Source organism: Streptomyces sp. NPDC003248 (assembly GCF_055563235.1).
Genome location: NZ_JBVHDT010000002.1, coordinates 1 through 57,671, shown reverse-complemented (window position 1 = coordinate 57,671; position 57,671 = coordinate 1). Strand labels below are relative to the sequence as shown.

43 protein-coding genes, 8 tRNA genes and 1 riboswitch (1 of these 52 running past the window's edge) are annotated in these 57,671 nt (G+C 72.3%); of the genes, 28 read left to right on the top strand and 23 right to left on the bottom strand.

Annotated features, from left to right (window positions below):
* From ACZ3KJ_RS05570 to ACZ3KJ_RS05555, 4 genes are all read right to left on the bottom strand, one after another.
* On the bottom strand, positions 1–689 hold the 5' portion of the coding sequence (locus tag ACZ3KJ_RS05570) for an ABC transporter ATP-binding protein (protein ID WP_467524879.1). It extends 307 nt beyond the left edge of the window; the window shows 689 of its 996 coding nt (coding positions 1–689); it begins with the start codon at positions 687–689; the stop codon falls past the left edge of the window.
* A 155-nt stretch (positions 690–844) separates the two neighbouring features.
* A tRNA-Gly gene (locus ACZ3KJ_RS05565) sits at positions 845–917 on the bottom strand.
* Positions 918–997: 80 nt separating this feature from the next.
* Positions 998–1,069 (bottom strand) — tRNA-Gly (locus ACZ3KJ_RS05560).
* A gap of 135 nt (positions 1,070–1,204) precedes the next feature.
* Positions 1,205–1,522: a histone-like nucleoid-structuring protein Lsr2 gene (locus ACZ3KJ_RS05555; protein WP_385071463.1), complete on the bottom strand. Its 318-nt coding sequence runs from the start codon at positions 1,520–1,522 to the stop codon at positions 1,205–1,207.
* 332 nt (positions 1,523–1,854) lie between these two features.
* On the opposite strand from ACZ3KJ_RS05555, the gene purS reads away from it, so the two are divergent.
* The 7 genes from purS (at position 1,855) to purM (ending at position 10,138) form a co-directional block, all read left to right on the top strand.
* Positions 1,855–2,127 carry a phosphoribosylformylglycinamidine synthase subunit PurS gene (gene purS, locus ACZ3KJ_RS05550; protein ID WP_389518868.1) on the top strand — a complete coding sequence of 91 codons (273 nt, stop codon included), beginning with the start codon at positions 1,855–1,857 and terminating at the stop codon, positions 2,125–2,127.
* Positions 2,124–2,804: a phosphoribosylformylglycinamidine synthase subunit PurQ gene (gene purQ, locus ACZ3KJ_RS05545; RefSeq protein WP_467524877.1), complete on the top strand. Its 681-nt coding sequence runs from the start codon at positions 2,124–2,126 to the stop codon at positions 2,802–2,804. Before purS ends, purQ begins: the two co-directional genes overlap by 4 nt.
* Complete coding sequence (gene purL, locus ACZ3KJ_RS05540; protein ID WP_467524875.1) at positions 2,801–5,059, top strand: phosphoribosylformylglycinamidine synthase subunit PurL; 2,259 nt, start codon at positions 2,801–2,803, stop codon at positions 5,057–5,059. Before purQ ends, purL begins: the two co-directional genes overlap by 4 nt.
* Positions 5,060–5,578: 519 nt before the next feature.
* Positions 5,579–6,388: an META domain-containing protein gene (locus tag ACZ3KJ_RS05535; protein WP_467524873.1), complete on the top strand. Its 810-nt coding sequence runs from the start codon at positions 5,579–5,581 to the stop codon at positions 6,386–6,388.
* Between the two features lie 86 nt (positions 6,389–6,474).
* Entirely contained in the window at positions 6,475–7,272 is a 798-nt protein-coding gene (locus ACZ3KJ_RS05530) for a maleylpyruvate isomerase family mycothiol-dependent enzyme (protein WP_467524872.1), read from the top strand.
* 222 nt (positions 7,273–7,494) lie between these two features.
* Positions 7,495–9,021 (top strand): amidophosphoribosyltransferase, encoded by a 1,527-nt coding sequence (purF, locus tag ACZ3KJ_RS05525; RefSeq protein WP_467524870.1) that lies wholly within the window; start codon positions 7,495–7,497, stop codon positions 9,019–9,021.
* A 37-nt stretch (positions 9,022–9,058) separates the two neighbouring features.
* On the top strand, positions 9,059–10,138 hold the full coding sequence (purM, locus tag ACZ3KJ_RS05520; RefSeq protein WP_467524869.1) for a phosphoribosylformylglycinamidine cyclo-ligase: 1,080 nt from the start codon (positions 9,059–9,061) through the stop codon (positions 10,136–10,138).
* Between the two features lie 105 nt (positions 10,139–10,243).
* Here purM and ACZ3KJ_RS05515 read toward each other — a convergent pair whose 3' ends face one another.
* Together ACZ3KJ_RS05515 and ACZ3KJ_RS05510 are read right to left on the bottom strand one after the other, a co-directional pair.
* Positions 10,244–10,489, bottom strand: coding sequence for a DUF3073 domain-containing protein (locus ACZ3KJ_RS05515; RefSeq protein WP_385071441.1), 246 nt, complete (start codon positions 10,487–10,489; stop codon positions 10,244–10,246).
* A 337-nt stretch (positions 10,490–10,826) separates the two neighbouring features.
* Complete coding sequence (locus ACZ3KJ_RS05510) at positions 10,827–11,930, bottom strand: Leu/Phe/Val dehydrogenase (protein ID WP_467524866.1); 1,104 nt, start codon at positions 11,928–11,930, stop codon at positions 10,827–10,829.
* 220 nt (positions 11,931–12,150) lie between these two features.
* Between ACZ3KJ_RS05510 and ACZ3KJ_RS05505 the strand changes: the two genes are divergently transcribed.
* Both ACZ3KJ_RS05505 and bldC read left to right on the top strand, forming a co-directional pair.
* Positions 12,151–12,993, top strand: coding sequence for a DUF8083 family protein (locus tag ACZ3KJ_RS05505; protein ID WP_467524864.1), 843 nt, complete (start codon positions 12,151–12,153; stop codon positions 12,991–12,993).
* Positions 12,994–13,570: 577 nt separating this feature from the next.
* A complete protein-coding gene (bldC, locus tag ACZ3KJ_RS05500; protein ID WP_003949541.1) occupies positions 13,571–13,777 on the top strand; it encodes a developmental transcriptional regulator BldC in 207 nt (68 codons plus the stop codon).
* Between the two features lie 502 nt (positions 13,778–14,279).
* On the opposite strand, the gene ACZ3KJ_RS05495 is transcribed toward bldC, so the two are convergent.
* The 3 genes from ACZ3KJ_RS05495 to hrpA all read right to left on the bottom strand — a co-directional run bounded on the left by ACZ3KJ_RS05495 (position 14,280) and on the right by hrpA (position 18,876).
* Positions 14,280–14,471, bottom strand: a complete 192-nt coding sequence (locus ACZ3KJ_RS05495) for a DUF6274 family protein (RefSeq protein WP_467524863.1) — start codon at positions 14,469–14,471, stop codon at positions 14,280–14,282.
* A gap of 291 nt (positions 14,472–14,762) precedes the next feature.
* Positions 14,763–14,837, bottom strand: a tRNA-Asp gene (locus ACZ3KJ_RS05490).
* Between the two features lie 94 nt (positions 14,838–14,931).
* Positions 14,932–18,876: an ATP-dependent RNA helicase HrpA gene (gene hrpA / locus ACZ3KJ_RS05485; RefSeq protein WP_467524862.1), complete on the bottom strand. Its 3,945-nt coding sequence runs from the start codon at positions 18,874–18,876 to the stop codon at positions 14,932–14,934.
* Positions 18,877–19,029: 153 nt separating this feature from the next.
* On the opposite strand from hrpA, the gene ACZ3KJ_RS05480 reads away from it, so the two are divergent.
* Complete coding sequence (locus ACZ3KJ_RS05480) at positions 19,030–20,202, top strand: RNA-guided endonuclease InsQ/TnpB family protein (RefSeq protein ID WP_467524861.1); 1,173 nt, start codon at positions 19,030–19,032, stop codon at positions 20,200–20,202.
* A gap of 151 nt (positions 20,203–20,353) precedes the next feature.
* On the opposite strand, the gene ACZ3KJ_RS05475 is transcribed toward ACZ3KJ_RS05480, so the two are convergent.
* The 4 genes from ACZ3KJ_RS05475 to ACZ3KJ_RS05460 all read right to left on the bottom strand — a co-directional run bounded on the left by ACZ3KJ_RS05475 (position 20,354) and on the right by ACZ3KJ_RS05460 (position 22,295).
* Positions 20,354–20,427, bottom strand: a tRNA-Phe gene (locus tag ACZ3KJ_RS05475).
* A 24-nt stretch (positions 20,428–20,451) separates the two neighbouring features.
* Positions 20,452–20,526, bottom strand: a tRNA-Asp gene (locus ACZ3KJ_RS05470).
* Between the two features lie 38 nt (positions 20,527–20,564).
* Positions 20,565–20,637, bottom strand: a tRNA-Glu gene (locus ACZ3KJ_RS05465).
* Between the two features lie 80 nt (positions 20,638–20,717).
* Positions 20,718–22,295, bottom strand: a complete 1,578-nt coding sequence (locus tag ACZ3KJ_RS05460; protein ID WP_467524859.1) for a metallophosphoesterase family protein — start codon at positions 22,293–22,295, stop codon at positions 20,718–20,720.
* Between the two features lie 84 nt (positions 22,296–22,379).
* Between ACZ3KJ_RS05460 and ACZ3KJ_RS05455 the strand changes: the two genes are divergently transcribed.
* The 5 genes from ACZ3KJ_RS05455 (at position 22,380) to ACZ3KJ_RS05435 (ending at position 30,932) form a co-directional block, all read left to right on the top strand.
* The gene (locus ACZ3KJ_RS05455) at positions 22,380–22,730 is read left to right on the top strand and encodes a metallopeptidase family protein (protein WP_003999986.1); all 351 of its coding nucleotides are present in this window, start codon (positions 22,380–22,382) and stop codon (positions 22,728–22,730) included.
* An 847-nt stretch (positions 22,731–23,577) separates the two neighbouring features.
* Complete coding sequence (locus ACZ3KJ_RS05450; RefSeq protein ID WP_467524857.1) at positions 23,578–25,857, top strand: DEAD/DEAH box helicase; 2,280 nt, start codon at positions 23,578–23,580, stop codon at positions 25,855–25,857.
* A 209-nt stretch (positions 25,858–26,066) separates the two neighbouring features.
* Positions 26,067–29,159, top strand: coding sequence for an FG-GAP repeat domain-containing protein (locus ACZ3KJ_RS05445; protein WP_467524856.1), 3,093 nt, complete (start codon positions 26,067–26,069; stop codon positions 29,157–29,159).
* Positions 29,160–29,207: 48 nt separating this feature from the next.
* Entirely contained in the window at positions 29,208–30,770 is a 1,563-nt protein-coding gene (locus tag ACZ3KJ_RS05440) for an amino acid permease (protein WP_467524855.1), read from the top strand.
* Between the two features lie 89 nt (positions 30,771–30,859).
* A tRNA-Lys gene (locus tag ACZ3KJ_RS05435) sits at positions 30,860–30,932 on the top strand.
* A 50-nt stretch (positions 30,933–30,982) separates the two neighbouring features.
* On the opposite strand, the gene ACZ3KJ_RS05430 is transcribed toward ACZ3KJ_RS05435, so the two are convergent.
* Positions 30,983–31,240, bottom strand: coding sequence for a winged helix-turn-helix domain-containing protein (locus ACZ3KJ_RS05430; protein ID WP_467524853.1), 258 nt, complete (start codon positions 31,238–31,240; stop codon positions 30,983–30,985).
* 183 nt (positions 31,241–31,423) lie between these two features.
* Between ACZ3KJ_RS05430 and ACZ3KJ_RS05425 the strand changes: the two genes are divergently transcribed.
* The 5 genes from ACZ3KJ_RS05425 to ACZ3KJ_RS05405 are packed head-to-tail and all read left to right on the top strand — an operon-like array spanning position 31,424 to position 33,948.
* On the top strand, positions 31,424–31,675 hold the full coding sequence (locus ACZ3KJ_RS05425) for a hypothetical protein (protein WP_467524852.1): 252 nt from the start codon (positions 31,424–31,426) through the stop codon (positions 31,673–31,675).
* Positions 31,675–32,004: a hypothetical protein gene (locus ACZ3KJ_RS05420; protein WP_467524850.1), complete on the top strand. Its 330-nt coding sequence runs from the start codon at positions 31,675–31,677 to the stop codon at positions 32,002–32,004. The genes ACZ3KJ_RS05425 and ACZ3KJ_RS05420 overlap by 1 nt, the downstream gene beginning before the upstream one ends.
* 57 nt (positions 32,005–32,061) lie before the next feature.
* On the top strand, positions 32,062–32,850 hold the full coding sequence (locus tag ACZ3KJ_RS05415) for a DeoR/GlpR family DNA-binding transcription regulator (protein ID WP_401692480.1): 789 nt from the start codon (positions 32,062–32,064) through the stop codon (positions 32,848–32,850).
* Between the two features lie 49 nt (positions 32,851–32,899).
* A complete protein-coding gene (locus tag ACZ3KJ_RS05410; protein ID WP_467525734.1) occupies positions 32,900–33,268 on the top strand; it encodes a TIR domain-containing protein in 369 nt (122 codons plus the stop codon).
* The gene (locus ACZ3KJ_RS05405; protein ID WP_389518848.1) at positions 33,265–33,948 is read left to right on the top strand and encodes an NUDIX domain-containing protein; all 684 of its coding nucleotides are present in this window, start codon (positions 33,265–33,267) and stop codon (positions 33,946–33,948) included. Before ACZ3KJ_RS05410 ends, ACZ3KJ_RS05405 begins: the two co-directional genes overlap by 4 nt.
* A gap of 52 nt (positions 33,949–34,000) precedes the next feature.
* On the opposite strand, the gene ACZ3KJ_RS05400 is transcribed toward ACZ3KJ_RS05405, so the two are convergent.
* Both ACZ3KJ_RS05400 and ACZ3KJ_RS05395 read right to left on the bottom strand, forming a co-directional pair.
* Positions 34,001–34,636 carry a GTP cyclohydrolase II gene (locus ACZ3KJ_RS05400; RefSeq protein ID WP_467524848.1) on the bottom strand — a complete coding sequence of 212 codons (636 nt, stop codon included), beginning with the start codon at positions 34,634–34,636 and terminating at the stop codon, positions 34,001–34,003.
* Positions 34,637–34,835: 199 nt separating this feature from the next.
* Positions 34,836–35,357, bottom strand: coding sequence for a MarR family winged helix-turn-helix transcriptional regulator (locus ACZ3KJ_RS05395; protein WP_467524846.1), 522 nt, complete (start codon positions 35,355–35,357; stop codon positions 34,836–34,838).
* 137 nt (positions 35,358–35,494) lie between these two features.
* Between ACZ3KJ_RS05395 and ACZ3KJ_RS05390 the strand changes: the two genes are divergently transcribed.
* The 4 genes from ACZ3KJ_RS05390 to ACZ3KJ_RS05375 all read left to right on the top strand — a co-directional run bounded on the left by ACZ3KJ_RS05390 (position 35,495) and on the right by ACZ3KJ_RS05375 (position 39,460).
* Positions 35,495–36,631, top strand: coding sequence for a dihydrofolate reductase family protein (locus ACZ3KJ_RS05390; protein ID WP_467525733.1), 1,137 nt, complete (start codon positions 35,495–35,497; stop codon positions 36,629–36,631).
* Positions 36,632–36,715: 84 nt separating this feature from the next.
* Positions 36,716–36,789, top strand: a tRNA-Met gene (locus ACZ3KJ_RS05385).
* 417 nt (positions 36,790–37,206) lie between these two features.
* Positions 37,207–37,363: riboswitch (cyclic di-AMP (ydaO/yuaA leader) on the top strand.
* Positions 37,364–37,372: 9 nt separating this feature from the next.
* Positions 37,373–38,398, top strand: coding sequence for a M23 family metallopeptidase (locus ACZ3KJ_RS05380; protein ID WP_467524845.1), 1,026 nt, complete (start codon positions 37,373–37,375; stop codon positions 38,396–38,398).
* Between the two features lie 117 nt (positions 38,399–38,515).
* Positions 38,516–39,460: an aldo/keto reductase gene (locus ACZ3KJ_RS05375; protein ID WP_467524843.1), complete on the top strand. Its 945-nt coding sequence runs from the start codon at positions 38,516–38,518 to the stop codon at positions 39,458–39,460.
* A 22-nt stretch (positions 39,461–39,482) separates the two neighbouring features.
* Here the strand turns inward: ACZ3KJ_RS05375 and ACZ3KJ_RS05370 are convergent, their stop codons facing one another.
* From ACZ3KJ_RS05370 to ACZ3KJ_RS05355, 4 genes are all read right to left on the bottom strand, one after another.
* The gene (locus ACZ3KJ_RS05370) at positions 39,483–40,967 is read right to left on the bottom strand and encodes a PrsW family intramembrane metalloprotease (RefSeq protein ID WP_467524842.1); all 1,485 of its coding nucleotides are present in this window, start codon (positions 40,965–40,967) and stop codon (positions 39,483–39,485) included.
* A gap of 146 nt (positions 40,968–41,113) precedes the next feature.
* A complete protein-coding gene (gene trmB / locus ACZ3KJ_RS05365; protein WP_467524840.1) occupies positions 41,114–41,917 on the bottom strand; it encodes a tRNA (guanosine(46)-N7)-methyltransferase TrmB in 804 nt (267 codons plus the stop codon).
* Between the two features lie 79 nt (positions 41,918–41,996).
* The gene (gene lhgO / locus ACZ3KJ_RS05360; protein ID WP_467524838.1) at positions 41,997–43,256 is read right to left on the bottom strand and encodes an L-2-hydroxyglutarate oxidase; all 1,260 of its coding nucleotides are present in this window, start codon (positions 43,254–43,256) and stop codon (positions 41,997–41,999) included.
* Between the two features lie 209 nt (positions 43,257–43,465).
* Entirely contained in the window at positions 43,466–44,890 is a 1,425-nt protein-coding gene (locus tag ACZ3KJ_RS05355; RefSeq protein WP_467524836.1) for an MFS transporter, read from the bottom strand.
* A 725-nt stretch (positions 44,891–45,615) separates the two neighbouring features.
* Between ACZ3KJ_RS05355 and ACZ3KJ_RS05350 the strand changes: the two genes are divergently transcribed.
* Positions 45,616–47,751, top strand: a complete 2,136-nt coding sequence (locus ACZ3KJ_RS05350; RefSeq protein ID WP_467524835.1) for an asparagine synthase-related protein — start codon at positions 45,616–45,618, stop codon at positions 47,749–47,751.
* Between the two features lie 27 nt (positions 47,752–47,778).
* Here ACZ3KJ_RS05350 and ACZ3KJ_RS05345 read toward each other — a convergent pair whose 3' ends face one another.
* Positions 47,779–49,788 (bottom strand): sigma-70 family RNA polymerase sigma factor, encoded by a 2,010-nt coding sequence (locus ACZ3KJ_RS05345; RefSeq protein ID WP_467524833.1) that lies wholly within the window; start codon positions 49,786–49,788, stop codon positions 47,779–47,781.
* Between the two features lie 709 nt (positions 49,789–50,497).
* A complete protein-coding gene (locus ACZ3KJ_RS05340) occupies positions 50,498–51,268 on the bottom strand; it encodes a TetR/AcrR family transcriptional regulator (protein WP_467524832.1) in 771 nt (256 codons plus the stop codon).
* Between the two features lie 382 nt (positions 51,269–51,650).
* On the opposite strand from ACZ3KJ_RS05340, the gene ACZ3KJ_RS05335 reads away from it, so the two are divergent.
* Positions 51,651–53,156 (top strand): NAD(P)/FAD-dependent oxidoreductase, encoded by a 1,506-nt coding sequence (locus ACZ3KJ_RS05335; RefSeq protein WP_467524831.1) that lies wholly within the window; start codon positions 51,651–51,653, stop codon positions 53,154–53,156.
* Positions 53,157–53,463: 307 nt separating this feature from the next.
* A complete protein-coding gene (locus ACZ3KJ_RS05330) occupies positions 53,464–55,116 on the top strand; it encodes an ATP-binding SpoIIE family protein phosphatase (RefSeq protein ID WP_467524829.1) in 1,653 nt (550 codons plus the stop codon).
* Between the two features lie 101 nt (positions 55,117–55,217).
* On the opposite strand, the gene ACZ3KJ_RS05325 is transcribed toward ACZ3KJ_RS05330, so the two are convergent.
* Positions 55,218–56,492: an MFS transporter gene (locus ACZ3KJ_RS05325; RefSeq protein ID WP_467525731.1), complete on the bottom strand. Its 1,275-nt coding sequence runs from the start codon at positions 56,490–56,492 to the stop codon at positions 55,218–55,220.
* A 151-nt stretch (positions 56,493–56,643) separates the two neighbouring features.
* On the opposite strand from ACZ3KJ_RS05325, the gene ACZ3KJ_RS05320 reads away from it, so the two are divergent.
* Entirely contained in the window at positions 56,644–57,204 is a 561-nt protein-coding gene (locus ACZ3KJ_RS05320) for a MarR family winged helix-turn-helix transcriptional regulator (RefSeq protein WP_401692503.1), read from the top strand.
* Positions 57,205–57,671: the final 467 nt, after the last annotated feature.

The following is a 57,671-nucleotide window of genomic DNA, read 5'->3' as shown; positions in this document are numbered from 1 at the left end:
GCCGCGACGCGCCCGGCGTGCAGGATGGCCAGCCGGTCGGCGAGTCCTTCCGCCTCCTCCAGGTAGTGCGTGGTCAGCAGCACCGTCGTCCCGGCGTCGCGCAGGGTTCTGACCAGGTCCCAGGTGTCCTGGCGTCCCTCGGCGTCCAGGCCGGTCGTCGGTTCGTCGAGGAACAGCACCTCCGGTTCCCCGAGCAGCGCCAGCGCCAGGTCGAGCCGCCGCCGTTCGCCCCCGGAGAGCTGTTTGACCCGTACCCGGGCCTTGCCGGGCAGTCCGACCAGGGCGAGCGCCTCCGCGACCGGGCGGGCCCCGCTCACGCACCCGGCCCACATCCGCGCGGTCTCCGCCACGGTCAGCTCGGAGGGGAAGCCGCCCTCCTGGAGCATCACCCCCGTCCGTGGCCGTACGGCGGCGCGCTCGGCGTGCGGGTCGTGGCCGAGGACCCTGACCCGCCCGCCGTCGGGCCGTTCGAGCCCTTCCAGCAGTTCGACCGTCGACGTCTTCCCGGCGCCGTTGGTGCCCAGCAGCGCGAAGATCTCTCCCCGGTCGACGTGGAAGGAGATCCCGCGCACCGCCTCGAACCGGCCCCCGTACACCCGACGGAGGTCGGTGACCTCGATCACATGCTCTGCCCCGCCCCCGGTTTCCCCGGCCGGCCCGGCTGTCCTGGCTGCTTCCCCGATGTCCATGACGTCAGCGTCGCGGCCGTCGGGCGCGGGCGGCAGTGCGCGACGTCATCACTCCGCATGACAAATGTCAGAAGGCGCGGAGGAAAAAAGAGACGGAGGAGGAGCCGGTGGCACACGAAAAGACCCCGGTCCAGAGGACCGGGGTCTCATTCCCGAGCGGACGACGAGGCTCGAACTCGCGACCTCAACCTTGGCAAGGTTGCGCTCTACCAACTGAGCTACGTCCGCATTGCCTCCGATCGGCTCTCACCGACCGGCGCGAGCACCAGCCTACCTGATCCACCGAGGTGGTCGGGACGGCGATGCAGAGCGGGTGACAGGAATCGCACACTGCGCCTTCCCCCTGGAAGGGGGATGTTCTGCTACTGAACTACACCCGCATGGCCTCCGTGAGCTGGGCTTTTCGGCCCTGCCCGGCGGCGTGCTCCAGACATTAGCCGACCATGTGGGGGGTAGCGCAAGTCGGTTGTCCCCGGGGGCCGCTGACGGGCCCCGGGAACCTGCCGGGGAACGGCTCACTGCGCCTCGGCGAACGCCTCGTAGACCTTCTTGGGGATCCGGCCGCGGGCGGGTACGTCCATCTTGTTCGCCTGGGCCCAGGCGCGGACGGCCGCCGGGTCGGGGGCGACCTCCGTCTGCTGGTACGCCCTGCCGGACCTGGACCGCTTGCGGCCGGCCTCCACGTACGGCGCGAGCGCCTTACGCAGTTTCTCGGCATTGGTTTCATTCAGGTCGATCTCGTACGACTTGCCGTCGAGTCCGAAGGCGATCGTTTCCGCCGCTTCCGAGCCGTCGATGTCGTCAAAGAGAGTGACCACGACCTTCTGCGCCACGAATATCGGTCCCTTCGTGTGGCACGGCATACAGCTCATCTGCGATGGCGTGCCGAGTATCGGCTATTGCCAATTCATTTGTACAGTGCCGGCAATGCATTGGGAAGCCCGACTAAATCTCCCCGCGTGTCCGGGCGCAATACCCCTCGTCCGCCAATCCAGGATCTTTCCCTGAACTTTTCGCCGGAGTGGGCTCCCGAGACCTGATCGTGATGACCCTCACGTAGATTCCTACAACTCTACTCGCGTAGAAATTTTGTGCGGGTAGTCTGAAGACACCTGTTGGAGACACCATCAGGAACCTGCTCAGCACCACACCACCGGGAGTGCCAGTGGCACGCGTCGTAGTCGACGTCATGCTCAAGCCGGAGATCCTCGACCCCCAGGGCCAGGCGGTGCAGCGCGCACTGCCGCGGCTGGGTTTCGAAGGCATCTCCGACGTACGTCAGGGAAAGCGATTCGAACTGGAAGTTGAGGGCCCGGTCGACGAGGCCGCGCTCGCCCGCATCCACGATCTTGCGGAATCCTTCCTCGCCAACACCGTCATCGAGGACTTCACCGTCAAGGTCGAGTCCGAGGACGCTGTCGCGGAGGCCGTGAAGTGACCGCTCGTATTGGCGTCGTCACTTTCCCGGGCAGCCTCGACGACCGGGACACCCAGCGCGCGATCCGGCTCGCCGGCGCCGAGCCGGTCGCCCTCTGGCACAAGGACAAGGACCTCCACCAGGTCGACGCCGTGGTGCTGTGCGGCGGCTTCTCCTACGGCGACTACCTGCGCGCCGGTGCCATCGCCCGCTTCTCGCCGGTGATGGAGACCCTCATCGAGCAGGCGAAGGCCGGTCTGCCGGTCCTCGGCATCTGCAACGGGTTCCAGATCCTCACCGAGGCCCACCTGCTTCCCGGCGGGATGCTCGGCAACGACCACCTCCACTTCATCTGCCGCGACCAGAAGCTGCGGGTGGAGAACGCGGACACCGTCTGGACGACCGACTACACGGCCGGCCAGGAGATCCACATCCCGCTGAAGAACATGGACGGCCGCTACGTGGCCGACCGGTACACGCTGGACGAGCTGGAGGCCGAGGGCCGGGTCGCGTTCCGGTACCTCGACTTCAACCCCAACGGCTCGCTCAACGACATCGCCGGCATCACCAACGCGGCCGGCAACGTCGTCGGCCTGATGCCGCACCCGGAGCACGCCGTGGAGCCGCTCATCGGCACCGGCCGCACCGACGGCCTCCCCTTCTTCACCTCGATCCTCAAGAAGCTGGTCAACGTATGAGCCGGACGCCTCTGGACACGGTCGAGCACGCGGCCGCGACCCCCGACGTCGAGCTGCCCTGGGCCGAACTCGGCCTGAAGAAGGACGAGTACGAGCGGGTGGTGGAGATCCTCGGCCGCCGCCCGACCGGCGCCGAGCTCGCCATGTACTCCGTCATGTGGTCCGAGCACTGCTCGTACAAGTCGTCGAAGGTGCACCTGCGCCAGTTCGGCGAGAAGGCCCCGCAGTCCGACGCGCTCCTCGTCGGCATCGGCGAGAACGCCGGCGTCGTCGACGTCGGCCAGGGCTACGCGGTCACCTTCAAGGTCGAGTCGCACAACCACCCCTCCTACGTCGAGCCCTACCAGGGCGCGGCCACGGGCGTGGGCGGCATCGTCCGCGACATCATCGCGATGGGCGCCCGCCCGGTCGCCGTCGTCGACCCGCTCCGCTTCGGCGCGGCCGACCACCCCGACACCAAGCGCGTCCTGCCGGGCGTGGTCGCCGGCATCGGCGGCTACGGCAACTGCCTCGGCCTGCCCAACATCGGCGGCGAGGTCGTCTTCGACGCCTGCTACCAGGGCAACCCGCTGGTCAACGCCGGTGCCATCGGCGTCATGCGGCACGAGGACATCCACCTCGCGAAGGCCTCCGGCGCCGGCAACAAGGTCATCCTGTACGGGGCCCGCACCGGAGGCGACGGCATCGGCGGCGCGTCGATCCTCGCCTCCGAGACCTTCGACGACGCCAAGCCCTCCAAGCGCCCCGCCGTCCAGGTCGGCGACCCCTTCCAGGAGAAGCTCCTCATCGAGTGCACCCTGGAGGCGTTCAAGGAGAAGCTGGTCGTCGGCATCCAGGACCTCGGCGCGGCCGGCCTGTCCTGCGCCACCTCCGAGCTCGCCTCCAACGGCTCCGGCGGCATGCGCGTCACCCTGGACGACGTACCGCTGCGCGACTCCACGCTCTCGCCCGAGGAGATCCTCATGAGCGAGTCGCAGGAACGCATGTGCGCCGTGGTCGAGCCGGAGAAGGTCGACCGCTTCCTGGAGATCTGCGACAAGTGGGACGTCATCGCCACCGTCATCGGTGAGGTGACCGACGGCGACCGCCTGGAGATCTTCTGGCACGGCGGCAAGATCGTCGACGTCGACCCGCGCACGGTCGCCCACGACGGCCCGGTCTACGAGCGCCCGTACGCCCGCCCCGAGTGGCAGGACGCCCTCCAGGCGGACGACGCGAACAAGCTGCCCAGGCCCGCCTCCTCACAGGAGCTGAAGGACCAGGTCCTGAAGCTGGTCGGCTCGCCCAACCAGGCCTCGAAGAAGTGGATCACCTCGCAGTACGACCACTTCGTGCAGGGCAACACCGTCCTCGCCCAGCCCGAGGACTCCGGCATGATCCGCATCGACGAGGAGACCGGCCTCGGCGTCGCCATCGCCACCGACGGCAACGGCCGGTACGCCAAGCTGGACCCGTACCACGGCGCCCAGCTCGCCCTCGCCGAGGCGTACCGCAACGTCGCCACCACCGGCGCCAAGCCGCTCGCCGTCTCCGACTGCCTGAACTTCGGCTCGCCCGAGGACCCGGCCGTCATGTGGCAGTTCGCGGAGGCCATCCGCGGTCTGGCCGACGCCTGCCGGCAGCTCGGCACCCCGGTGACCGGCGGCAACGTCTCGCTCTACAACCAGACGGGCGACGCCGCCATCCACCCGACGCCGGTGGTCGCGGTCCTCGGCGTCATCGACGACGTGGCCCGGCGCACACCGGTCGCCTTCCAGGAGGAGGGCCAGCTGCTCTACCTCCTCGGCGACACGCACGAGGAGTTCGGCGGCTCGGCCTGGTCGCAGGTGGTCCACGACCACCTCGGCGGTCTGCCCCCGAAGGTCGACCTGGAGCGCGAGCGCCTGCTGGCCGAGATCCTGATCTCCGCCTCCCGCGACGGCATGATCGACTCCGCGCACGACCTGTCCGACGGCGGTCTGGTCCAGGCGGTCGTCGAGTCGGCCCTGCTCGGCGGCAAGGGCGCCCGTCTGATCGTCCCCGACGGTCTGGACGCCTTCACCCTCCTCTTCTCCGAGTCGGCCGGCCGCGCGATCGTCGCCGTGCCGCGCTCCGAGGAGGTCCGCTTCAACGACATGTGCGGCGCCCGCGGCCTCCCGGCCACCCGCGTCGGTGTCGTCGACGGCGACACGGTCGAGCTCCAGGGCGAGTTCTCGCTCTCCCTGGCGCAGCTGCGCGAGGTCCACGAGGCCACCATCCCGGCGCTGCTCGCGTAGCAGGTTCCGCCGCCCGGCCCGTACGCCACCCAGGGCCGCCGTCCAGGTACCACCCCCGCACCTGGCCGGCGGCCCTCGGCCTGCCCACCACCACGCCGGCTCGATGCGGCCTGCCGCCCCCTCGGTCGCGACTCGCTGAAGCTTGCCCGCCCCCGGTCGTGGCTCGCTGTGGCCCGCCACCTCCCGGTCGCGGCTCGGTCCGGGCCGCGGTCTCCCGATCGCGGCGCTCGGGGACCGCTGCTCCCCGCGGGCGGCGCGCTGCGGCCCGCGTCCTCCGGGCGCAGCCCGTGGCCGCCCCCCGGGGGGCGCGGCCCGTCGCCCTCCGGGGGGCGGCGCGCTGCCGCCCGTCACCCCTGGGCGCAGCCCGCTGTGGTCCGCCACCCCCCGGGTCGCGGCCCGTCGTCCTCCGCGGGCGGCGCGCGCGACCCGTCACCCCCGGTCGCGGCCCGCGCCCCCCCCGCCGCGGCCTCCCTCCCCGGCAAGGGGAACCGATCACCCCACCCGCCCCGTCGAACCGACATGTCCAGGAAGCAGCAGCGACTGATCCTGACCGCCGCGGCGGCTCTCGTCCCGCTCCTGGCGGCCTGTGGAAGCGAGACGGCCGGCGGCAGCGGCTCCGTCGGCGTGGGGGAGCGGGTGACCGGCGTCTATTGGAAGGTCGCCGAGGTCACCGTCGGGGGCACGACCCACGAGGCACCCGCGGGCGCCACCGTCCGGATCGACGACGACGGCCGGGCGCAGGGCAGCTACGGATGCAACCGTTTCAGCGCGCGCGCCGACTTCGACGGCGACCGGCTCCGGCTCAGCGACACCGCGGCGACCGAGATGGCCTGCGAGGGCCGGTCCACGGCGGTCGAGACGGCCCTCGCCCGCACGCTCGCCGACGGCACCCTCACCGCGACCGTCGAGGACGGCCGGCTGACCCTCACCACCGACGGCGGCGACACCGTCCGGCTCACCGAGGAACCGGCCGCCCCGCTGTACGGCACGCGCTGGGAGGTCACCGCATTCGGTGCCGCGGACGGCGCGGCCGAGTCCCTCCCCGCCGGCGCCGGACCCCACCTCACCTTCGACAAGAACGGCAAGGTCGGCGGCAGCCTCGGCTGCAACACCGTGCACGCCTCGGCGACCGTCCGCGACGGCCGGATCGCCCTGGGCGCCCCGTCCACCACCCGGAAGCTGTGTCCCGGCCCGCTCATGGACACCGAACGCCGCCTGCTGAACCTCTTCGACGGCACCGTCGCCTACCGCCTGGACCACCGCACCCTCACCCTGACCGGCGCGGACGGCGACACCGTGACGGCGGTCGCGGCCGATCCCGGACCCTGAACCCGCCCCCGCCCCCGGCCCGTCCCTCGACCGCCCGTTCGGAGAAGTCCCCAACGCTCCTGCCGCCGGCGCATAAGCTCACCGCCATGCCCCCGGCCAAGAAGCGCACCAGGACCTACGATCCGGCCAGAACCCGCACCGCCGTACTGGCCCAGCTCGGCGCCGTGCGGCAGGCGGCCGGCACCCTCACGCCCGAACAGCTCGCGCTGCCGACCCGGCTCGGCGACTGGACCGTACGGGAGCTGGTCGCGCACATCGGGATGGCGGTCACGGCCGTGCACCGGGCGCTCGACAAGCCCGAACCCGCACGGCAGGACGCCGTGCTCCTCGACTGGCCGTTCGCCACCGCCGTCAACGCCCCGGCCATCGACGACTTCACCCGGGGCGTCGCCGAGAGCCACCCCGACCTCGTCGCCTACCTGACCGACGTCGACCGGCGCCTGCGCGAGCTGCTCGACGCCCACCCGGCGGGCCGGCTGCTCCGGACCAACGCCGGCGCCCTCCCGCTGGCCGACTACCTGGTCACCCGCACCGTCGAACTCGTCGTCCACACCGACGACCTCAACGCCGCCGTGCCCGGCCTGGACGTCCCGTTCGACCGGCAGGCGCTCGCCGCGGCCACCCGGCTCCTCACCGACGCCCTCGCCGTCAAGGCGCCCGGCGGTGCGACGGAGGTGCGCGTCCCGCCGTACGCCGTCGTGCAGTGCGTCGAGGGCCCCCGGCACACCCGGGGCACCCCGCCCAACGTCGTCGAGACCGACCCGCTGACCTGGCTGCGGCTGGCGACCGGGCGGCTGACCTGGAAGGACGCCGTCGAGGAGGCGCGGGTGAGGGCGAGCGGGGAGCGGTCGGACCTCACGGCGCTGCTGCCGCTGATGTCCTGACGCGCGAGCGGCCGATTGATGTGCGACACCTCACTCGCATCACGGGAACAAGTCCCCGTCCGGCCACCTCGGGAGCGCTCCCGGAACCTGAACCGATCGCCGCCACGCCGACCTGACCTGCGTAAATGAAGCGGTCTCGGAGCGGGGCTCCAAGTCGTGATCGAGTTACTGGCAAGTATCCCCAATTCGGACCAGTGGTCGATCTCGCCTACACTCGAAGACGTGCCACGTGGTGACGGTCGACTCAATCACGATCTGCTCCCCGGTGAGAAAGGCCCCCAGGACGCGTGTGGCGTCTTCGGTGTCTGGGCTCCGGGCGAAGAGGTCGCAAAGCTCACGTACTTCGGGCTCTACGCCCTCCAGCATCGGGGCCAGGAATCCGCGGGAATCGCGGTCAGCAACGGCTCCCAGATCCTCGTCTTCAAGGACATGGGCCTCGTGTCCCAGGTCTTCGACGAAACCTCGCTCGGTTCGCTCCAGGGTCACATCGCGGTCGGACACGCCCGCTACTCGACCACCGGCGCCTCCGTGTGGGAGAACGCCCAGCCGACGTTCCGCGCCACCGCGCACGGCTCGATCGCGCTCGGCCACAACGGCAACCTCGTCAACACCGCCCAGCTCGCCGAGATGGTGGCCGACCTGCCCAAGCAGGAGGGCCGCACCCCGCGCGTCGCGGCGACCAACGACACCGACCTGCTCACCGCGCTCCTCGCGGCCCAGGTCGACGAGAACGGCAAGCCGCTGACCATCGAGGAGGCCGCCCACCAGATCCTCCCGCAGGTCAAGGGCGCCTTCTCGCTCGTCTTCATGGACGAGCACACCCTCTACGCCGGCCGCGACCCGCAGGGCATCCGCCCGCTGGTCCTGGGCCGCCTGGAGCGCGGCTGGGTCGTCGCCTCCGAGTCCGCCGCCCTCGACATCTGCGGCGCCAGCTACGTCCGCGAGATCGAGCCGGGCGAGTTCGTCGCCATCGACGAGAACGGCCTGCGCACCTCCCGGTTCGCGGAAGCGAAGCCCAAGGGCTGCGTCTTCGAGTACGTGTACCTGGCCCGCCCCGACACCGACATCGCCGGCCGGAACGTGTACCTCTCCCGCGTGGAGATGGGCCGCCGCCTGGCGAAGGAGGCCCCGGTCGAGGCCGACCTGGTCATAGCCACCCCGGAGTCCGGCACCCCGGCCGCCATCGGCTACGCCGAGGCCTCCGGCATCCCCTTCGGCGCGGGCCTGGTCAAGAACGCCTACGTCGGCCGGACCTTCATCCAGCCCTCGCAGACCATCCGCCAGCTCGGCATCCGCCTGAAGCTGAACCCGCTGAAGGAAGTCATCAAGGGCAAGCGCCTGGTCGTCGTCGACGACTCGATCGTCCGCGGCAACACCCAGCGCGCCCTGGTCCGCATGCTCCGCGAGGCCGGCGCCGCCGAGGTCCACATCCGGATCTCCTCGCCGCCCGTGAAGTGGCCCTGCTTCTTCGGCATCGACTTCGCCACCCGCGCCGAGCTCATCGCCAACGGCATGTCGATCGACGAGATCGGCACCTCCCTGGGCGCCGACTCCCTGGCGTACATCTCCATCGACGGCATGATCGAGGCGACCACCATCGCCAAGCCGAACCTGTGCCGCGCCTGCTTCGACGGCGAGTACCCGATGGAGCTCCCCGACCCCGAGCTGCTGGGCAAGCAGCTCCTGGAGACGGAGCTGGCCGCGGGCCCGGCCGCCACGGCCGCGTCCGACGCGATCCGCCGCCCGTAGGCCTCGTACGTATCACCAACCCGAAAGATCCCAGGCAATGTCTGAGACCCGTACCGGTGTTCCCGGTGCTTCCTACGCGGCTGCCGGCGTCGACATCGAGGCGGGCGACCGCGCGGTCGAACTGATGAAGGAGTGGGTGAAGAAGACGCAGCGCCCCGAGGTCCTCGGCGGCCTCGGCGGTTTCGCCGGCCTCTTCGACGCCTCCGCCCTCAAGCACTACGAGCGCCCCCTGCTCGCCTCCGCCACGGACGGCGTCGGCACCAAGGTCGACGTGGCCCGCCAGCTCGGCGTCTACGACACCATCGGCCACGACCTGGTCGCCATGGTCATGGACGACATCGTGGTGTGCGGCGCCGAGCCGCTGTTCATGACCGACTACATCTGCGTCGGCAAGGTCCACCCCGAGCGCGTCGCCGCCATCGTCAAGGGCATCGCCGCGGGCTGTGTGCTGGCCGGCTGCGCCCTGGTCGGCGGCGAGACGGCCGAGCACCCGGGCCTGCTGGGCGAGGACGACTTCGACGTCGCCGGCGCCGGTACGGGCGTCGTGGAGGCCGACCGCCTGCTGGGCGCCGATCGCATCCGCACGGGTGACACGGTGATCGCCATGGCGTCCTCCGGCCTTCACTCCAACGGGTACTCCCTCGTCCGCCACGTCCTGCTGAAGCAGGCCGGCCTCTCCCTCGACGCGCACGTCGAGGACTTGGGCCGGACCCTCGGCGAGGAACTGCTGGAGCCGACGAAGATCTACTCGCTGGACTGCCTGGCCCTCACCCGCACCACCGAGGTCCACGCCTTCAGCCATGTCACCGGCGGCGGGCTCGCGGCCAACCTCGCCCGGGTCGTCCCGGACGGACTGCACGCGACCGTCGACCGCTCCACCTGGACGCCCGCCCCCGTCTTCGACCTCGTCGGCCGGACCGGGAACGTCGAACGGCTGGAGCTGGAGAAGACCCTGAACATGGGCGTCGGCATGCTGGCGATCGTCCCGCCGGAGTCGACGGACGTGGCCCTGGCGACCCTCGCCGACCGCGGGGTCGACGCCTGGGTCGCGGGCGAGATCACCGAGCGCGGCGACCACACCACCGGCGCCACCCTGGTCGGGGACTACGCCGGCTGACCCTCACGGAACCCGCGGGCCCGGGGGAGCCCGCGGAACCGTGCGGACAGCACAAGACCCGGTCAATGACCGAAGTCACCGACCGGGTGGGTGCTCAGTACAAGGTCAAGCGCCGCGACGGTGTTGTTGCGAGGAGTCCTCGTCCTCGTCGTCGTCCTCGTACAGGTCGGCGTACCGGCTGTAGAGGTCGTCGTCCTGCTCATCGTCCTCGAACGGCTCGCCATTCGGCGGAATGTTCGGAGACGATGCGCCCAGCTCTTCGGCCAGGCGTGAGAGATCCGTCCCGCCGCTGTTGTACTTCAGCTGGCGGGCGACCTTCGCTTGCTTGGCCTTGGCCCGGCCGCGCCCCATGGCTCGACCCCCTCAACGACGGGGCTCGACGGCCCCAGAGTCTTGACACGCGTTCATGAACCGGAACGGACTCTCCGCAGAGAGGCCGGTCCGTAGGGCTTCCACGGTACCTGAGCCCGCACCCATACGGTACGTCGCCCGTGGCACGCGCGTGTGCACAGAACCTTCGAGGCGCCCCGTCCTCGCTGGTCAGTGGCGATTTTAACCACTTATCGGCGGGCGACCCGCCGGGAAGAGTGAGAGTTCTCTCTAACTTTCCGCCGGCAGGTACCGGCAAACCGGGGGCGAGGGCGGGGACGGTGCGCCCCGGGCCGTCAGCGGAACCCTTCCCTCCGCCTCACCGCCCGCCCGCCCGGGCCGCGTCGTGCATCCGCTGCTCGGCGATCCGGTCGGCCGCCGCGGCCGGCGGAATCCCATCCGCCTTCGCACGTGCGAATATGGCGAGCGTGGTGTCGAAGATCCTCGCCGCCTTCGCCCTGCACCGCTCGAAGTCAAAGCCGTGCAGCTCGTCGGCGACCTGGATGACCCCGCCGGCGTTCACCACGTAGTCCGGCGCGTAGAGGATCCCGCGGTCGGCGAGGTCCTTCTCCACGCCCGGATGGGCGAGCTGGTTGTTGGCCGCGCCGCAGACCACCCCGGCCGTGAGCACCGCCACCGAGTGGTCGTCCAGCGCCCCGCCCAGCGCGCAGGGGGCGTAGACGTCGAGGCCGTCGGTCCGGATCAGCGCCTCGGTGTCCGCGACGGCCCTCACCCCCTCGGGATGCCGGTCCAGGACGCGGCGCACGGCGTCCTCGCGCACGTCCGTGACGACGACCTCGGCGCCCTCCTGGCGCAGGTGGTCCACCAGGTGGTGGCCGACCTTGCCGACGCCCGCCACACCGATCCTGCGGCCGCGCAGCGACGGGTCGCCCCACAGGTGCTGGGCGGAGGCCCGCATGCCCTGGTAGACGCCGAAGGCGGTCAGGACCGACGAGTCGCCCGCCCCGCCGTGCTGCGGCGACCGGCCGGTCGTCCAGCGGCACGCGCGGGCCACGACGTCCATGTCGGCCACGTACGTGCCGACGTCGCAGGCGGTCACGTACCGGCCGCCGAGCGAGGCCACGAAACGGCCGTAGGCGAGCAGCAACTCCTCGGTCTTGATCACCTCGGGGTCGCCGATGATCACGGCCTTGCCGCCGCCGTGGTCCAGCCCGGCCATGGCGTTCTTGTACGACATCCCGCGCGCGAGGTTCAGCGCGTCGGCGACGGCCTCCCCCTCGGTCGCGTACGGGTAGAAGCGCGTACCGCCGAGCGCGGGGCCCAGGGCGGTGGAGTGGAGGGCGATGACGGCCTTGAGGCCGCTGGCCCGGTCCTGGCAGAGCACGACCTGCTCATGACCTCCCTGATCCGAGTGGAACAGGGTGTGCAGGACATCGGAAGAGGCGCCGGATACGTCGGTCACGGTGGTGACTCCTGGGTAACTAGCGGCGGTCGGGACAAGGGCTCCCGTACGGGTGGCGGGGCCTGTGGGACGAGCGTAGAGCCTGGGCGGGCCGCCGCACGCGTGGTGTTCCGGATCACCTTCTAGCGGAGTAAGGCCGTGGGACGATTTGCATGTTTTCCGGCCCCCTGCCGAGCGGGCCGGAAGGTTTCCCGCACGGCCGGAGGGGGAGGGAGGAGGCGTGCCCCAGGTGTCCTCGGTGATCGTCCCGTACGCCGTCTATCTGCGCGTCTACGAGCCGCTGGCCGCCTTCCCGGAACCGGAGCGCGGCCACTGGGCGCGCTACGCCCGCCGCCCCGACCGTCCCACGTACCAGGACGAGCTGCGCCGCTCGCTGTCCGACCTGCTGCCCACCCCGCCGGTCGCGGTCCCGGTGCACGAGAGCGGGGACGCCTTCGTGCTCGACGTGGACGGCGTGGTCTGCGTCTGCCCCTGGCGCACCCGGCTGCGCGGCTGGCAGGCCCTGGGGGAGCTGGGCGACGAACTGCCCGGGCCGGTCCTGGACGCGGTGCTGCCCCCCGTCGTCCGCCTCCAGGCCGCCCAGGACTACGAGCGCTGGCTGGCCCGCAACCCCGACGCCCGCCCCTGGATCCGCACGGCGGCCTGGCAGATCCCGCTGCACTGGTTCGTGCTCGTCTCCGACGAGGAGCGCGAGTGGGACAAGGGGACGGCGGAGCTGCCGCCGGTGCTGCGCTACCGCACCCCGATGGTGCAGGCCCGCCGCCGGGTGGCCCGGGGACTCCGCGCCCTCAGGGACGCCATGGACGAGGGGCCGCTCATCGACGGGCTGGTGGACGTCGGGCGCTGGCTGGAGGAGTTCCATCCGCGCTCGCTGGTCGAGCTGGACTACGGCGGCCTGGTGCACGCCCTGCCGGCCGGCGACCTGGAGAACGACCACTCGGCCGCCGACGTCGCCGCGGGGATCGACGCCCTGCGGCGGGGGGACGGCGCGGCGGCGGGCGAGGCGTACGCCCGGCTCGTGGAGCGGTGGCGGTCGGTGCGGGACCGGCGCTCGGCGAACTGACGGTGTGACAGATACGACATGCGGCTTCCGAGTGACGTGCGTCACGGCCGCCAGGGCTTCGAACAGCGTACGGTCGACCGCACCTCACGGAACTGACGGCATGTCGGGCCCGATCCGGGCACCGGCCCCGATCCGGGCGTATAGCCGCAAGAACCGCCAAGGGTGATGGACCGCACGTACGCGGCCCTTGCGCCGCTTGCCCCTCCTCGTGCCAAAATAGGACAAGGAGTCCGGGGAGGGCTCCTCCGTCCGCTTGTGTTCCGGCGTGGGCGGGATCTCAGCATTGCACGCTTTGGGGGGTCTGGTGACTCCTGATCGCCGTGTGACTGATCGTCACACTGGCGTGACTGTCCGCTATGGCACGGTCCATCGGCTTCCGTCGCCGATGAACACCTGGGGGGCAATTCCATCGGTTTGGCCGACGCGGCTGGACAGATGGTGTAGTTGTAGTGCCGAGGACAAGCCGTTCGTCCTATAACCGACTCGACTCGCGTCCGCCATTTCGGGCAACGCGGGTCAAGGTGCAGAATTTAGAGGAAAGAACCGAGAAGGTTCGGTTCTCCCGAGGAGGCCGCTCATGACCGCTCGCACCCCTGATGCTGAGCCGCTGCTGACCCCGGCTGAGGTCGCCACCATGTTCCGCGTGGACCCGAAGACGGTCACGCGCTGGGCGAAGGCCGGCAAGCTCACGTCGATCCGCACGCTCGGCGGGCACCGCCGCTACCGCGAGGCCGAGGTCCGCGCCCTGCTGGCGGGCATCCCGCAGCAGCGCAGCGAGGCCTGAACAACTGAATAACCGGGCAGCACGCCAGGTCCCCCAACCTGCCGGAACGCCCGAACCACCTGCTCCACACGACGTGGGCCTGCCCCAACAGGCCCCTCGCCCACACGGTACGTCGTCGATCGCGCTGGACTCCGCCGGGTCCAGCGCGATCTTTTTTGTGCGCCGGCGGCCTGTCTAGCAGGTGGCTCTGTGAGTGGCCTTGTCCGAGTCTGGGGAGTCTCTGGGAGGTTGCGCGAGGGTTGTGGGCAGCATCCTCCACAGTGGTGCAATTGCACATATTAAATTGACCGGTTGTAGGAGGCGGGTAAGAACCCGGTTTTCGGAAACTCATGCGGTGACACCCGTCACATGCCACTGGCCTTGTCGACGTCGCCGCGTCTGCGCTAGAGGAACCGCCTGCTCCGCCTCACGCCCCAGCAGCCCACGCCCGTAAGGGCGTTGGGCGCCGACGGTCCCGAACGCGACCTCCGCGCGGTCTCACTCCCGATGGGTCGCGGGACGGTTACGTCGACGGGGCGCCGTCCCCCTCGACGGCCTCCCGGGGGTCCTGGGCGGCCCGCGGAGCGCCGTCCATCGCCAGCCGCAGCAGGCGGTGGCAGATCGGGCAGTGACGGGTCCGATGTCGGTAGGACGACGCGGCCGACAGATGCGCGCGGAGCAACGCCCGCGTCTCGTGCCTGGCCGATGCCGCCATACGCCACCTCCGAGAGGTCCACGCGGGGAACAGAGCCCTGAACTCTGGGGTACCGGGCGAATGTGACGCCGTCAAGGGAGCGCGGCGCGTGCACGGCGACGACGAGCCCGTACGGGACCCCTCACGCCGGCCGGAACAGCCCCGCGCCGCGACCACCGACAGGCGCGGCCCTGCCTTCACCGACCGGCCGCAGCCCCGGAGCAGGTCCCGGCCCGGGACCCGGCCCGGGACCCGGGCGCGCACCCGGAACACACGAAAGCCCGGATCCGAAGACCCGGGCTCTCGATACTGCGGTCCTGACGGGATTTGAACCCGCGGCCTCCACCTTGACAGGGTGGCGAGCACTCCAAACTGCTCCACAGGACCAGGTTTCGCGGCACTTGGTGTTGCGTTGTGCTGCGAGAAGGACTGTACAGGAGGGTGAGCCCCTTGGTCGAACTCACCCTCCGCACCGGGACCGTCACGGCACCGCCGCGTCGATCGCCTTCACGATCCGCTTGTCGGAGACCGGGTACGCCGTGCCCAGCGCGTGAGCGAAATAGCTGACCCGGAGCTCCTCGATCATCCAGCGGATGTCCAGGACGGCGGACGGGACCGGGCGGCCCTGCGGCAACTGCTCCAGCAGCCACGCGTACTCGTCCTGCATCTCGTGGACCTTCTCCATACGGGTGGTGTCCCGCTGGACGTTGGTCGGCATCTGCTGGAGACGCCGGTCCACGGCCACCAGGTACCGCATCAGGTCCGGCAGCCGGCGCAGCCCCGCCTGCTTCACGAAGCCCGGCCGCACGAGCGCGTCCAGCTGCTTGCGCACGTCCGTCAGGTTCGCCAGCAGCACGGGGCTGGACACGGCCTTCAGACGCCGCTCACAGGCCTGCCAGGCGGCCAGCACCTGCTGCACCTGGCCGACCGTACGTACGGTCACGTCCACGATCTCGGCCCGCACCTTGTCGTAGAGCTTCCGGTACGACTCCTCGTCCCACACCGGGCCACCGAAGTCGCCGATCAGCCGGTCCGCCGCCGCCATCGCGCAGTCGTCGAACAACGCCCGGACCGAACCGTGCGGATTCGCCGACAACGCGAGCTTCTGAGCATTGCTCAGGCGATCGCTCGCGAATTTCGCCGGATTGACCGGAATGTTGCGCAGGATCAGCCGGCGCGTGCCCTTCCACATCGCCTCCGCCTGCTCCGCCTCCGTGTCGAAGAGACGCACGGACACGGTGTCGCCGTCGTCCACCAGCGCCGGGTACGCCTTCACCGGCTGACCGGCCCGGCGAGTCTCGAAGACGCGGCTGAGCGAACCGATCGTCCAGTCCGACAGACCCGAACGCTCCAAGGACTCACCACCCCGCCGCTCGGCGGTCGCCGCGGCGGCCTGGGAGAGGGCCTGGCGGGCCTTCGGCTTCAACCGCAGCCGCAGAACCTCCAGGTCCTTGTCCTCGGCCAGCTTGCGCCGCCGCTCGTCGACGATCCGGAAAGTGACCTTCAGATGATCCGGAACCCTGGACCAGTCGAAATCGTCCGCCTCGAACGGGACACCGACCATCCGCTTCAGCTCACGCGCCATCGCCGTGGTCAGCGGCTCCTGAAGAGGCACCGCCCGGTCCAGGAACCGCTTGGCGAAGTTCGGCGCCGGCACGTAATTGCGGCGGACCGGCTTCGGCAGGGAGCGGATCAGCTCGGTGACGACTTCTTCCCGCAGGCCGGGGATCTGCCAGTCGAAGCCCTCGTCCGTGACCTGGTTGAGCACCTGGAGCGGAATGTGCACGGTCACACCGTCCGCGTCCGCGCCCGGCTCGAACTGATACGTGACCCGGAACGTCAGCTGCCCCTGCCGCCACGTGTCCGGGTAGTCCGCCTTGGTGACCGCCTCCGCCGACTCCCGGATGAGCATCTCCCGCTCGAAATCCAGGAAGTCCGGCTGCTCATGCCGCTTGCGCTTCCACCAGGAGTCGAAGTGCGCGCCGGACACCACGTGCTCGGGCACCCGCTGGTCGTAGAAGTCGAACAACGTCTCGTCGTCGACCACGATGTCCCGGCGCCGCGCCCGGTTCTCCAGCTCCTCGACCTCACTGAGCAGCTTGCGGTTGTCGGCGAAGAACTTGTGGTGAGTGCGCCAGTCACCCTCCACCAGCGCGTTGCGGAGGAACAGCTCCCGCGACACCTCGGGCTCGATCCGCCCGTAGTTCACCTTGCGCTGCGCGACGATCGGCACGCCGTACAACGTGACCTTCTCGTACGCCATCACCGCCGCCTGGTCCTTCTCCCAGTGCGGCTCGCTGTACGTCCGCTTCAGCAGATGCCCGGCGAGCGGCTCCACCCACTCCGGCTCGATCTTCGCGTTCACGCGGGCCCACAGCCGGCTCGTCTCCACCAGCTCCGCCGACATCACGAACCGCGGCTGCTTCTTGAACAGCGCCGAACCAGGGAAGATCGCGAACTTGGCGTTGCGGGCGCCGAGATACTCGTTCTTGTTGCCGTCCTTCACGTCCTTCATCCCGATGTGGGACAGCAGGCCGGCGAGGAGGGAGACGTGGACGCTGTCGCCGGAGGCGTCCTGCTCGTTGAGGTGGATCCCCATCTGCTTGGCCACCGTACGGAGCTGCGTGTAGATGTCCTGCCACTCCCGGATACGCAGGAAGTTGAGGAACTCCTGGCGGCACATGCGGCGGAAGGACGACGAGCCACGCTCCCGCTGCTGCTCGCGGACGTACCGCCACAGGTTGAGGTAGGCGAGGAAATCGCTCGTCTCGTCCCGGAAGCGGGCATGCTGCTGGTCGGCCTGGGTCTGCTTGTCCGCCGGGCGCTCCCGCGGGTCCTGGATGGAGAGCGCGGCGGCTATCACCATGACCTCGCGGGCACAGCCGTTCTTCTCGGCCTCCAGCACCATCCGCGCCAACCGCGGATCGACAGGCAGCTGAGCCAGCTTCCGGCCCGTCTGGGTGAGCCGCTTGCGCGGATCCTTCTGCTCCGGGTCGAGCGCGCCCAGCTCCTGGAGCAACTGCACGCCGTCACGGATGTTGCGGTGGTCCGGCGGGTCGATGAACGGGAACTTGCCGATGTCACCGAGACCGGCCGCGGTCATCTGGAGGATGACGGAGGCCAGGTTGGTGCGCAGGATCTCCGCGTCCGTGAACTCCGGACGCGCGGCGAAATCGTCCTCGGAGTACAACCGGATGCAGATACCGTCACTGGTCCGCCCGCAGCGACCCTTGCGCTGATTGGCGCTGGCCTGCGAAACCGGCTCGATGGGCAGCCGCTGCACCTTGGTGCGGTGGCTGTACCGGCTGATCCGGGCGAAACCGGGATCGATCACGTACTTGATGCCCGGCACGGTCAGCGAGGTCTCGGCGACGTTCGTCGCCAGAACGATCCTGCGCCCGGTGTGCGGCTGGAAGACACGATGCTGCTCGGCATGCGACAACCGGGCGTACAACGGCAGCACCTCGGTGAACCGGTACTTCTTCTTCTCCAGCGCGTCCGCCGTGTCCCGGATCTCCCGCTCACCGGAGAGGAAGACGAGGATGTCACCCCGCCCCTCCCCCATCAGCTCCTCCACGGCCTCGGTGATCGCGGTGATCTGGTCCCGATCGGCGTCCTCGGAGTCCTCCTCCAGAAGCGGCCGATAACGCACCTCCACGGGATACGTCCGACCGCTGACCTCGATGATCGGCGCATCCCCGAAGTGCCGCGAGAACCGCTCCGGATCGATGGTCGCCGACGTGATGACGACCTTCAGATCGGGCCTGCGCGGCAGCAACTGGGCCAGGTAGCCCAACAGGAAGTCGATGTTGAGGGACCGTTCATGGGCCTCATCGATGATGATCGTGTCGTAGGCGCGCAGCTCCCGGTCGGTCTGGATCTCCGCGAGCAGGATGCCGTCCGTCATCAGCTTCACGAAAGTGGCGTCCGGGTTCACCTGATCCGTGAACCGCACCTTCCACCCGACGGCCTCCCCGAGCGGCGTCCGCAGCTCCTCGGCCACCCGCTCGGCGACGGTCCGCGCGGCGATCCGACGGGGCTGCGTGTGCCCGATCATCCCGCGCACACCCCGCCCCAGCTCCAGACAGATCTTCGGAATCTGAGTCGTCTTGCCGGACCCCGTCTCACCGGCGACGATGACGACCTGATGATCGCGGATGGCGTCCGCGATCGCGTCCTTCCGCTGACTGACGGGGAGCTGCTCCGGATAGGTCACGGCGGGCACACGGGCGCGCCGTGCTCCCATCCGCTCCTCGGCCTGGGCGACCTCCGCCTCGATCTCGGCGAGAACGGCGGCCCGGGCCTCCGGCTTGCGGATCTTGCGCGCGCCTTCGAGCCTGCGCCCGAGCCGGTGCGCATCACGCAGGGACAGCTCGGCCAGGCGGGGGGCGAGGGCGCCCAGGGCGGGGGCAGGGTGCGTAGACATACGCGATCCAGGATCTCATCCCGGAGAAAAACGTGGCGAACGCTTTTGCCTCCGACGGCGTGACATGGATCGTACGTTCGAGTGATCACTCTTCCCGGGCATCTGCGTCGAATCCCCGGACCGAACCCACGGCGCACCCTAGATTCCCTGTTCGTGAAGACGGTGGTGCAGGTGAAACTGCTGCCGACACCCGAACAGGCGTCGGCACTCGAAGCGACCCTCCACGCCTGCAACCAAGCCGCCAACCACGTCTCCGCCCTCGCCCACACGACCGGGACCAGGAACAACCGCGCACTCCGCGCCAAGACCTACACCCACGTCAAGAACAACTGGGGCCTGGGCGCCCAGGCCGCCCAGCACGTCATCAAGAAGACCTGCGACGCCTACGCGGCACTCAGCGGCAACCTCAAGGCCGGAAACCTCGGCCGACCGGGATCGAAACGCCGGCGGGCAGCCACCGCCAAGCCCCTCACCTTCCGCCCCACGGCCGCCCAGCCCTACGACGACCGCATGCTGTCCTGGCAGACGGACCGGCGCACCGTGTCCATCTGGACCACGGCGGGCCGCCTCAAACACCTGCCCATCACCGGCAGCGAGCACCACCTCCGGCTGCTCGCCCAGTACCGCCGAGGCGAATCGGACCTGGTGACCCGAGGCGGCCAGTGGTACCTCCTGGCCACCCTCGACCTGCCCGAACCGCCACAGAACACCGACCCGAGCGGATTCATCGGCGTCGACCTCGGCATCGTCAACATCGCCACCACCTCCACAGGACACCGGCACAGCGGCAGAAGGCTGAACCGCACCCGCGAGAACGACCGGAAACTCCGCACCCGACTCCAACGGAAGGGCACCCGCTCCGCGAAACGACGGGCCAGGCGCCACGCCGGCAAGGAAGCCCGGCGCACCCGCGACATCAACCACAAGATCAGCAAGCACATCGTGGCGGAGGCTCAACGCACCGGACGTGGGATCGCCCTGGAAGACCTGGGCGGTATCCGCGAGCGGGCACGGCTGAGGAAGCCCCAACGCGTCACGATGAACTCCTGGGCCTTCGGCCAGCTCGCCGCGTTCATCGCCTACAAGGCCCGGCGAGCCGGGGTCCCCCTGGTGTACGTGGATCCGGCGTTCACCAGCCAGGAGTGCTCGCGGTGTCACCACGTCGACCGACGCAACCGGCCGAGCCAGGCCGTCTTCACCTGCCGGTCCTGCGGCTTCGTTGAGCACGCGGACCTGAACGCGTCCCACGTCGTCGGCCTCCGTGGCTGGCGGACGTGGGTCCGCGGGGCCGAGTCACAGGCCCCTGCCCTCACGCTGACCGCGTAGGGCTGGATGCGCCGCTCCGCCGAAGCCATCGGCGAGTGCGAGCTGCAAGCCGGAGCACCTGTCTTCGGTAGCGGACGCGGACGCTCGTACCAGCAGAGCGATCCACGGGACGTACGAAAAGGCCCCGATCCGAAGATCGGGGCCTTGACTGTGGCTGGGGCCGGGGTCGAACCGGCGACCTATCGCTTTTCAGGCGATCGCTCGTACCAACTGAGCTACCCAGCCACGAGATTCCCAAGGGAATCTCAGCGGTCCTGACGGGATTTGAACCCGCGGCCTCCACCTTGACAGGGTGGCGAGCACTCCAAACTGCTCCACAGGACCAAGCTGTTGTGTACGACAGTGTCGCACACGGTGTTGCGTGCCCCCAACGGGATTCGAACCCGTGCTACCGCCTTGAAAGGGCGGCGTCCTAGGCCGCTAGACGATGAGGGCTATCGGCCCGCCTGGGCGCTTCTCAGCGCGTCGGGGACGTGAGAAGCATATGGGATGGCGGGAGGTATCGCCAAAACGGTTTACGGAGCGGTGCCGGAGGGCGTGGGGGACGGGGTGGCGGCGGACGTGGGGGAAGGGGTGGGCGAGGGGGTGGCTCCCGGCTGGTTCTCCTTGGGGAGGTGGCGGCTGACCTCGGCCGTGGTCAGGCCCAGGCCGCCCAGCTTGATCGCGTCCCAGGCCTGGAGGCGGCGGGTGTCGCGGTCGAAGTAGAGGATCGACGCCTCGATGGGGTCGGGGTACTTCCCCTCGACGGCGCGCAGGCCGCTGCCGCCCGTGGAGCCCTCCGTGCGCAGCCGGGTGCCCTTCTTCAGGATCTCCATGTCCGCGTGGTGGAGGTGGCCGGCCAGGGCGAGGGGGACCTCGCCGTCGGTTCGGCGGGCGGCGGAGGGTTCGTGGGCTACGGCCACGTCGACGGGGGTGCCCGCGGCGCGCTGGGCGCGCAGTGCGTCCGCGAGGCGGTCGCCGGCCGCTTCCTGGACGTCCTCGCCGCCCGGGGCGGTGGAGCGGTCGGGGGTGAACTGGGGGTCGCCGATGCCGGCGAAGCGCAGGCCCGCGAGGGTGACCGCGCGGCCGTCGTCGAGGACGTGGACGTTCTTCATGCCGTCGAGGTAGCGCTGGGTGAGGGCCGAGTCGTGGTTGCCGCGCACCCAGACGTAGGGCGCGCCGAGGTCGGCGATGGGGTCGAGGAAGCCGTTCTCGGCCGTGGTGCCGTGGTCCATGGTGTCGCCGGAGTCGACGATGACGTCGACCTTGTACTGCTCCACGAGCGAGGCGATGATCTTCCAGCTCGCGGGGTTGAGGTGGATGTCCGAGACGTGCAGGACGCGGACCGTGGTGGGGTCGGGCTGGTAGACGGGGAGGGTGGAGGTCACGTCGTAGAGCTTGGTGACGTTGGTGACGAGGCGGGCGAGTTCGCGCTGGTAGACGTCGAACTCGGTGACGATGCTGCGGGCGCTGCCGACGAGGGACGGGGCGGAGGAGAGCAGGCCCGAGAAGCGGGGTTCGAGGACGGACTTGGGGTTCCAGGTGGCGTATGCGGTGGCGCCGGAGGCGGCGAGGAGGGCGAGGGCGAGGCCGCCGGCGGCGAGGGCGCGGCGGGGGCGGCGGTAGACGGCGAGGCCGAGGGCGGTCGCGCCGGTGACGACGGCGACGCAGGAGCGGGCGGCGAGGTCGAGGGTGCCGTGGCCGACGTCGCGGGCGATCTCGTCCTGGAGTCCGGAGAGGCGTTCGGGGTGGTCCACGAGGGCCTGGGCGCGGGCGGGGTCGAGCTGGTCGACGTTGACGTCGAGGCGGACGGGGGCGGTGTGGCTGTCGAGGTGGAGGGCGCCGAGGGGGGATACGTTGATCTTGGTGCCGCCGGTGAGGGAGGGGCGGAGGGTCATGGTCGTGTTCATGGGGCCGACGGGTGCGCGGACGTCGCCGACGACCAGGAGGCCGAGCCAGGCGCCGAGGAGGACGACGGTGGTGAGTCCGAGGGCGCGGGTCCAGGGGCGGGGGTGTCCGGCGAGTTCGGGGGTCGTGCGGGGGGAGCGGCGGTGGTTGCGGTGGTGCGGGTGGTTCGCGGGGTGCGGGGCGGTGGGGAGGCGGGCGCGGGCCATTGGTCCCGTATGCCCAGGTGCGCGCCCGGATATGCGGGCCGTTCGTGTGGCTCGTACGGCGGTGTCGTGCCGGAGAATGAGGCTGTGCTGGAGATGACGCGCGAGGAGTTCGAGGAACTGGTCGCCGAGGCGCTGGACCGGATTCCGCCGGAGTTGACGCGGCTGATGGACAACGTCGCCGTGTTCGTGGAGGACGAGCCGCCGGCGGACGATCCCGAGTTGCTCGGGCTCTATGAGGGGACTCCGCTGACGGATCGGGGTGAGTGGTACGCGGGTGTGCTGCCCGACCGGATCACGATCTACCGGGGGCCCACGCTCAGGATGTGCGAGACGCGTGAGGAGGTCGTCGAGGAGACGGAGGTGACCGTCGTGCACGAGATCGCGCATCACTTCGGGATCGACGACGCCCGGCTGCACGCGCTGGGGTACGGCTGAGCCGTCGGCGTGCGGGGCGCGTGTCCTCCTGTGGGCGGCGGGAGTTGGGGAGGTCGACTCCTGTTTCTGCTTCCGGAGGTGGCCCGTGCGCCGCTTGTACGTACCCGTTCGACTGGCCGCCACGGTCATGGCCGTCGCCGCGGCCGCCGGTTGCATGAGCGTGGGGGACGGGGAGGGGGCCCGGACCGAGCCGTCGCGTTCGGCGGGGCAGCGGGGTGGTGAGGCGGCGGGCGGTGGGCCTGCCGGGCCGGTCGGCGGCGGCGGGTTCGGCGCGGCCGGCGGTGACGGTCGGCGTGAGCAGGGCAGGGGCGGCGGGAAGGGTGGGCGGGACGGATCGGCGGCTCCCTCGGTTTCGTCCGCGTCGCCGGGTGTGAGCGCCGTGGCTTCGCCGGGGGTGCGGCCGGGGCGCAGTGAGAGGCCGGGGGTGCCGGAGCCGTCGAAGGAGCAGCCCACGCCTTCGCGGTCGGCCGTTCCGGAGCCGCCGTCGTCGCCCGAGCCGCCACCGCCGCCGGCGTCGCCGGTGCCCGAGCCGACGGTGGCGGAGCCGTCGTCGTCGGCCCACGAGGAGCCGTTGCCGCAGTTGGTGGAGCGGGAGCCGGCGCCGGAGGCGGGGGCGCCGGTCTAGGGGGGTCTGTGTGACCTACGTCTACGGGGTTCGGTTTGCCTTCGGGGGTGGTGGGTGCGTATGGTGGTAGATCGTTTGATCCCATTTGCCCGGCGCCACCGCAGAGCGCGCCGTGTGGCGCGTACTCTCCCTTGCCGTGGCTGACCGCATTGAGGCGGTCGTATTGCGAACACGGAGTTGACGGGCGCGTGCCGACGAGACTCCGGAAGGTTTCGCATACGCATGTCCATTTCCCCTGTTGATCACGTCGTCGTGCCCGAGAACGACGAGGCCGCGGAGGCGGTCGAGACCGCCCAGGCCGTCTCGACCGCCGAGGCCGCCGAGGTCGTCGAGGCCGACGCCGACGAGGCGCCCCAGGTGACCTTCGCGGACCTGGGTCTGCCCGAGGGCGTCGTGCGCAAGCTCGCGCAGAACGGCGTGACCACCCCCTTCCCGATCCAGGCGGCGACCATCCCGGACGCCCTGGCCGGCAAGGACATCCTCGGCCGTGGCCGCACCGGCTCCGGCAAGACCCTCTCCTTCGGACTGCCGACCCTGGCCACGCTGGCCGGCGGGCGCACCGAGAAGCACAGGCCGCGTGCGGTCATCCTGACCCCGACGCGCGAGCTGGCGATGCAGGTCGCCGACGCGCTCCAGCCGTACGGTGACGTGCTCGGCCTGCGGATGAAGGTCGTCTGCGGCGGTACGTCGATGGGCAACCAGATCTACGCCCTGGAGCGCGGCGTCGACATCCTGGTCGCCACGCCGGGCCGTCTGCGCGACATCATCAACCGGGGCGCCTGTTCCCTGGAGGACGTGCGGATCGCCGTTCTCGACGAGGCCGACCAGATGTCCGACCTGGGCTTCCTGCCCGAGGTGACGGAGCTGCTGGACCAGGTTCCGGCGGGCGGCCAGCGGATGCTGTTCTCCGCGACGATGGAGAACGAGATCAAGACCCTCGTCGACCGGTACCTGAAGGACCCGGTCAGCCACGAGGTCGACGCCGCCCAGGGCGCCGTCACGACGATGTCGCACCACATCCTGATCGTGAAGCCGAAGGACAAGGCGCCGGTCACGGCCGCGATCGCGTCCCGCAAGGGCCGCACGATCATCTTCGTCCGCACCCAGCTGGGCGCCGACCGGGTCGCCGAGCAGCTGCGCGACTCGGGCGTGAAGGCGGACGCGCTGCACGGCGGCATGACCCAGGGCGCGCGCACCCGCACGCTGGCCGACTTCAAGGACGGTTACGTCAACGTCCTGGTCGCCACGGACGTCGCCGCGCGCGGTATCCACGTCGACGGCATCGACCTGGTCCTGAACGTGGACCCGGCCGGTGATCACAAGGATTACCTGCACCGCGCCGGCCGTACGGCGCGCGCCGGGCGGACGGGCACGGTCGTCTCGCTGTCCCTGCCGCACCAGCGCCGCCAGATCTTCCGCCTGATGGAGGACGCCGGCGTCGACGCCGGGCGGCACATCATCCAGGGTGGTGCGGCTTTCGATCCGGAGGTCGCCGAGATCACCGGCGCCCGGTCGATGACCGAGGTGCAGGCCGAGTCGGCGGGCAACGCCGCGCAGCAGGCCGAGCGTGAGGTCGCCCAGCTCACCAAGCAGCTGGAGCGTGCGCAGCGTCGTGCGGCCGAGCTGCGGGAGGAGGCCGACCGGCTGGTCGCCCGGGTCGCCCGTGAGCGGGGCGAGGACCCCGAGGTGGCGGTGGCCGAGGCGCAGGCGGCTGCCGTGGAGGCCGTCGAGGCGTCGCCGGTGGCCGAGGTCTCCGTGCCGGAGCAGCCGGCCGCGCGGGACATCGACCGGAGCGACCGGAGCGACCGGGGTGACCGGGGCGGCCGTGAGGAGCGGGCGGCGGCTTCGTCGTCGTACGAGCGGCGGGAGCGGCGGCCCTTCGAGCGGGACCGTGAGCGTTCCTTCGAGCGTCGTGACGACCGGGGCGGGTTCCGCCGGGACGACCGCGGTGACCGCGGTGACCGTGGTGGCTTCAACCGTGACCGCGACCGTGACCGCGACCGTGGTTTCGGCCGGGACCGTGACGACCGGGGCGGTCGTGGCTTCGAGCGTCGTGACGAGCGTCGTCCGTTCGACCGGGACCGGGACCGTGAGCGCGGTTTCAACCGTGACGACCGTGGCGGCCGTTCGTTCGAGCGCCGTGACGACCGGGGCGGCCGTGGCTTCGAGCGTCGTGACGACCGTCGTCCGTTCGACCGGGACCGGGACCGTGAGCGCGGTTTCAACCGTGACGACCGCGGTGGCCGTTCGTTCGAGCGCCGTGACGACCGCGGTGGCTTCCGCGGCCGTGACGAGCGCGGCGGGCACCGGGGCAGCGACCGTCCGTTCAACCGTGACCGCCGTGACGACCGCCCGGGTTTCCTCCCCCACTCTCGACGTCCGTCGAGCGGGGGGACCCCCGTCGCCGGCCACGACCGCCCCAACGGCCGTCGTGACGACCACCGCGGTGGCGGTTCCTTCGGGCGCCGCGAGGACAAGCCGCGCTGGAAGCGCAACGGCTGACCGCGCAGGTCTGTGTGAGTGAACGCCGTGGCCCCCACCGTCTCTTCGGTGGGGGCCACGGCGTTTCCGACGGCGCGGCTTTTCCCTGCCCCGAAGCTGTGAAACGACTGTAAGATCAGTTGACTTGTGAGACGGATGTGAAGGCCGGGGGGCCGGAGGCGCCGTAGCGGCGCCCAGACCCGTCTCCGTGTTCCCGGGGAGGGACTCTCGTGGCCCGTCATGGCTCCGTACGTCTGTGTCTCGTCGCCGCCTCCGCCGTGCTGGCGGCCGGCCTGGTTCCGTCGCTGCCGTCCACCGCCGTGGCGGACGGGGCGCAGGAGACGGTGGTGCCGGCGGCGCTGCGCGACACGTACACCTCCGGCGCGCTCTACGGCGCGTCGTCGTACTCCGGCCGCGACGGTGCGGGCGCCGAGGGCGTGTTCCACAGCCTGGAGGGCTCCGGGCTGGTGTGGACGCGCTACTCGGACGGCGGGTCCGTGAAGGTCGTCCACCCTGAGGGCTACTCCAGTTACAGCGTGACCGGCGGCGACGTCCTGGCGTACACCTACGACGACGAGGGCCGGGTCGACCTGTGGAACGCGGCCGACGGGACCACCCGCAGCGTCCAGGTGCCCGACGAGCTGTCACTGCTCGCCGTCTATAGCGACCTGGTCGTCGCCTACCGCACGGTCGAGGACGAGAGCGGGAGCAGCTGGCGGGAGACGCACCTGCTGTCCCCGGCGGCCGACGGCGGCACGCGCGACGTGACGGTGGGCGGGGTGCCCGAGGGCGTGGTCCTCGGGGCGCCGGTGGGCGGGGACGCCGACGGGCTGCTGTTCCAGGCCGGGACGGGTGCGCAGGGGTACCGGTCGGTCATGGTCGACCGCAGGACCGGGCAGGTCACGGACTCGACCCCGGTGCGGTCCGAGGTCTACCTCAAGGCACAGGTCACCGGCGATCATGTGGTGCTGTTCGACCTGGACGAGGCGACCGTGCTGGTGTTCGACCGCGCCGACCTGTCGGCCGCTCCGGCCGAGGTCACCCTGACGGGCGGCGGGGTGGACCCGGCGCGGGACCTCGCGGTGGTCGGCGACTGGCTGGTGCACCGGGCCGGTTCCGGTACGGCGCTGTACGCGCAGCCGATCGCGGGCGGTCCCGAGGTCACCCTGCTGGCGGCGTCGAACACCGGCAGCTCCGCCGTGTCCGACGGCACCGCCGTCGCCGTCGGCCGCACCTCCGCGGCCACCGACGACTGGGGCGTCCAGCGCATTCAGCCCGGTCCGGACGGCAGCCCGGTCGTCACGCAGGTGAAGGCGCTGCCCAAGCCGCCGTTGAAGATCCAGGGCCTGTCGCTGGACCACGGGCTGCTGGTGGTGGCGGACCAGCAGAGCAGCGTCGCGGGCGGCGGGATACGGACCACGCGGCTGCGCACGGTCGCCCCGGCCGGCACCCCCGCCTTCGGCCCGTCCTCCACTTTCCTGAGCGCCGGCGCCGTGGGCAACTGCGCCGTCGACGACGTCGCCTGCGCTCCGATCCGGGGTGCGGCCGACGGGCAGCTCGTCTGGCTGGATCACGACGCGGCGACGGGCAAGGACCAGCTCAGGAACTGGGGGCCGGGCTATCTGGCCAAGGAACGGAGCGTGCCCGCGGGCGGGCGGGTCACCGACGTCTCCGGCCGCTACGTGATCCACACGACCGCCACCCAGCAGTCCGTCCACCGCCTCACCAGTCCCGTCACCAGCGGCCCGGTCCTCACCCGCGCCCCGGGCCCGGCCGCCCTCGACGGCGACACGCTGTGGACCCCGGGCACGGCTCCGGGCAGCGTCACGGCGTACGACCTGAGCGCGAAGAAGACCACCGGGACCCTCGCCACCGACGCGGGCTGCACCCCCACCGACCTCCAGGCGCTGGGCCGTTGGCTGTACTGGACGTGCGACGGGCGGGCCGGTGTCTACGACCGTACGGCGAAGAGGTCCGTCGAGGTGCCGGCGGGCGAGGCGAAGCTCGGTGACGGGTACGTCGTGACGCACGACCGGCAGGCCGGGAAGCTCATGCTCACCACCGTCGCGGACGGTACGGCCGTGGGCCGGGTCATCGGCGAGCTGCCCGACACCGGGGTCTCGCAGCGCGACGTGCGCTGGACCGTCGACGAGTCCGGGGCCAACGCGGCCTGGGTCGACGAGCAGGAGCGGGTGCACCTGGTGCCCTCGGGTGTGCCGCAGCAGCCCCTGCGGCTGCTGGAGGCCGCTCAGAGCCCGGCCCAGATCTCCCCCGGCGGCCTCCTCACGTCCGTCCTGCTGTCCAAGCCGGCCGCCGGCTGGACGCTGGAGGTCCGCAGCGGGGCGACGGGCAAGCGCGTCGACGGCACGGACGGCGGGGCCGTGCGCGGTGCGCTGAACGTCGCCTGGGACGGCCGCGACGCGACCGGCAAGCTCCTGCCCAACGGCTCCTACGACTGGACGCTGACGCTGACGCCCACGGACGGGACCGGCGCCCCGCTCCAGGTGCGGGGCACGGTCCGGTTGGCGGGCGGCGCCGCCGTGTTCCACGACTACGTGGGCGCGGGGGCGAAGCCGGACGGCGTGGGCGACCTGCTGACCATGCCGTACGCGGGCACCCTGACCTACCAGCAGGGCACGGGCCGGGGCACGTTCTCCGGGCAGGTCAGCGGCGGTGGCTGGCCGAGCGGCATCAAGGCGGTGCCGATCGGCGACCTGAGCGGCGACCGCTGCAACGACGTCCTCGTCAGGCTGAGCAGCGGCGCTCTGCGGCTGTACCGGACCGGCTGCGGCGGCGCGGTGCGGCCCACGTCGCCGTACACCACGCTGGGCACCAGCGGCTGGAACCAGTTCGACGTGATCACCTCGCCGGGCGACGTGACGAAGGACGGCCTGCCCGATGTGATCGCGCGCAACCCGTCGACGGGCAGGGTCTACCTGTACAAGGGCACGGCCGCCGGCAAGCTGGCCGCCCCGGTGAAGCTGTACGACGACTGGAGGACGTACAAGAAGATCGTCGGCGTCGGTGACCTCAACGGGGACGGCGTCGGGGACCTGATCGCCCAGGACAAGGCGAACAACCTGTACCGGTACATCGGGACCGGCAAGGGGACCTTCGGCGCGCGGGGGAAGCTGTTCGCGAACTGGGGCGCCTCGTACAACGCGGTCGTCGGGGCCGGTGACATCACCGGCGACGGGAAGGCCGACCTCGTCGTGCGGGACACGGCGGGCGGGCTGTACCGGCTCGACGGCACCGGTACCGGCACGTTCGGGGCGCGGACGAAGATCGGCGCCGGATGGCAGAACTACAAGGGCCTTTTCTAGTCACGTTGTGGCGTGTGTCACGCCCCCGGTGAGGGAATTGCTGGGGGCATGACAGATGATGCCAGAGCGGGCGGGCCGTCCGACGAGGAACGGCTGGCCCAGCTCGGTTACACGCAGGTCCTCGCCCGCCGCATGTCGGCGTTCTCCAACTACGCGGTCTCGTTCACGATCATCTCCGTTCTGTCCGGCTGCCTGACGCTGTACCTGTTCGGCATGAACACCGGCGGCCCGGCGGTGATCACCTGGGGCTGGATCGCCGTCGGCCTGATGACCCTCTTCGTCGGGATGTCGATGGCCGAGATCTGCTCGGCGTACCCGACCTCGGCCGGCCTGTACTTCTGGGCCCACCGCCTGGCTCCGGCGCGGACGGCCGCGGCCTGGGCCTGGTTCACGGGCTGGTTCAACGTGCTCGGCCAGGTGGCCGTGACGGCCGGCATCGACTTCGGGGCCGCCTCCTTCCTCGGCGCCTACCTGAACCTCCAGTTCGGCTTCGAGGTGACGCCCGGCCGGACGATCCTGCTCTTCGCGGGCATCCTGGTGCTGCACGGTCTGCTCAACACCTTCGGCGTGCGCATCGTCGCCCTGCTGAACAGCGTGAGCGTGTGGTGGCACGTGATCGGCGTGGCGGTCATCGTCGGCGCGCTCGACGTCGTCCCCGACCGGCACCGGCCGGCGTCCTTCGTCTTCGGCGAGTTCGTCAACCACACGGGCTGGGGCAGCGGGGCGTACGTCGTCCTGCTCGGCCTGCTCATGGCCCAGTACACCTTCACCGGCTACGACGCCTCCGCCCACATGACGGAGGAGACCCGCGACGCGTCCACGGCCGGCCCGAAGGGCATCGTCCGGTCCATCTGGACGTCGTGGATCGCCGGCTTCGTCCTCCTCCTCGGCTTCACCTTCGCGATCCAGTCCTACGACGGTGCCCTCACCTCCCCGACCGGCGCCCCGCCCGCCCAGATCCTCCTGGACGCGCTCGGCGCGACGGCGGGCAAACTGCTGCTGCTCGTCGTGATCGGCGCGCAGCTCTTCTGCGGCATGGCCTCCGTGACGGCCAACAGCCGCATGATCTACGCCTTCTCCCGCGACGGCGCCCTGCCCTTCTCCCGGGTCTGGCGCACCGTCGACCCCGTCTCCCGCACGCCCGTCGCGGCGGTCTGGCTGGCGGCCGGCGGCGCCCTGCTCCTCGGCCTGCCGTACCTGATCAACGTCACGGCGTACGCGGCGGTCACCTCGATCGCGGTGATCGGCCTCTACATCGCCTACGTCATCCCCACACTGCTGCGGCTGCGCAAGGGCGACGGCTTCGACCGGGGGCCCTGGCACCTCGGCCGGTGGTCCCGGGCCGTGGGGGTGGTGTCGGTGGCCTGGGTGGCCGTCATCACCGTCCTGTTCATGCTGCCCCAGGTCTCCCCGGTCACCTGGGAGACCTTCAACTACGCCCCCGTGGCCGTCCTCGTCGTCCTGGGCTTCGCCGCCGCCTGGTGGATCGTCTCCGCCCGGCACTGGTTCCTGCGGCCCGCCCTCGCCGGCACGACCACCGGTACGACCGCCGGGGAGGCCACCGGCGAGGCCGCCGGGGCGCGGCCGGCGGTCGAAACGACGGATCCATGACCTTTGCCCGCCCCTGACGGGGCCGTGTCCCCGATACCCGATCGGAGACACGGCCTCCTCCGGCTATGCTCAGGGTGGCAACATCGCCTGGGCCCTTAGCTCAATTGGCAGAGCAGTGGACTTTTAATCCATTGGTTGTGGGTTCGAGTCCCACAGGGCCTACCGGAACGCCCCCGGCTCAGGAGTACTTGAGCTGGGGGCGCTGCCGTCTCTCAGGTTTGCGGATCGCTGTCTTCGGGCTGGTCCGGCATCCCGATGACGTACGTCCCCTTCGCGGGCAGTGTCGCGACGAGCCCACGCTTCCGGAGTTCGACGACGGCGCGACGCACGGTGCCGATGCTCACGCCGTACAGGTCCGTCATGGCCCGCTCGCCCGGCAGGGCTGCCCCCTGCGGCAACTTGCCTGACGCGATGTCTGACGCGATCGCGTCAGCGAGTTTCACGTACTCGTAGCGCGGAAGCTCACTCATCTCCCCACCGTGCCGCAGCCCGACGCACCACGCAGGTGTGGAACGCGTCCCGACGCGGCGGGACGCAGTATGCCGCAGTAGGGTGCAGGGGGACGCAGTTGTCGGTATGGTCGAAAGGCGAGACCCCGGCGAGGTGTGAGAGACCTCCCGGGGCACGGCCAACGCTGAACAAGGAGCGTCGACATGCACGACCTTATCCGCCGCGCCCTCGAAGGGCTGCGCCTTCTCTTCGCCCCGGGTGCGGGCAAACGGCGCCGAGCCGGCGGCCGGTTCGCCCCTCAGCCCCATTCCACCCCCGCACCCCTGCCCCGCCACCGCTCCCCCTACGGACTCGTCACCCGCCTCGACGCCGCCGACTCCGCTCTCGTACGGCCCTTCCTCGCCGCTGCCGACCTCGACCGGCATCTGATCGGCGCACAGGAGGTGGCCGCCTGATGGAGCACACGACCGGCCCCGCGACCGCCTCCACCGCGCCCCGCCTGCTGCCCTGGCGGTCCCCCGACGGCAAGCCCTGCTACCTGGTCGCAGGCGGCGGTGGCGGATATGTGTCCCGCCTCGCCGACGAGATGGAGGCCACGCAGCTCGCCATGGGGGCCGACGTGCTCGGCCTCGCCCGCAGGGTGCTGGACGACCCGCTCTCGCCGTACACCGAGGTGCGGTACGCCGGTCTCCGGCTCGCCGAGTGCCTGGTCGACGCCCTGCGGGTCGCGGAGTCCCGGGGGATGCGCCTCCCGGTGCCGGACGGCGAGGACCGTCTGCCATGAGGCACGACCTGAACAGGTGAATGTTCATTCGCACATCCACATGGTAGAAATACCCGCATGGGTGTAGCCAACCGTCTCGACCTGACCCTCCGCCTCGTCCAGGGCGCCGAAGGCCGCGTCTCCGTCGCCGAGCTCGCGCAGCGGCTCGGGGTGTCCGAGATGACCGTGCGCCGGGATCTCGACGCGCTGGAGAAGCAGGGGCTCGTGCGCCGGGTGCACGGCGGGGCCGTTGCCGATCGGGCGCGGGAGGAGGGGGGCGGGTTCGAGGCGCGGGCGGGGTGGCAGACCGCCACCAAGGACCGGCTCGGGGCGGCCGTCGCCGATCTGGTGGAGCCGGGCGCGCGGGTGCTGCTCGACGCCGGGACCACCACCGTGCACGTCGCCGAACACCTCGCCGCACGCGGGCCGTTGACGGTCGCCGTGCTCAGTGTGCAGGCGGCGGTGCGGCTCGCCGACCGGCCGGGGATCGAGCTGCTGGTCGTCGGCGGGCGGTCACGGCCGGGGGAGCGGTCCTTCGTGGGGCCGCTGGCGCTGCGCACACTGGAGTCGCTGGCGTTCGACGTGTTCGTGATGTCCATCGGCGGGGTGCACGCCGCGCACGGCTGGTCCGAGTTCTCCCTGGACGACGCGGCCGTGAAGCAGGCGGGGCTCGGCCAGGCCGGCCGCACGGTCGCCGTGGCCGACGCGACCAAGCTGGGCGTCCGCGCGTTCAGCCAGGTCGCCCCGCTCGACGCCGTGCACACCTTCGTCACCGACGCCGCCGCGGCCGACCCCGCCACCCACCCCGGCGGCCCGCAGACCCTGGACGCCCTGCGGGAGGCGGGCGTCGAGACGCTGCTCGTGTGAGCCCTCGAAGACCCCCAGCCCTCCGAAGGAGGTCCCGTTGACGTCCCTGATGATCCTCGTCGCCGGCCCGTACCGCTCGGGCACCGGCGACGACCCCGCCAAGCTCGCCGCGAACGTACGGGCCATGAACGAGGCCGCCCTCACCCTCTACCGCGCCGGGCACCTGCCCGTCACCGGTGAGGCGCTCGCGCTGCCGCTCCTGGAGACGGCCGGCAGCACCGGCCCCGACGACCCGCTCTTCGCGGAGCTGTTCCACCCCGTCGCCGAACGCCTCCTCGACCGCTGCGACGCCGTCCTGCGCATCGGCGGGCCCTCCGAGGGCGCCGACCGGATGGTGGCCCGGGCCCGTGCGCAGGGCAAGGAGGTCTACACGGAGATCGCCGACCTCACCGGCGTACCGGCGGAGGCCGGCCGGTGAGCGCCGGGAACGGGAACCCCGCCCGCCCGGGCATCGACGTCCCCGACCCCCGGGGCCGGACCGGACTCGACCGCCACGGCCGCGACCTGACCGGCAACCCCCGCGTCCGCGTCCTCGACGTCGAGGTCCTCGCCTGCGACTGGTCGGTGCTGCGCCGCACCACCTTCGACTACCGGCACGGCGACGGCCACTGGAGCCGCGAGCGGCGCGAGACCTACGACCGGGGCGACGGCGCGACGATCCTCCTCTACGACCCCGAACGCCGTACGGTCCTGCTGACCCGTCAGTTCCGGCTGCCCGCCTACGTCAACGGGCACCCCGACGGCATGCTGCTGGAGACCGCGGCCGGGCTGCTGGACGGCGACGAGCCGCGGGAGGCGATCCGCCGGGAGGCGCAGGAGGAGACCGGGCGGACCGTCCACGAGGTCGAGCACGTCTTCGACGCCTACATGAGCCCCGGCTCCGTCACCGAACGCCTGAGTTTCTTCGCCGCGCCCTACGACGGGTCGACGCCCGGCGCGGACACCGCCGGGGTGGCCGAGGAGGGCGAGGACATCACCGTCGTGGAGCTGCCCTTCGGCGAGGCGCTCGACCTGATCCGCACCGGCGCCGTCGCCGACGCCAAGACCATCATGCTGCTCCAGTGGGCCGCGCTCGACGGTCCCTTCGCCCGCCGGTGAGAACGGGCGCACGGGGGCCGGGGCGCGTACGGCGGCTCAAGGCGGGCGCGCCTCAGCCGACGCCGCGTCCCGTGAGGTCCGCCAGCGGCAGTGTGTGCTGCGTCTGGAGCACCTTCGCGCGCAGGTAGCGGACGTTGTGCGGGGTGGTGAAGACGCCCGTCGGCACGCGGTCGTGCACGTCGATGCCGAGCGCCCGCAACTGGCCGGCCTTGTCGGGGTTGTTGGACAGCAGGTCGAGGGCCGTGATGTCCAGGGCCCGCAGCATCTGGGCGGCGGCCGTGTAGTCCCGGGCGTCCTCCGGCAGGCCCAGCGCGGCGTTCGCCTCGTAGGTGTCCAGGCCCTGGTCCTGGAGGGCGTAGGCGTCGAGCTTGTTGTACAGGCCGATGCCGCGGCCCTCCTGGCGGAGGTAGAGCAGGACGCCTCCCCGCTCGGCTATGCGTTCGACCGCCTCGCGCAGCTGGGGGCCGCAGTCGCAGCGGGCCGAGCCGAGGACGTCGCCGGTCAGGCACTCGGAGTGCAGCCGGACGAGCGGGCGGGGGCCGGGCTCGCCGAGGACGACGGCCACGTGTTCCCGGCCGTCGGCCAGACCGTGGAAGGTGACCAGGTCGGCGTCGACCGAGAAGCCGTCGTGGAAGCGCAGCGGTACCCGGACGCGGGCACGCGGGGTGGCGGCGGGGGTGTCGGGCATGCGGGTTCTCCGGGTCAGGGGGCGGGGGCGGGGCCGGGCGGGGTCGGTGCGCGGGGCGCGGGGCGCGGGCGGTGCGCGGGGCAGCGCGCGGTTCCCCGCCGTGCCCGCCCTGCCCTCCATCTGCTTCAGGTTTGAAGCAGTTGGATGATCGGGACCCTACCTCATGCTTGAAAGTTGAAGCAATGGGTCCGGGGGCGGCTCAGCGGCCGCCGGTACAGGGCGACGAGCGCCGCCGCCACGGCACATCCTCGGGCGCGGCCTCGCCGCCACCCTCCTGGAGCCCCTTCGCCACCTGCGTGAAGATCGCCTCCAGCTGTCCCACCTGCTCCGGCGTGAGCCGGTCGAAGAGGGAGGCGCGCACCGTGCCGACGTGGCCCGGCGCCGTCCGCTCCAGCACCGTCATGCCCTCCTGGGTGAGGGCCGCGACGCTCCCGCGCTTGTCCCCGGGGCAGTCCTCGCGCCGTACCAGACCGTCCTTCTCCAGCCGTGCCACCGCGTACGTCAGCCTGCTCCGCGTGATCTTCAGCTTCTCCGCCAGACAGGTCATGCGCAGCCGCCGCCGCGGCGCCTCGGAGAGGTGGGCGAGGATCGAGTAGTACAGGTGGGGCATGCCGGCCTCCTGCTGGAGCTGCCGGTCGATCGCGTCCTCCAGGAGGAGGTATCCGGCGACGTACGCGCGCCAGGCGCGCTGCTCCTCGGAGGTGAGCCAGCGGGTCGTCATGCTCCCAGTGTAGGTTTGTTTCAAACTTGAACCAAGAGTTCCCAAGAGTCGCGGACCTCCTGCCGCCGACCCCCGCCGCGCCAGGACCCCGTGCACACCCCATGACCCCGTCGACCGTCCCCGGAGAGGCCGCGCCGATGCCGTACCCGTACGTCCTGCTGTCCGCAGCCGTCTCCCTCGACGGCTACCTCGACGACACCGGCCCCGACCGCCTGCTGCTCTCCGGCCCGGCCGACTTCGACCGGGTCGACGAGGTGCGGGCCTCCGTGGACGCCATCCTGATCGGCGCCGGCACCCTCCGCGCCGACAACCCCCGCCTCCTGGTCAACGCGCCCGAGCGCCGGGCCGCGCGCCGGGCGGCCGGACGGCCGGAGTACCCCCTCAAGGTCCTGGTCAGCGGCTCCGGCGAGCTGGACCCGGCGGCGCGGTTCTGGCACACCGGCGGCGAGAAGGCCGTGTACACCACCGACCCGGGCGCCGAGCGCGCCCGCTCGCTCGGCCTCGCCGCCGACGTCGTCCCCCTCGGCCCCCACCTCGACTGGCGCCGGCTCCTGGAACACCTCCACGACGTCCGGGGCGTGCGCCGGCTCATGGTGGAGGGCGGCGGCACCATCCACAGCCAGCTCCTGCGGGAAGGCCTCGCCGACGAACTCCAGCTCGTCCTGGCGCCCCTCTTCGTGGGCGACCCGGACGCGCCGCGGCTCTTCGGGCCCGGCGGCTACCAGGGCGGACGGCTGCGGCTGGTCGAGACACGGCGCCTCGACGACGTCGTCCTGATGCGCTACGAGCCCACCGCGCCCGGCGCCGGCCCGCTCCCCGCCGCCGCCGACCGGCACTGGCTGGCCCTCGCCTGCGAGCTGGCCGCCGCCTGCCCGCCGTCGCGGACCGCGTTCAGCGTGGGCGCGGTGGTGGTGGCCGCGGACGGGACGGAGCTGGCCCGCGGCCACTCCCGCGAGGCCGGCGACCCCGTCGTCCACGCCGAGGAGGCCGCCCTCGCGAAGATCGACCCCGCCGACCCCCGCCTGGCCACGGCCACCGTCTACAGCAGCCTCGAACCCTGCGCCCGCCGCTCCTCCCGCCCGACCCCCTGCGCCCGCCTCGTCCTCGCCGCGGGCGTCCGCAGGGTGGTGACGGCCTGGCGCGAGCCGGACACCTTCGTGACCGACGCCGACGGCACCGGCCTGCTGACGGCCGCGGGCGTCGACGTCGCCGTCCTGCCCGAGTGCGAGGAACGGGCCAAGGCGCCCAACCTGCATCTGCTGCACGGCAGTTGAGCCGGGCCGTGCCCCGCGGGGGCCGCCCCCGGGGAAGCCGTGTGCTTCGGGTCCCGCGGATGGCGTACACTGGTGTCATACCGACGCGGGGTGGAGCAGCTCGGTAGCTCGCTGGGCTCATAACCCAGAGGTCGCAGGTTCAAATCCTGTCCCCGCTACTGAAGGCCGAGGGCCGGAATCCTGATCACAGGGTTCCGGCCCTCGGTGTGTTGTGCTGTCACGCGCCCCCCAGGGCCCTTCGGCGCCCCGCCCTCAAGGCTTCCGGCGCCAGCCCCCTAGGCCTTCGGTGCCCGCCCCCAGGTCTTCGGCGTCCGCCCCGAGGTCTTCGCCGCCTCCCTTACGGAACGTGAGTGGGCGAGCGCCCTGCGCATAACAACTGAGTCACCATCAAAAAAGCCTGGAGAGGCGGTGCGTGCTCGACACCGGGTCAACTCGCCCTGATTTCATCTTCCCTGAGGTAAAAGTCCAGGCCATCAATGTTGTTGATCAAGGGGAACGGCTTGGAAACCCAGCCCTGGGTCTATTAACGTTCGATAACGCAGCGCGGTCGTCCCAGCCGTCACAAGAGGCGGCTCCGTGCGCACGCGCCGAATCCCGTAAGGGAACCGGGGAACCACCACCTTGGGGTGAATCACGCGGAGCCGCCGTGAGGTAACGGCTGGTATACGCGCGTAGGAGACCTTCCCGCTCCGAACCCGTCAGCTAACCCGGTAGGCGACGGAAGGAAAGGAGTACGCCCGCGTGGCGTCCAACCGGCCTGCCCCAGAAGCCCCGAGCGCGCCCAGCCAGACCTTCGGCTACGGCGGCTACCGCACCGACGAGGGCCCCTGGGAGGAGTGGAACCCCACCGCGGATTCCGTTCGCCCGGTACGCGGCCGGCACCGCGTCGCGAAGCAGCGCGGCGGACTCGCCCGCAGCTCCACCGTTCTCGGCGTCGGCGTCATAGCCGCCGTCGGCGCGGGCGGGATGGCCAGCGCCAACACGGGCAAGCCCCCGGTCTCCATCTCCATGCCGGACCTCCCCTCCGTGGGTTCCCTGATCTCGGACGACGACACCTCCGAGGAGTCCACGGCGTCCGCCCTCAGCAGCTTCGGCACCGCGGCCGCCGACGACGACAGCGGTGACAGCTCCGCCGACGCCGGCGAGGCGCTGCGCAGCCGGATCATGGCGCAGGCCGAGTCGCAGCAGGCCCAGCTGGAGACCAAGGCGCAGGACGCCGCCGAGGCCGCCGCCGCCAAGGCCGAGGCCGACGCGGCCGCCAAGGCGGAGAAGGAGGCGGAGGCCAAGGCCGCCGCCGCGAAGAAGAAGGCCGCCGAGGAGGCCGCGAAGAAGGCCGAGGCCGAGCGCCTCGCCGAACTCGCCAAGCAGTACACGCTGCCGACCTCCTCGTACACCATCACCTCGACGTTCGGTCAGGCCGGCGCCTACTGGTCCTCCGGCTACCACACCGGCCTCGACTTCGCCGCCCCCACCGGCACCCTGATCAAGGCCATCCACAGCGGCACCATCACCTCGGCGGGCTGGGACGGGTCGTACGGGTACAAGACCGTGCTCACCCTCGACGACGGCACCGAACTCTGGTTCGCCCACCAGTCCTCCATCAGCGTCAGCGTCGGCCAGAAGGTCTCCACCGGTGACGTGATCGGCCGCGTCGGCGCCACCGGCAACGTCACCGGCGCCCACCTCCACCTGGAGGTCCACCCCGGCGGCAGCAGCACGGGCGTCGACCCCGCGGCCTGGCTCCGGGACAAGGGGCTCAACCCCTGAGGCCGTCCCGTAGGCCCTGAGTCTTCCGGGGGCCGGTGAGGTGGTCTCCCGGATGTTTGCGAACACTTGGCCGGAGGCGTGAAATACGCGCCTCCGGCCGAGGCGTTGCCATGGAGCATGACTTCTCTGCGCAAGCTCGGCTCCTCCGACCTCGAGGTCTTCCCGCTCGCCCTCGGCGGCAACGTCTTCGGCTGGACCGCCGACGAGACGGCCACCTTCGCCGTCCTGGACGCCTACACGGCCGCCGGCGGCAACTTCGTCGACACCGCCGACTCCTACACGGCATGGATCGAGGGCAACAGCGGCGGTGAGTCCGAGACCCTCATAGGCAAGTGGCTCAAGGCCCGCGGGAACCGGGACGACGTCGTCATCGCGACGAAGGTGAGCCAGCACCCCGACTACCAGGGCCTGTCCGCCGCCACCATCAAGGCCGCCGCCGACGCCTCGCTGCGACGCCTGGGCACCGACCGCATCGACCTCTACTACACCCACTTCGACAAGCCCGAGGTGCCCGTCGAGGAGATCGTCGGCGCCCTCGACGAACTGGTGAAGGCGGGCAAGGTGCGGCACATCGCCGCCTCGAACATCTCGCCCGAGCGGCTGCGGGCCTCCCTGGACTTCTCCGACCGCGAGGGCCTCGCCCGGTACGTCGCCCTCCAGCCGCACTACAACCTCGTCTCGCGCGACACCTACGAGGGCGAGCTCCAGGACGTCGTCGCCGCGGCCGGGCTCGCCGCCGTGCCGTACTTCGCGCTCGCGGCCGGCTTCCTCACCGGCAAGTACCGGCCCGGGACGACCGTGGACAGCGCCCGGGCTGGGAGGGCCGCCCAGCACCTGGGGACCGAGCGCGGCCAGAAGGTGCTCGTCGCCCTGGACGAGATCGCGCGCGCCCACGACAGCGAGGTCGCCACCGTGGCACTGGCCTGGCTCGCGGCCCGCCCGACGGTCGTGGCGCCCATCGCCTCGGCGCGGACCGTGGAACAGCTGCCCGCGCTGCTGGGGGTGGCCGAACTGAAGCTGACCGAGGGGGAGATCGCGCGGCTGACCGAGGCCTCGGCCTGAGGGGACCGCGCCGGCCCGGCCCTTACGACCGGTAGGGGTGGTGGGGGCCGTGGCCCGGATACGGCCCCGGGTGCGGCCCCGGATACGGCCCCGCTCCCGTCGGGTAGCCGTAACCGCCTGGTCCGTGACTGGAGGGTCCCTGACCGGGCCCGCCGTAGCCCGGCCGACCGTAGCCCTGCCCGCCGTATCCGGGGTGCCCGGGCCCGTGGACCCCGTACGCCGGCCACGGCGGCACGGCCCACGGGACCGGGGGCGCCGTCATCCGGGCCGCGTGCTCCAGGGCGGGACGGGCGACGTCCTTGCGCCGCCAGAGTTCGTTGAGCAGTTCCCGCTCCCGTACGACGAAGTCGGCGCCGGCCCGGCCGAGGCTCCCCCGGTGCCGCAGGAACGCGAGGGAGGTCGCGTACGCCTCGTACCGCGCCACCTCGCGCGCGGCGGGCTTGCCCAGGTACCGGCGGGCGTGGTCGCGGGCCAGCCGCCGGGCGCGCATCGAGCCGAGCGCGTACGGCTCCCCCGGGGCGAGCCACCCCGCGGCCGCGTAGGCGGGCAGTTCCTCGCGGACGGTGCCCAGTTCCCGCTGGCGCGTCCACACCACCAGCCAGGTCAGCACCGCGAACGCCGGCACCATGAACGCCCCGTACACCGCGAGGAAGCCCCACTCGCCGAAGGAGGCCGAGCCGTTCCAGAGCGCGTGCATGACCATGGCGAGCAGCAGGCCGGCCAGCGGGAACAGGACCCGGCGGGCGCGCCGGCGGTGCCCGGAGAGCGCGGCGACGCCGAAGCCGATGCCGGTCAGGACCGTGAACAGGGGGTGCGCGAACGGGGACATGATGATGCGCACGAAGAAGGTCGCGGCGGTGACGGAGGCGATGCCGCCGTCACCGGTGAGCTGGTCGGTGCCGAAGGCGTTGCCGAGGTAGAGGATGTTCTCGGTGAACGCGAAGCCGGTCCCGGTGACGCCGGCGATGACGACTCCGTCGACCAGCCCGGTGAAGTCCCGCCGGCGGAAGAGGAAGACGAGGAGGACGGCGGCCGCCTTGGCGGACTCCTCCACGACCGGGGCGACGACCGTCGCGCCCAGGGTGTCCGCTCCGGCGGGGTCGGCGGTCGCCGTGGCTATCCAGCGGGTGGCGAAGCTGTTGGCGACGATCGCTATCAGCGCCGCCGCGCAGGCCCCCCACGCGAACGCGAACACCAGGTTCCGCCAGGGTCCGGGCTCGACCCGGTCGAGCCAGCGGAAGGCGGCCACGAGGAGCGGGACGGGCAGCACGGCCAGTCCCAGCCCCACCAGGAACCCCTGGGTGCCCGTCTGTTCGCGGACCAGGGCGAGGATCACCAGCCCGGACAGGGCGAGCAGGGTGATCAGGGCGCCGTACCGCACCCAGGTGTGCTGCCACCAGTGCGCGTGCCGGATCCCACCGCCCTCCGGCACCGCGCCGGACTGCGGCGGCTGCGGCGGCTGCGGGGGCTGTGGCGGGTGCGGCGGGTACGGAGGACTGGTGGCCACGGCATCGACCCTAACGAGGGAGAGGACGGCGGTGGAGGGGGTCGGGGGGAGGAGGCATCGGCTCGAAGGCGGGCGTGGGTGCGGGCGTGGCTGTGGATGCGGGCGTGGCCCGGGGGCGGTGACCCGGGTGGCGCGGGTGCTCGGGGTCAGCCGTGCTGTACGCGACGGAACAGCAGATCGTTCACCACATGACCCTTGTCCAGGCCCTGTCCCTCGAAACGGGTGAGCGGCCGGAACTCGGGCCGGGGCGCGAAACCGCCGTCCGCCTGCGTGTTCTCGAAGCCGGGGTGCGCGGTGAGCACCTCCAGCATCTGCTCCGCGTACGGCTCCCAGTCGGTCGCGCAGTGCAGCAGCGCGCCCGGCCTCAGGCGGGTCGCGGCCAGGGTGAGGAACTCCGGCTGGATGAGGCGCCGCTTGTGGTGGCGCTTCTTGGGCCAGGGGTCGGGGAAGTAGACGCGCAGGCCGTCGAGGGAGTCCGGGGCCAGCATTTCGCGCAGCAGGATGATCGCGTCGCCGTTGCCGACCCGGACGTTGGTGAGGCTGTCGCGGTCGGCGAGGTTGAGCAGGTTCCCCTGGCCGGGTGTGTGGACGTCGACGGCGAGGAGGTTGGTGCCGGGGGCGGCGGCCGCCATCTGCGCGGTGGCCTCGCCCATCCCGAAGCCGATCTCCAGGACGACGGGGTGGTCGTTGCCGAACAGCTCGGTGAGGTCGACGCGGTGACCGTCGATGTCGAGCCCCCACTTCGGCCAGAGCCGTTGCAGCGCGTCGGCCTGTCCCGTGGTCACCCGGCTGCGGCGGGGCTGGAAGCTGCGGATCCGCCGCTCGAAGTGCGAGCCGGCGGGGTCGGCCTTGGGGCCGTCCGGGAAGCGGGGCTCGCCCTTGGCGCGGGTGCGGCGGAGGGACTCGCCGGGGGCGGGTCGGGAGTCGGGGGTGTTCAGGGAGTCAGACACAGTGGGGCCGATTTTACGTGCGTGGGTGGACGGGGTGGACGGGGCCGGGGCGGGGGTGAGCGTGCGTGCGCGGTGGGGATCAGTCGTCGGCCAGCGCCCCCAGGGCCCGCCGGGCCACCTCCCGGCCGATCGGCAGGGAGGCCGTCGCCGCGGGGGAGGGGGCGTTCAGGACGTGGACGGTACGGGGGCCCTCCCGGATCAGGAAGTCGTCCACCAGAGTGCCGTCCCGCAGCACCGCCTGGGCCCGCACTCCGGCCGCCGCACGCACCAGGTCCCCGTCCTCGACGGCCGGCAGCAGCCGGCGCACGGCGTCCGCGAAGGCCGCCCTGGACAGCGACCGGCGCAGCTCGCCGGCGCCGTGGCGCCAGTGCCGTCGGGCCAGGTGCCACACCCCGGGCCAGGCCGCCGTCGCCGCCGCCTCCCGCGGGCGTACGACACCCCGGCCGTACCCCTCCCGGGCCAGCGCCGGGACCGCGTTGGGGCCGAGGTGGACGCTGCCGTCGACGCCGCGGGTGAGGTGGACGCCGAGGAACGGGAACGCCGGGTCGGGGACCGGGTAGACCAGGCCGCGCACCAGCTCGGGGCGCGCCAGCTCGTAGTACTCGCCGCGGAACGGCACGATCCGCATCCCGGGCTCGTCGCCGGTCAGGCGGGCGATCTCGTCGCAGTGCAGACCGGCGCAGTTGACCAGGACGCGTCCCCGGACGATGTCGCCGCGGGCGGTCAGGACGGCGACGCCGCGGCCGGGGCGGCGGTCGACGCGGACGACCCGGGCGCCGTGGCGGATCTCCGCGCCGGACGCCTCGGCCAGCTGCCGGGCGACCGCCGTGAAGTCGCAGACGCCGGTCGTGCGCACGTGGATCGCCGCGAGGCCGCGGACCTCCGGCTCGTACTCCGTGATCTGCGCGGGGCCCAGCTCCCGGACCGGGATGCCGTTCTCCCGGCCGCGCTGGACGAGGGCGTGCAGGCGGGGCAGCTCGGAGCGGTCGGTGGCGACGATCAGCTTGCCGGTGACGGCGTGCGGGATGCCGTACTCCGCGCAAAACTTGATCATCTCGGCGGCGCCGCGGACCGCGTAGCGCGCCTTGAGCGAGCCCGGGCGGTAGTAGATCCCGCTGTGGACGACGCCGCTGTTGCGCCCCGTCTGGTGCCGGGCGAGCCCCGGCTCCTTCTCCAGTACGGTCACGCGCGTACCCGGCGCGGCCCGCGTGATCGCGTGCGCCGTCGACAGGCCGACGATCCCGCCGCCGATCACCAGCACGTCACAGTCGTAGCCGACCGCCCGAGTCCCCGGCACCTGCCGCGCCACCTGCACCACCTCCCGGCTTCGATAGTGCACTGCGCCACTGACAACGGCTTGAAACCCCGGACGGTCCCCCGCACCCCGTGTCCCGCGTCTCACGGACGCGCCGCACGGGGCCCCTGCATCCCACGGGGCCCGACCGTCCCGCCGACGCCGACGCCGACGCCGACGCCGACGCCGACGCGGTCCGGACCGGTCCGGCGTACCGTGAGGCGGCCCGGCGCCCGCGGCCCGGGGCCCGGTGCTTACGCGGGTGCCATCAGCAGGGGCCGGGCGCGCTCGCGCAGCTCGACCACGCGGGGCTCGTCGCCGTACGGCTCCAGGCGGTGCAGGAGGTCCTTGACGTACTCGGTGGTGCGGGCCGACGAGATGCGTCCGGCCACCTCCACCGCGCGCACCCCCTGCTCGCAGGCCGCGTCGAGATTGCCCGACTCGAGTTCGGCGACCGCCGAGACGACGAGCCGGAGCCCGTGCGAGCGCACGTATTCCTCTGTCGGTTTCGACAGCGCCTGCTCCGTGAAGCGGCGTACCTGGCGTGGTGCCTTCAGGTCGCGGTAGCACTCGGCGGCGTCGGCGGCGAAGCGGTCGTAGGAGTAGAAACCGAGCCACGAGGGGTCGTGGTCGCCCTCGCGGGCCCTCTCCAGCCAGCTCTCGGCGGCCTTCAGGGCCGCGCCGGCTGCCTGGGCGTCGCCCGCGCGCGCGTGGGCGCGGGCCTCGACCAGGCGGAAGAAGCTCATGGTGCGGGCCGTGGCCAGGCCGCGGTTGCGTTCCAGGGCGGCCTGCGCGAGGTCGACGCCCTCGTCGCCGAAGCCGCGGTAGGTGGCCTGGAGGGACATCGATGCCAGGACGTAGCCGCCGAGCGGGACGTCCGCCGCCGCGCGCGCCAGGCGCAGCGCCTGGATGTAGTACCGCTGCGCGGCCTCCTGCTGGCCGGTGTCGAAGGCCATCCACCCGGCCAGCCGGGTCAGTTCGGCGCTCGCCCCGAACAGGGCGCGGCCCACTTCGTCGGAGTACGCGCCGAGCAGCAGGGGGGCCGCCTCCACCCGCAGGCACTCCGGCACCATCGACGAACGCCAGTCGCCGCCTCCGTACTTGGAGTCCCAGCGCCTGGCGTCCTCGGCGGCCTCCCGCAGTTTCTGCACGTCGCTGTGGCCGACTTTGAGCGGTGCGCCGGAGCCCTCGGCGGAGTTCACCTCGCGCGCCACCGAACTGTCGGCCGGGGTTATCAGCCACCGTGAGGCGGGCGTCGCGTAGGCGCTGACCGCGAACGAGCCGGCCAGCGACTGCCAGATGCCGCCCGAGCCGGCCCGGCGGCCGGCGAGGTCGAGGCGGTACAGCTCCGTCGCCGAGCGCACGGCCTGACCGACGTCCCGGGGGAAGGCGAGGCCCACTTCGGGCGCGGGGTCCGCGTCCGCCAGGCCGATCTCGTGGAGCGGCACCGGGCGGCCGAGCTTCTGGCCGATCGCGGCCGCGATGAGGTGCGGAGCGGCGCCCTGCGGCACCATGCCCTTCGACACCCAGCGCGCCACCGACGTCTTGTCGTAGCGAAGAGTCAACCCGCGTTGGGCGCCGAGGTCGTTGACGCGTCGCGCGAGTCCGGCGTTGCTGATTCCCGCGAGGGCGAGAACGGCGCCGAGCTTTTCGTTCGGCCCGCGTTGCTCCCTGGACATTGCGCCACCCCTCGACACAGACGGCTGCCGCGCTGGCATAACCACGCGGCATTCGTAAACCCAGCGTAGTTCGCCGCATCCCAAGCGTTAAGGGGCATTCTTCCGGATGGCGGGATTGTGGCACGTACCAAAGTGCCGGCATCGGTACGCACCGTCGCGGCGTGCTCCCGCTGTGTGGCCGTGCGCCCGCCCGTGCGCTCTTCTCCGGCCATGGGGGGAGCGGTTCCATGGGTCGTGCGTGGGTCGGCCCGCTGTACTGGATCCAGTGGGCTGGGGGACACCGCCGCCACCATCCCCGCGGGCGGCGGAACGGTCCGGGAGGCGGGCTCCGTCTCCCGGACCGGCGCGCCGTCCGGGGCGCGCGCCTGTGTACGGAGCGTGTGCGGGTCCGGTCCGACGACGGCCCGCCGTCCGGTAATTGGCCGAAAATCGACCCCGTGTTCTGTGGGTGAATTCGCTTCCCACCATGGAAATCGAGGGCGCGCGGGGCGTTTTGGGGGAGCGTTTCGGGGGCGCATTCGCGTCGCACAGGCGAGGGCATGCGCGGTCACCAGCGCCCCGCGCGCGCGAGTGCCCATGGTCCCGCAGGTCGGCGCGGGGGCGTTCACGGGGGCGCACTCCGGGGATCTCAAGCGGCGTCACCTCCTTCTGCGGCGCGTTCTTCGTGGCAGCATGTGAACCGTTCGTGCGGTGCACTGGTTTGTCCACAGCCTGTGGAGGCGTCGATGCGGTGGTTGGTGGGATGGAGCAGCGCCGCCGCGGGAGGGACCGGTCCCGGCACCGTCGGAGCGGGGGGCTACGGCGGCGGGTACGCCGGCCGCGGCGAGGACGCCGGGCGCATCGGGTACGACGGCGAGACGCTGCACCCCGTGGGCTCCCAACCGCTGTGGGGCGACCCCGATCCCCTGTGGGCGGTCGGCGACTGGCGGCCCGACGAGGTGCGCGTGGTGCGGGCGGACGCCCAGACCCGGATCGCCGTGCTCGGCATCTGCGGGGCGACGGACGAGCAGCTGCGCGTCGGACTGTTCGCCGCGCGCGGCGGGGCGCTGCGCCATCTGACGGCCTGGCCGGGCAGCTACACCGCGATCGTCCAGGTCGGCCGGCGCATCACCGTCTGCGGTGATCTGGCGGGCGCCCGCCCGGTGTTCCACACGCCGTGGGCGGGCGGCACGGCGTACGCGACGGCAGCGCTGCCGCTGGCCGACCTCGTCGAGGCCAACCTCGACTTCGGCCACCTGGCGGCCCTCCTCGCCGCCCCCGACGTACCGGCCGCCGTGCACGACTCCACGCCGTACGACGGCGTGCGGCGCGTTCCGCCGGGGCACGCGTTGATCCTGCGCGCCGGGGCGCGTGAGATCGCCGGGTACGAGCCGGTCGCCTCCCTCGCCGTGGCGGCGCCCCCGGCCGATCCGGACAGCGCGGTCGACGCCGTGCGCGACGCCCTCGTCGAGGCGGTACGCGCGCGTCTGTCGGCGCCGCGGCACGTCCCCGACATCGACCCCGGGCCCGTCCCCGGCATGGGCCCCGCCGAGCGACGGGCCGCGCGCGGGATGCCGGTCCCGGGCATCGGCGCCGACCTGTCCGGCGGTCCCGCCTCGGGGACGCTCGCGCTGCTCGCGGCCGGTCTGCCCGGCCGGCCCGGCACGCTCCTCGGGCACGGCACCGGCGCCGGCGAGCGCCTGCTGGCCGTCACCTTCAACGACCTGGCCGTCGGCGGCCACGAGGCCGAGGTCGAGCGGGCCGGCACCCTCGCGGCCAACCCCCGCCTGCACCACGTCGTCGTGGCCGGCGGCGAGGAGACCCTGCCGTACGCCGACCTGGACGGCCCCCTGACCGACGAACCCGGCCCGAGCCTGGTGACGGCCGCCCGCCACCGCGCGCGCCTCGCGGCGGGCAGCGCCGACCACTTCACCGGACACGGCGCCCGCCAGGTCCTCGACGCCCACCCCGCCCGCCTCGCCGACCTGCTGATGGACCGCAAGAGACGCCACCTCGTCCGGCCCGTCGCCGCCCTGACGAAGGCGGAGGGGTCCGTGCTTGTCCCCGCGCGCGTGTACGGCGCCGCCCGCCGGCTGGCCCGTACCCCGTACGGGGCGGGCGTGGAGGGCCTCGCCGAACGGCTCCTGCACCGCCGCTTCGACGATCCCGCGGGCGCCGCGGGCGCCGTGGGGGCCTCGCTGGCGGCCCTCGCCTGGGGCGGGCCCGGTCCGGCCGCGCGCTGGCTGACCGGAGAGGCACTGGCTGAAGTATCGGTTCGCCTCCAGTCCATGGCCCACCGCGCCGGCGTGGGCCCCGGCCAGCGTCCCGGCGACTACCGCGCGCGTGCCGCCCTCGCCCGCCACGCGGCCGATCTGCGCGTCCTGGAGCAGGCCGCCGAGATCCGCTCCCAGCGCCTGCACGCCCCGTTCCTCGACAACCAGGTCGTGCGCGCCTGCCGTGCGCTCCCCGAGACCCTGCGCGTGCAACCGGGGGCGCGTGCCGCGATCCTGCGCACCGTCCTCAAGGGCTCCGGCGTGGCCGACCTCCCGCCCGGCTGGGGCGCCCCCTCCCTCGGCTCCACCACCGCCGCGGCCCGTGCGGGCCTGCGCACGGCCACGGACCCCGTGCTGGCCCTCTTCGACGCCCCCCTCCTCGCGGAGGCGGGCCTGATCGAGGCCCGCGTGGTCCGCAAGGCCCTGCGGAGCGCGGCGGCGGGTGAGCCCCTCCCGCTCGACGGCCTGGCCGACCTGGTCTCCCTGGAACTGTGGCTGCGCCGCCTGCTGTCCCGCCGCGGCACCTGCTGGACGGGCACCCCGGCCCGCGCGCGTGCGGTACCCGCGGGGATCGCTCCCCAGAGGCGGGCGGTCTCCTCCGGAGGCTGAGCGGACCGGGGAGGACTTCGCCGGGCCCTAGGAGCAGGTGAACCCGGACTCCGCCCAGTCCGCGAGCGTGAGCGTGTCGAGGGGGTCGTGCGGCTCGACCACCAGCCGGACCGTCCGGCGCCCGGTGAGGTCCACATGGACGGGGACGGCCGGGTCGCCGCCCCCGACCACGGGGGACGTCCAGAGCCGGTCCCCGTCGGCGTGGACGGAGAAGGTGACCTTGCCGAGCTTCCCCGTGAGGTCGTCGACGCCGACCACGGCGTCGTACGCGGTGCAGGCGCGGTTGAGGTCGACGGTGACGGAGGAGTCCCCGTGGACGGTCACCCCGCGCGCGTACCGCCGGCCGGCGACGGACAGCTCGGAGCGCTGCCAGACCCAACTGCTGCCGCCCAGGCGGATCTCCGGCCCGGTGCCGTCGCCGACGACGTCGAAGGGCAGCTCGTCGAACCGGTGGACGGCCGGGGCCGGCGGCGGTGCCGGAGACGGTGCGGAGGTGGGCGCCGGATCCGGGGCGGGTGTGGGCGCCGGATCCGGGGCGGGTGTGGGCGTCGGGGTGGGGGAGGGGGTCGGTGTGGGGGTGGGCGTCGGGGTCGTCTTTCCGCCGGGCCGGGACGTGGGCGCCGGCGTCGGCGTGGCGGCCTCGGCCGGGACGATCACCGCGGGGGACGGCGTGGACTCCTCCGGCGCGCGGGTGGGGCGGGGCGTCGACGCCGGCGTGGGCTGCTCCGGCAGGACGGCCGGGACGGAGGTGGGGGGATGGGCCACGGGCTGCCGCGCGGGGCTGTCGTCGCCGACGAGGCCGAGGGCCACCGCCGCGGCCGCCACCGCGACCACGCCGGCCGCGACACCGGCCTTCACGGGCCCGCCCAGCCCCTCCGAGGCCGCCGTACCGCCCCCGGCGCCCGAGGAGCCGCCGCTCGCCGCCGCACCGCCCCCGGCGCCCCACGCGCCCGACGATCCGCCGCCCGACGCGGCGGCACCGCCCGCCACGCCCGCCGCCCCGGCACCGCCGGCGATCAGCGCGGCCGCCTTGGCATATCCGGCGGCCCCGAACCAGCCGATGACCGCCACCGGCACGACGGCGGGGATGCCTCCGGCCACCTCCTCGATCTGGAGGGCGGCCAGCCGGCACCTGGCGCACTCCTCCAGGTGCTTGCGCAGCCCCCGTTCGGCGCGGGTGCGCAGTCGGCGGCGGGCGTACGTGCCGAGCTGGTCGGCCCACCGGGCGCACTCCCCGTCGCCGGTCAGGGCGGCGTTGACGTGGGCCTGGAGGTAGGCCTGCTTGAGGCCCTCACGGGCCCTGCTGGCCAGTACGCGGGTGCCGTTGGCGTCGAGCCCGAAGAGCGTGGCGACCTCGCCCGGCGACTCGTCCTCGACCTCGGTGTGCCACAGCACGGCCTGCCAGCGCTCGGGCAGCGAGCGGAAGGCCCGCATGGCCATGGACCGATCGGCCTCGTGCATCGCGCGCACGTCCGCGCCGAGGTCGAGCGCGTCGCTGTCGGAGACCTCGGAGGACCGGCCGGACTGCGCTGCGAACACCGCGAAGTCGTCCACGAGCTGTTCCCGCTTCGCCGACCGCGTCCAGTCGGCGGCGACCCGGCGGACGGAGGTGAGCAGGTAGGCGCGGACGGCGTGCTCGGGGCCGGAGCCGCGGCGTACGGCCTGGAGCACGCGGGCGAAGACCTCGGCGGTGAGGTCGTCGGCGGTGTGGGCGTCCCGGCAGCAGGTGCGCGCGTACCGGCGCACGGCGTCGGCATGGCGCCGGTACAACTCCTCGTACGCCGTGTCGTCGCCCGAGCGCATCCGCCCGATCAGGTCGGCGTCGGCCGGCGGCGCGTCCGGCGGCGGCAGGACGCTGTCGTCCGCCCGCCACTCGCGCTGTGCCGGAACGCCGACGCCGTCCGGCGGCACGGCCGCGGCACCGCGGCCGCGGGGGACGCCCGGGCGTCCGCCCTGGCTGGGCACCTGCGGTGCGAACCGGCCACCCGCCTCCGCGCCACCGTCGCCCGGTGACCCGTCCCGCCCCTCAACGCTCATCGCGGAAAGCCCCCGCCGCCTGCCCAACCGGTCCCGACCACCGGCTCAGAGTGCCATATCGGCCATCGTCCGGGATGCCCGCTGACCGGGCCGCCCACCCGGCCGCCTCCCGTCCGTCGGGGGCCGGCCGCACTCCAGTGCGGGAATTCACCCGAACGGGGAAGGTTCGGCTGCCGCGCTCGGCAGAGACGCCGCGCAGCCTGCCGGACGCGCCGGTGTCGGAGGACGGAGGAGGAGCGCCGGAACGCCCCGCCCCACCGTCATCCTTTCGAGTCGCCCACGTCTTCCGCCGCCGTTGACGAATCCGGCTGTCACCGCTGACGGGGCTGGTCCACCACCGTTGACGGGCCTGTTTCGCCGTCGCTGACGGGCCGGTCCCGCCACCGTCGACGGACCTGTCCCGCCGCGGCTGGCGGATGCGGTCCGCCACCGGCGAGAGAGCGCCGGCAGGCCGACGTCGGCGAAGTCAGCCCGCCGCCACCGGCGAAGTCAGCCCGCCGCCACCGGCGGAACCGGCCGCTGTCACCGGCGGAACCGGCCGCTGTCACGGACGAAGCCGGCCCACCGTCGTCGGCCGAGCCGGCCCGCTGCCACGGGCGGAACCGGCTGCCGTCCCCGACGGAACCGGCCGACGACGGAACCGGCCGACGACGGAACCCGGCCGTCACCGGCGAAGCCGGCCCCCGCCGTCACCGGCGAAGCCGCCCCGCTACCCGACCGGCCGCGACCGCAGCCCCTCCAGCAGGATGTCCAGCAGCCGGGCCGAAGCGGCCGCCTGCTGGGCCGCGTCCGGCAGTGAGGGCGCCGCCGTGGCGATCACCAGCAGGACGTCCGACACCGACACGTCGGGCCGCAGTGCGCCCGCCGCGCGCGCCCGCTCCACGAGCTGGCCCACGACGTCCAGCAGCGCTGCCGCCCCGGTGTCGTCCACGGGCGCCGGACCGCCCTCCTCGGACACCAGCCGCAGCTCACCGCCGACCGGCTGGGACCGCTGCTGCGGCACCCGCACCGCGTCGGCCGGGGATTCCTCGGCGCCGCCCTCGTCGGCGACACCGACCCTGAGCACCTGCGGCGGCAGCAGCCGCCCGGCACCCGAGGCCACCGACGTCCGCAGGAACCGCGAGAGCGCCGACCACGGCTCGTCCTCCTGGCCGAGCGCCGCCCGTGCCTGGTCGGTCAGCCGGGAGGTCTCCTCCTCGGCTATCCGCCGCACGAGCACGTCCTTGCTCGGGAACCGCCGGTACACGGTCCCCACGCCCACGCGGGCGCGCCGCGCCACGTCCTCCATCGGCGCGCCGTACCCCAGCTCGCCGAAGACCTCGCGCGCCGCGCGCAGCACGTGCTCCAGATTGCGCTGTGCGTCCACGCGCAGCGGCGTGGTCCGCGGGCCGTCCCCGCGTCCCGTGCCCGCCGCCGCGCTCACCGCGCCGCCCGGTGCAAGGGCGGACGCGGACGACCAATGCCTGTCCTGAATGTGCATGAATGATCCCCCGGTAATGACGTCTCCCCCCGGAGACTCTCCCCGCCATCGAAAAGCCGGGGCGATGGAACCGGGAGACCACGACCGCCCGGACCCGCCCGTCGCGGACCCGAGGAGCGCCTCCCCCTACACCCCGTCGACACACGAACATAGTTGAGCGGGACTCAATTCAGAAGGGGCAGGTTCCGCACGGAGCGCCCCCCGATCGGAGTACGCGGCGCATACGTCCCGATTGCGCCTCTCCCCGCACCCCGGCGCACACCGGTTGACCTGCGCCGCCGCACTCCACAACGGTGTTTCGGCCAACCCGGTGCCCGCCCCGCTCCCGGACAGCCGCCGTGCCGGGGCTGTGGACAAACTCCGGCGCCGGGTGCGTCATGGGATGGTGAAGGAACGTGCGCGCATTCTCGTTGTCGGCGGCGGCTACGTCGGGATGTACACGGCCCTGCGGCTCCAGCGGAAGCTCAGAGGGGACATCGGCCGGGGCGAGGCCGAGATCACCGTCGTCACCCCCGACCCGTACATGACGTACCAGCCGTTCCTGCCCGAGGCCGCGGCCGGCGCCATCTCCCCCCGCCACGTCGTGGTCCCGCTGCGCCGCGTCCTGCCGCACTGCCGGGTCGTCGTCGGCGAGGTCACCGCCGTGGACCACGCCAAACGCACCGCCACCCTCACCACCCTCGCCACCGAGGAGGAGGGCACCGGGCCCCGCCAGATGGCGTACGACGAACTCGTCCTCGCGCCCGGTTCCGTCTCCCGCACGCTCCCCGTCCCGGGCCTCGCCGACCACGGCATCGGCTTCAAGACCGTCGAGGAGGCCATCGGCCTGCGCAACCACGTCATCGAACAGATGGACATCGCCTCCTCCACGCGCGACCCCGCGATCCGCGACGCGGCCCTCACCTTCGTCTTCGTCGGCGGCGGCTACGCGGGCGTGGAGGCGCTCGGCGAGCTGGAGGACATGGCCCGCTACGCCACGCGCTACTACCACAACGTCAAGCCCGAGGACATGAAATGGGTCCTCGTCGAGGCATCCGACCGGATCCTGCCGGAGGTCGGCGAGGAGATGGGCCGCTACACCGTCAGCGAACTGCGCCGCCGCAACATCGACGTCCGCCTCCACACCCGCCTGGAGTCCTGCGCGGACCGCACGGCCGTCCTCAGCGACGGCGCCCGCTTCCCGACCCGTACGGTCGTGTGGACCGCCGGTGTCAAACCCCACCCGCTGCTCGCCGCCACCGACCTCCCCCTCACCGACCGGGGCCGGCTGAAATGCACACCCGAGCTGACCGTCGAGGGCGTCACGCACGCGTGGGCCGCCGGGGACGCAGCCGCCGTCCCCGACGTCACCGCCGCCGAGCCCGGCGCGTACACCGCCCCCAACGCCCAGCACGCCCTGCGCCAGGCCAAGGTCCTCGCCGACAACATCGTCCGCTCCCTGCACGGCGAGCCCCTGCGGCCGTACGCCCACAAGTACGTCGGCTCGGTCGCCTCCCTGGGACTGCACGAGGGCGTCGCGCACGTCTACGGACGCAAGGTGAAGGGCTACCCCGCCTGGTTCATGCACCGCGCCTACCACCTCAGCCGCGTGCCCACCTTCAACCGCAAGGCGCGCGTGCTCGCCGAATGGACGCTGTCGGGCCTCTTCAAACGGGAGATCGTCTCGCTCGGTTCGCTCGAACACCCCCGTGCGGAGTTCGAACTGGCCGCGGGGGGAAAGCCTTCTGCCGACCGGAAGGACGACCGGAAGGGCCTCCGGAAGGACGACCGGCGGGAGAACGGCCGGGACGACGGCCGGGAGAACGGCCGGGACGGCCGGCTGGACACCCCCGAGGACGACTCGAAGGACGACCCGAAGGGCGGCTCGAACAGCAACCCGAACGGGTAGTCCTGACCGGATCCAGGAACTCCACCCGCCGCCCCGGCGTCTGACGAATGTCGTCCCGGACGGCCACCCTGCCAGACAGACTGCTGACCCATCCCTCCCCGAGCCTCCCCCGACCCTCCCGAGTCCTTTCCCGAGCCCTTTCCCGAGCCCACGGCGGGCCCCCGCCCGCCCCGCACCACGACGAGGCTGTTTCCACGTGCTGCATTTCCCGGGTGTGCTGCGACAATGTGCGGCCACCGCCGCGCGGCCCCCGGAGCCCAGGCCGGGCCCGGAGCCGGCCGACGACGACTACACGAGGCAAGGAATCGTGAACTTCACGCGCTGGAGCGCCCGGCTCCCCGGAACACAGCGCCGCGCCAACGCGCGGGCCGAGCACACGGTCACCACCACCGACCGACGCAGCGAGGGCTCCGTGCCCGCGGCCCGCGCCGAACGGCTCACCGACGAGCCGCCCCCGGTCCCCGCCGTCGACGAACTCCCGGTCCGCGAGGTCCTCGACCGCGTCCCGGCCCTCGTCGCCCTCGTCCACGGCCCCGACCACCGCCTCGCCTACGTCAACGGCGCCTACACGGCGGCCTTCGGCGTCCGGCCGCCCGGCGAACCGGCCGCCGAGGCCCTCCCCGAGCTGCGCGAGCTGGGCCTGATCCCGCTCCTCGACCAGGCCCTGCGCAGCGGCCGGCCGCGCACCCTCAAGTCCCGCAGGGCCCCCGACGGCCGCTCCTACACATTCACCTGCACCCCGGCCGCCGAGGACAACGGCGAGGGCGCCGTCCTCATCTTCGCCACCGACGTCACCGACCACGCCGAGGCCGCCGAACGTCTCAGAGCCAGCGAACGCCGCCAGCGCGAGACCGCCGTCACCCTCCAGCGCTCCCTCCTCCCCCAGGAGCTCGAACAACCGGACGACCTGCGCATCGCCGCCACCTACCAGCCCGGCGGCACCGAAGCCGCCGTCGGCGGCGACTGGTACGACGTCATCACCCTCGGCGGCGGCCGCACCGCCCTCGTCATCGGCGACGTCATGGGCCGCGGCGTCCGCGCGGCGGCCGTCATGGGGCAACTGCGCACCGCCGTCCGCGCCTACGCCCGCCTCGACCTGCCCCCGCACGAGGTCCTCCAGCTCCTCGACGGCCTCGCCGCCGAGATCGACGCCAACCAGATCGCCACCTGCGTGTACGCCGTCCACGACCCGAACGAGGGACGCCTGGTGTACGCCTCCGCCGGCCACCTGCCCATCCTCGTCCGCGACGAGACCGGCACCGTCCGGCGCGCCGACGAACCCACCGGCCCCCCGCTCGGCACCGGCGGCTGGATGCACGCGTCCGGCACGGTCCCCCTCACCCCCGGCTCCACGGCCGTCCTCTACACGGACGGGCTGGTGGAGCGCAGGAACGAGGACCTCGACGAGGGCATCGCCTCCCTGGAGCGCGCCCTGGCCGGCGCGACCGGCACCCCCCAGGTGATCTGCGACCGCCTGGTCCGCTCGGCCGGCGTCACCGCCGACCACGACGACGACGTCGCCGTCCTGGTCCTCCAGCACCCGCACCGCACCGGCGCCGACGGCGAGCTGTTCCGCAACGCCGCCCTGGATCTGCTCGGCGGCGTGGAGGCGGCCCCCCGCGCGCGTGCCTTCGCGTCCGGCGTCCTCACCAGCTGGCGCTTCCCCGCCGACCTGCACGACCTCGGCGTCCTCGCCACCAGCGAGCTCGTCGCCAACTCGCTCCAGCACGGCACCCCGCCCATGCGCCTGCGGCTGCGCCGCACCGACCGCCGCCTGATCATCGAGGTCACCGACGGCGACGACCACCTGCCGCGCCGCCGCCGCGCCGAACCGGGCGACGAGTCCGGCCGCGGCATCGCGATCGTGGCCACGATCGCCTCCGGCTGGGGCAGCAGACGGACCCCGGGCGGCGGCAAGGCGGTGTGGTGCGAGTTCGTCCTGCCCCGCACGACGGACTGACGACGCCACGGCCCGTGAACAGCACGGAGGCGGCCGTCGTCCACGACGACGGCCGCCTCCGCACAGCCTCATAGCGCCCTCACGGCACCCTCATGACGGCCTCACGCCTCGGCGCCGACCGGCTCCGCGGCCGCCCCGCCCCGGGCCACCACCCGGTTCCGCCCGAGCCACGGCTGATCCTGCTCGACGGTGAGCCGCCGCCCCAGCCGCACGGCGAGGACGCTGATCCCCAGCGAGAACACCAGGAACGTCACCACGTACGGCCCGTGCAGCGAGGCACCCATCGGCCCGCCCACAGCCGGCCCGATCGCCAGCGCCAACTGCTTGACCAGCGCGAACGCCGAGTTGTACTGGCCCGCCAGCCCGGCCGGCGCCAGATCGGCGACCAGCGGCGCGACCGTCGGCGACAGCATCGCCTCGCCCAGTCCGAACAGCGCGTACGTCGACACGAAGGCCGCCGTCGCCATCTCCCGGCTGCCGTGCCCCAGCCCCGCGTACCCGGCCACGGCCCATGCCACGGCCCAGATCAGACCCACCGCGGCGATCACCCGCGACCGCTTCTGCCGCTCGACGAACTTCAGGACGGCGAACTGCGCGACGACGATCATCGCCGTGTTCGCGGCGAGCGCGGTCCCGAGCGCGGACGTGGAGATCCCCGCGGCCTCGACCCCGTACGCACTCAGTCCCGACTCGAACTGTCCGTAGCAGGCGAAGAACAGCACGAACCCCAGCACGCACAGCTGCACCATCGCCCGGTTCCCGAGCAACTGCCTCCAGCTCCCCTGCGAGGATCCCCGCGGAGCGTCCCCGACCCGTGGCGCGTGCGGCATCCGCACGGTCGCCACCACCGCGGCCAGCAGCAGGAACATGGCCGCCTCGATCGCGAACAGCAGCGTGAACGACGACACGCGCGTGGTGTCGACGAGGTGCCCGCCGATCAGCCCCCCGACGCCGAGCCCCAGGTTCTGCAGGAAGAACTGCGTCGCGAACGCCCGCGACCGCGTCTCCGCGGTCGAGCAGTCCACGATCATCGTCGCGAGCGCCGGCTGCATCACGGCCTGCCCGGCCCCGAGCGCGGCCGCCGCGGTCAGTACGGCGGTGGCGCTGCCGGCCAGCCCCAGGCCCAGCGCGCCCACCGCGGCGGTGACCAGGGCGGCGATCAGGACCGGCAGCGGGCCGCGCCGCACGATCGCCCGACCGGCGAACGGCAGCACGATCAGCGCGGCCACGGCGAAGACGGCGAGGACGAGCCCCGCGGTCACCGCCCCCAGCCCCCTCACCTGCGCCACGTAGACGTACAGATAGGGGACGGTGAAACCGAGTCCGAACGCGCTGAGTGCGTTGCCCACGTGGATCCGGCGCATCGCCGCGCCCATCGCCCTGGTCACGTTCACCTCTCTCAGGTAGTCGCTCACTGGTGGGGAAGCTCAGCTCTTAGAACCGAAGACTTCGAAGATAAACTTCAAGGCTAAACAGTACACCTCGAAGAACTTCAACGCGAACGACCCGCGTGCGATACTGACGCCCATGGGCGACACCTCCGGCAGCACCGGCATCGGCAGCGAGCCGACCCTCGAAGAGCAGATCGCCGCCTACCAGCGCGAGTTCCAGGACCTCGACCCCCAGGTCGAGAAGATCGTCTCGGCGCTGTCCCGCCTGAACCGCCGCATGAACGTCGCCTACGGCCGCCAGACCGCCGCCCTCGGCATCAGCAACGCCGAGTGGGAGGTGCTCAAGGCGCTCGTCCTCTCCGGGGCTCCCTACCGCCTGGGCCCCAGCGACCTCGCCAAGCGCCTCGGCCTCACGCCGGCCGCCATGACCCACCGGATCGACCGCATGGTCGCCGAGGGACTGGTGACCCGCGAGAGGGACGAGTCCAACCGGGTCCGGGTCATCGTGGAGCTGACCCCCGAGGGCCGGGAGAAGTGGCTGGAGGCGATGCGCCTGGCGACCGTCTTCGAGGAGGACCTGCTCCAGGACCTCTCCGCGGAGGACCGCACGGCCCTCGGGGACGTCCTGACCAGGCTGCTGCGCCGGGTGGAGCACGCCCAGCCGGACGCCGGCGGACGACTCACCGACCTCGATTAAAAGATCTTGACAGGGGGCGCTTGACACCCCCCCTCCCCGATCCGTAAAGTTCTTCGGGTTGCCGCGGAGCCGTAACGGTTCTTCGACAGCACCTCCGCCGCTGAAGCGGCACCTCACACCACAGCAAGATCTCCCCACGGGACTGAATTCGGCGCGCCCGAATGCAATTCGAATTGGGGTCGGCGGCTCGATTAGCGCTCGCCGGTACTGATCCGCTAAGGTTTGAGACGTCGGAACGGCCAACGGCCGGGAAGGCAACCCCCTCTGACGGGGAATCAGACGCCGAAAGGATCTGATAGAGTCGGAACCGCCGGAAAGGAAACCGCGAAACAAAAGCGGGAACCTGGAAAGCACCGAGGAAATCGGATCGAAAAAAGATCTGATAGAGTCGGAAACGCAAGACCGAAGGGAAAAGCCCGGAGGAAAGCCTGAGAGAGTCTCTCGGGTGAGTACAAAGGAAGCGTCCG

Coding starts and splice junctions, on each gene's coding strand:
- purL (WP_467524875.1), top strand. CDS start 2,801: ATGAGCCGGACGCCTCTGGACACGGTCGAGCACGCGGCCGCGACCCCC.
- ACZ3KJ_RS05535 (WP_467524873.1), top strand. CDS start 5,579: ATGTCCAGGAAGCAGCAGCGACTGATCCTGACCGCCGCGGCGGCTCTC.
- ACZ3KJ_RS05530 (WP_467524872.1), top strand. CDS start 6,475: ATGCCCCCGGCCAAGAAGCGCACCAGGACCTACGATCCGGCCAGAACC.
- purM (WP_467524869.1), top strand. CDS start 9,059: ATGTCTGAGACCCGTACCGGTGTTCCCGGTGCTTCCTACGCGGCTGCC.
- ACZ3KJ_RS05515 (WP_385071441.1), bottom strand. CDS start 10,489: ATGGGGCGCGGCCGGGCCAAGGCCAAGCAAGCGAAGGTCGCCCGCCAG.
- bldC (WP_003949541.1), top strand. CDS start 13,571: ATGACCGCTCGCACCCCTGATGCTGAGCCGCTGCTGACCCCGGCTGAG.
- ACZ3KJ_RS05495 (WP_467524863.1), bottom strand. CDS start 14,471: ATGGCGGCATCGGCCAGGCACGAGACGCGGGCGTTGCTCCGCGCGCAT.
- hrpA (WP_467524862.1), bottom strand. CDS start 18,876: ATGTCTACGCACCCTGCCCCCGCCCTGGGCGCCCTCGCCCCCCGCCTG.
- ACZ3KJ_RS05460 (WP_467524859.1), bottom strand. CDS start 22,295: ATGGCCCGCGCCCGCCTCCCCACCGCCCCGCACCCCGCGAACCACCCG.
- ACZ3KJ_RS05450 (WP_467524857.1), top strand. CDS start 23,578: ATGTCCATTTCCCCTGTTGATCACGTCGTCGTGCCCGAGAACGACGAG.
- ACZ3KJ_RS05440 (WP_467524855.1), top strand. CDS start 29,208: ATGACAGATGATGCCAGAGCGGGCGGGCCGTCCGACGAGGAACGGCTG.
- ACZ3KJ_RS05430 (WP_467524853.1), bottom strand. CDS start 31,240: ATGAGTGAGCTTCCGCGCTACGAGTACGTGAAACTCGCTGACGCGATC.
- ACZ3KJ_RS05425 (WP_467524852.1), top strand. CDS start 31,424: ATGCACGACCTTATCCGCCGCGCCCTCGAAGGGCTGCGCCTTCTCTTC.
- ACZ3KJ_RS05420 (WP_467524850.1), top strand. CDS start 31,675: ATGGAGCACACGACCGGCCCCGCGACCGCCTCCACCGCGCCCCGCCTG.
- ACZ3KJ_RS05415 (WP_401692480.1), top strand. CDS start 32,062: ATGGGTGTAGCCAACCGTCTCGACCTGACCCTCCGCCTCGTCCAGGGC.
- ACZ3KJ_RS05410 (WP_467525734.1), top strand. CDS start 32,900: ATGATCCTCGTCGCCGGCCCGTACCGCTCGGGCACCGGCGACGACCCC.
- ACZ3KJ_RS05400 (WP_467524848.1), bottom strand. CDS start 34,636: ATGCCCGACACCCCCGCCGCCACCCCGCGTGCCCGCGTCCGGGTACCG.
- ACZ3KJ_RS05395 (WP_467524846.1), bottom strand. CDS start 35,357: ATGACGACCCGCTGGCTCACCTCCGAGGAGCAGCGCGCCTGGCGCGCG.
- ACZ3KJ_RS05390 (WP_467525733.1), top strand. CDS start 35,495: ATGCCGTACCCGTACGTCCTGCTGTCCGCAGCCGTCTCCCTCGACGGC.
- ACZ3KJ_RS05375 (WP_467524843.1), top strand. CDS start 38,516: ATGACTTCTCTGCGCAAGCTCGGCTCCTCCGACCTCGAGGTCTTCCCG.
- ACZ3KJ_RS05355 (WP_467524836.1), bottom strand. CDS start 44,890: ATGTCCAGGGAGCAACGCGGGCCGAACGAAAAGCTCGGCGCCGTTCTC.
- ACZ3KJ_RS05350 (WP_467524835.1), top strand. CDS start 45,616: ATGCGGTGGTTGGTGGGATGGAGCAGCGCCGCCGCGGGAGGGACCGGT.
- ACZ3KJ_RS05345 (WP_467524833.1), bottom strand. CDS start 49,788: ATGAGCGTTGAGGGGCGGGACGGGTCACCGGGCGACGGTGGCGCGGAG.
- ACZ3KJ_RS05340 (WP_467524832.1), bottom strand. CDS start 51,268: ATGCACATTCAGGACAGGCATTGGTCGTCCGCGTCCGCCCTTGCACCG.
- ACZ3KJ_RS05335 (WP_467524831.1), top strand. CDS start 51,651: ATGGTGAAGGAACGTGCGCGCATTCTCGTTGTCGGCGGCGGCTACGTC.
- ACZ3KJ_RS05325 (WP_467525731.1), bottom strand. CDS start 56,492: ATGGGCGCGGCGATGCGCCGGATCCACGTGGGCAACGCACTCAGCGCG.
- ACZ3KJ_RS05320 (WP_401692503.1), top strand. CDS start 56,644: ATGGGCGACACCTCCGGCAGCACCGGCATCGGCAGCGAGCCGACCCTC.